Origin of the sequence: Micromonospora sp. C41 (genome assembly GCF_018070485.1) — a bacterium.
Taxonomy (GTDB): domain Bacteria; phylum Actinomycetota; class Actinomycetes; order Mycobacteriales; family Micromonosporaceae; genus Micromonospora; species Micromonospora chalcea.
Map to the genome: position 1 here is coordinate 1 of NZ_JAGPXP010000019.1, position 54,516 is coordinate 54,516.

Below are 54,516 nucleotides of genomic sequence, written 5' to 3' on the forward strand. Positions count from 1 at the left end.
CCGCCGTTGGTGACCGTGACGGTGTACGTCAGCGGTGCGCCCGGCACGTACGGGTTCGGGCTCGCCGTCTTCGTCACGGCCAGGTCGACGGTGGGGATGACCTGGAGCGTGGCGGAGCCGGGCGGGTTGATCCCGAGGATCGTCGGGAAGTTGCTCTCACAGCCGGGGATCGGCGTGCCGTCCGGCCCGGCGCATCCGGTGTTCGTGTACGAGCCGACCACGTCCGCGGTCACCTCGACGGAGACGGTGCAGGACGGGACGCCCAGGCCGATGTCGCCGTCGAAGACCACGGAGGTCGCGCCGGCTGCCGCGGTCACCGTGGCGTCCGAGCAGGTGGTGTTGTTCACCCCGGTCGCGGTCACGCCTGCGGGAAGCTCGTCGGTGAAGCTCATCCCGTTCTTGGCCTGCAGGTCGTCGGTGTTGGTGACGGTGAACGTCAGGGTGGACGTCTGCCCCTGCCCGATGGTGGCCGGGCTGAACGCCTTGTCCAGTTGCGGGGTCACGTCGACGATCTGGGGGAGGTCGAACGCCACGTCGTTGCCGACGCCCGTGGCGGTGGCGTTGTAGAGGCGCAGGCCCAGCGTCGGGGTGTCGTCGACCGGGAGTTGGATCGCCGTGGACTGGAGCTTCGCGATGTAGGTGCCGTTGATCACCACCGCGCTGGGGTCCGTGCAGGGGTTGAGACCCTCGGCGAGGACCGTCGGCACCTCGTTGAGCATCAGCTCGAACCGCTCGCTGGCCCGCGCCGCACCCGGGACCTGGCAGTTCGTCTCCGCGAAGATCGCCGAGACGGCGTAGAAGTGGCCGCCGACCGCCGGGATGGTGTTGCTGTCGGTGTCGAACTGGTAGCCGGCGGCCTGCACTCCGCCGATCCCGTTGGAGAACTCGGTGAGGGCCTGGTTCGTCGTCGCCTCCTCGTCACTCTGGCCCTGGAAGACCCCCATGTCGTGGACCATCTGGCCGATCGTGGTCCAGGCGCGGCTGCGGGCGCACTGGTCGTTGTCGGTCACGGGCGGGTCGCCGCCGTTGGGCGGGAGCGGTGACGTCTGCCGCATGATCCAGCCGTTGCAGGCTCCGGCGCCGGGGCTCCACGCCGGGTCCGCCGTGTACGTCTCGCTGTCCGCGCCGCTGCCTCCCGGCCCCGGCACGTACACCGAACCGGGTGATCCGGTGTAGGAGCCGATGCGGATCGGCGCGTCGGCCGCGCTCTCGTTGGAGAAGTCCTCGGTGAAGATGGGAGTGCCGGGTTGGGGCACTCCTGGCTGGCCGGGGACGGTGGCCGAGGCGGGCGGGGGCGAGACCACCACCGCGAACATCGACGACGACGCCAGCACGGCGAGCACCGCCAGCGCCGACGCAGGTCGCCGCCATCCCTTGTGAACCATCTTCCTCTTCCCCCGTTGTGGCTGGTCGGAGCCGGAAGGCCTCGACGCTCACAGCGGTAAAGGTGCCAGGTCATTGCCCCTTAAGTCCGTCTTTTCATGATTCCTGCGTCCGGTCACGGCGGCCGGCCGGCTGGGTACGGGTACTCAGCGCAGTACCGTCCCGTCGCTCATGTGCGGGCGCGGCGGCGTCGACAGGATCCTTGTCATGGCCGAGACGCTGCACCGACACGCCGCCTTGCGTACCGTCGACACGCCGCTGCCCGCCGAGGCCGCGCTGGCCCCCGCCGGCCGCGCGGTCGCCGCGCTGGCCCGGCTCATCGCCCACCACCCCGCCGGCTGGAGGTGGCTGGCCCGGCGCCACCACCCGGTCCTCGACCGGCTCGCCGCCGCGAACGCGCGGTCCACCTGCGTCCGCGCCGCCCGGCGGGTGCCCGCGTACCAGGCGTTCCTGCGGGCCCGCCCGGGCGGGCTGCGCCGCCGGCTGCGGGACTTCCCGGAGACCGACAAACGTGGGTACGTCATGGCGTACGACGCCTCGGCCCGGTGCCGGGACGGGCGGATGCCGGAGCGGGGCGTGGTGGTCGACGAGTCGGCCGGCTCGTCCGGGCGGCCGTTCAACTGGCCGCGCGGCGAGCGGGAGCTGCGGGCGGTGCACCGCGACATCGCCGGGTACACCGGGCTGGCGTTCCCGATGCGTCGACCGTTCGTCATCAACGCGTACTCGATGGGCGCCTGGGCGACCGGCACCACGACCGGCGCGGCGATGGCCCGGATCGCGACGGTGAAGAACACCGGCCCCGACCTGGGGAAGATCGTCGACACGCTGCGCGAGTTCGGCCCCGGCCACGACTACCTGGTGACCGCGTACCCGCCGTTCCTCAAGCACCTGCGGGACCGGCTCGACGCCGAGGACTTTCCGTGGTCGCGGTACCGGATCTTCGCCAGTTGCGGCGGCGAGGGGATGACCGAGGCGTTGCGCGACTACCTGGAGCAGCGGTTCGTGCGGGTGCGGTCGGCGTACGGGGCGTCGGACCTGACCATCGGCATCGGCGCGGAGACCCGGTTCACGGTCTGGTTGCGGCGGCGGCTGCGCACCGACGCGGGACTGCGCGCGGAACTGCTGGGCCGCGGCGAGCAGCGGCTGCCGATGGTGTTCCAGTACAACCCGTTCGCCACCTACCTGGAGACCAACGAGCGGCGGGAACTGCTCTGCACTGTCACCGGCCCGCACGTGCTCCAGCCCCGGCTGCGCTACAACGTCGGCGACGAGGCGCTGCTGGTGCCGTACCGGCGGATCGTCGAACTGGCCAACGCCGACCCGGTGCGTCGCGCCGAGTTCCGTACCGCGGTGGCCGAGGAGCGGATGACGCTGCCGTTGCTGCTGTTGTTCGGCCGCAGCGACTCCACCGTGTCCTACCTGGGCGCGAACCTCTACCCGCAGGACGTCGAGTACGGCCTCTACACCGGCAACCCGTACGCCGCCGAGATCAACAGGTTCTGTCTCACGCTGCACGAGGACGCGGCGCTGGAGACCCGGCCGGTGATCCACGTGGAGCTGCGCCGCCCGCTGGACGCCGCGGCCCGCGCGGCGCTCGCCGACGCCTGCCGCGACGGGGTACGCGCGCACCTGACCTCGGTGTCGCGGGACTTCGCGCAGTCCCTGGTGGAGGACCCGACCGCCGGTGACCTGCGGGTGGAACTGCACGAACCGGACTGCGGCCCGTTCGCCGCCATGCAGAAGATCAAGAACGTCTACCTGGTGAGGTGAGCGATGCGTACCCGTGACTTCTCCCGCGCCCCGGCCCAGGCCCGCGCCGGCGCCATGTTCATCGGCGGCACCCGGTACGCGAACCCGCTGGTGCTGCTGCGCCTGGCCCCCGACTGGATCCGGATGGTGCGCGACATGCGCCGGATGTCCGGCTACTGCTGGCACACCGTCTACTGGCAGTTCCCGCTGACGCTCGGCACCATCGCGTTCTTCACCGACCGCGACGCGCTGCTGCGCTTCGCCCGGACCCGGCACCACCGGAAGCTGATGATGTGGCTGACCGACGGCAACCGCAACGCCACGGCCGGGTTCATCCGCATCTACACCGCCTCCCCGGACGGCTACTCAAACGGCGCGTGGCGGGCCGAGGACGGCGCGATGGGCCACATCGAGCGGTTCACGCCGCTGGGCGCGGAGACGACCGGACCGGCGGTGCGCCGGTGACCGGCCACCGGTTCGAGCGCGTGACCGGCCGGCGCGGCCTGCGCGACTTCCTCGCGCTCACCGACCGGCTGTACGCGGACGAGTCCCGCTACGTGCCGACGCCCCGGCAGCAGATCCGCCGCTGGTGGCGCGACGGCGTGCCGATGTACGTGCTGCGCGACGCCTCCGGCGCGGTGGTCGGGCGGACCACGCTGCACACCGACGCCGACCTCGACGCCAAGCTCGGCCGCCGGTGCCAGTTGTTCGGGCTCACCGAGTTCACCCCGCACGCCGCCCGGCCGCTGTTCGACGCGATCGCCACGCACGCCACACCCGGCCGGGACCTGCTGTTCGGGCCGGTGGCGCTGCTGCCCAACCAGGCCGGCGGCGTGATCACCTCCGGGTACGCCGACCGGGGTTTCGTGGACAGCGCGTGGAACCCGCCGTACTACCCGGACGCCTACGAGGGGAACGGGTTCACCGGGCGGTTCGTCTCCGACACCTGGATCTGCCCGGTGCCGTCGCCGTCCGGGCCGCCGCCCGCGCTGGGCATCCAGCCCGACGGCTCCCGGCTGGACCTGCACCACGGGGACACCCGGCGCCTCGACGAACAGCTCGACCTGCTGCGCGGGATGCTCAACGACTCCTTCGCCCAGCTCGGCTACTACACACCGATCTCGGCGGCGCAGCTGCGGCGGCAGACCGACGGGCTGGCGTACCTGCTGGATGACTCGCTGCTGCTCTACCTGACCCGCGACGGGCAGCCGGTGGCGTTCGTGCTCTGCGTGCCCGACATCAGCGACTTCCTGGTAGCGATGCGCGGCGACCTGAACCCGGTCAACCAGCTGCGGCTGCTGGCCACCCGCCGCCGGTACCGGCGGGAGGCGGTGCTGATCGTCAAGGGTGTGGTGCCGCGGTTCCAGGGGCGCGGCTACCAGCGGCTGCTGTCGGAGCATCTGCACCGCAACCTGCACGTCGGCGGATACACGGCGCTGCGCAGCACGTACGTCGGGCGGGACAACCCGGCGTCGGCCGCCCAGTACCGGCGCCTCGGCGGACGCCCGCTGCACGGCTACACGTTCTACGCCAGGGAGCGGTGAGCATGGACCTCGCCGCGTTCCGCGCGCTGGAGCCGCTGTGCTGGCGGGCGCCGAGCGCGCACAACACCCAGCCGTGGCGGCTGCGCTACGAGCGCTGGGCGATCACCGTCGGCTGGGACCCGGCCGACACGCTGCCCGCCGGCGACCCGACCGGGCGGGACCTGCGGCTGTCGCTCGGCGCGTTCGTGGAGACCTGCCTGATCGTCGCCGCCGACGCGGGGCTGCGGCTGGACTGGGCCGCCGACCACGACGAGTCGGACCGGCGGGTGGGGCGGCTGCGTCCGGCCCGGCAGCCGTACCGGACGCCGTTTCGCGCCGCCGACGTGTGGGACCGGCGTACCCACCGGGGCCGGTTCACCGGCGGCCCGGACGCCGACGTGGTCGCGGCCGTGGACGCGGTCGCCCGCCGGGCCGGTGGCGCGGCCCGCGTGGTGCCGGCGGCCGGGCGGCTGCGCGCGCTGCTGCGCACGGCCGACCGGCACGTGTACGCCGACCCGTCGGTGGTCGCCGAGCTGCGCCGCTGGCTGCGCCTGGACCGGGCGTGCCCGCGCTACCGGAGCGACGGGCTCAGTGACAGCTGCCTCGGGCTGGGCCGGGCGGCGGCCACCGGACTGCGGGCGGCGCTCGCGGCGTACCCGGCGTTGCGCCCGCTGGGGCTCCCCCGGCTGCTCGCCGCCGCGGGCGGTGATCCACTGGCGCAGGGCGGCGGGGTGCTGGCGCTGATCGCGCCGCCCGGTCTGGACGCGGCCGGGCAGGTCGAGTTCGGACGCGTGCTGATGCGGATGTGGCTGACGCTGCACACGGCCGGGCTGGCCGCGCACCCGCTCAGTCAGCTCGTCGACGTCGCCGCCACCCGTGGCGCGCTCGGCACGCTGCTGGACGTGGCGCCGGAGCGGATCGTGCACGTGGCCCGGGTGGGCCGGCCGGCCGCGCCCGCGCCCCGCTCGGCCCGGCGAGTGCGCCACGGATCGCGTCTGTTAGCGGTAACACCCCTTGACGCGATGTCACTTCATCCATGAGAGTCCATGTTGGCCGACGTGTCGACCGGTCGGGAGCCCTGGGCGCGGAGTGGCAGGAACGCGGCGTCCGGGTGTGCGAGGCGCAATCTGTTAGCGATAACAGAGCAGCCGCGCACCCGGACCCGCCTCTGATCCGCGCGGTTGGGAGAAAAGCATGTCTGAAGTGACACGACGCAACGTCATCAAGGCCGCAGCGGCCGGCACCGGCGCCGCGCTGGTGCCGGCCGCCTGGAGCGCCGCCGCCCGCGCCGGCTCGGCGGCGCCGGCGCAGGTGCTCGCCGCGAACGACCTGGCGCTCTGGTACGACGAACCGGCCGGCACCGACTGGCTGCGCGCCCTGCCGATCGGCAACGGGCGGCTCGGCGCGATGGTGTTCGGCAACGTGGACACCGAACGGCTCCAGCTCAACGAGGACACCGTCTGGGCCGGCGGCCCGTACGACTCGGCGAACACCCGGGGCGCGGCCAACCTGGCCGAGATCCGGCGTCGCGTCTTCGCCGACCAGTGGACCTCGGCCCAGGATTTGATCAACCAGACCATGATGGGCAGCCCCGGCGGTCAGCTCGCCTACCAGACCGTCGGCGACCTGCGGCTCTCCTTCGGGTCGGCGAGCGGGGCGACGCAGTACAACCGGACGCTGGACCTCACCACCGCCACCGTCACCACCACGTACGTGCTGAACGGTGTCCGGTACCAGCGGGAGGTCTTCGCCAGCGCGCCCGACCAGGTGATAGTGCTCCGGCTGACCGCCGACCGGGCGAACGCGATCACGTTCTCCGCCGCGTTCGACAGCCCGCAGCGGACCACCGTGTCCAGCCCGGACGGCGCGACAGTCGCGCTCGACGGCATCTCCGGCTCGATGGAGGGGGTCAACGGCTCGGTGCGGTTCCTCGCGCTGGCCAACGCCGCCGTCACCGGCGGCACGGTGAGCAGCTCCGGCGGCACGCTGCGGGTGTCCGGCGCGACCAGCGTGACGGTCCTGATCTCGATCGGCACCAGCTACGTCAACTACCGCACCGTCAACGGCGACTACCAGGGCATCGCCCGCAACCGGCTGAACGCCGCCAAGAGCGTCGACGTCGACCAGCTCCGCACCCGCCACCGCGCCGACTACCAGGCGCTGTTCGACCGGGTCACGATCGACCTGGGCCGCACCGCCGCCGCCGACCAGCCCACCGACGTACGGATCGCGCAGCACGCGAGCACGAACGACCCGCAGTTCGCCGCGCTGCTGTTCCAGTTCGGGCGGTACCTGCTGATCTCCTCGTCGCGGCCGGGCACCCAGCCGGCGAACCTGCAGGGCATCTGGAACGACTCTCTCACGCCGTCCTGGGACTCGAAGTACACGGTCAACGCCAACCTGCCGATGAACTACTGGCCGGCCGACATCACGAACCTGTCCGAGTGCTTCCTGCCGGTCTTCGACATGGTCAAGGACCTCACCGTCACCGGCGCGCGGGTCGCCCAGGCACAGTACGGCGCCGGTGGCTGGGTCACCCACCACAACACCGACGCCTGGCGGGGCGCGTCGGTGGTGGACGGCGCGTTCTGGGGCATGTGGCAGACCGGCGGGGCCTGGCTGAGCACGCTCATCTGGGACCACTACCTGTTCACCGGCGACCTCGGCTTCCTCCAGGCCAACTACCCGGCGCTCAAGGGCGCCGCCCAGTTCTTCCTCGACACCCTGGTCGCCCATCCGACGCTCGGCTACCTGGTGACGAACCCGTCGAACTCGCCGGAGCTGGCGCACCACGCCAACGCCAGCGTCTGCGCCGGACCCACGATGGACAACCAGATCCTGCGCGACCTGTTCGACGCCGCGGCCCGGGCGAGCGAGGTGCTCGGCGTCGACACCACGTTCCGGTCCCAGGTGCGTACGGCCAAGGACCGGCTGCCACCGAGCCGCGTCGGTTCGCGGGGCAACGTGCAGGAGTGGCTCGCCGACTGGGTCGAGACCGAGCGCACCCACCGGCACGTCTCCCACCTGTACGGGCTGCATCCCGGCAACCAGATCACCAGGCGGGGCACCCCGGCGCTGTACGAGGCCGCCCGCAAGACGCTGGAGCTGCGCGGCGACGACGGGACCGGCTGGTCCCTCGCCTGGAAGATCAATTTCTGGGCCCGGCTGGAGGACGGCGCCCGCGCCCACAAGCTCCTGCGCGACCTGGTCCGCACCGACCGGCTCGCGCCGAACATGTTCGACCTGCACCCGCCGTTCCAGATCGACGGCAACTTCGGCGCCACCTCCGGCATCGCCGAGATGCTGCTGCACAGCCACACCGGGGAGCTGCACCTGCTGCCCGCGCTCCCCAGCGCCTGGCCCGCCGGGCAGGTCGCGGGGCTGCGCGGCCGGGGTGGCTACACGGTGGCGCTGACCTGGAGCAACAGCCAGGCCGACGAGATCAGCGTCCGCGCCGACCGCGACGGTACGCTGCGACTGCGGTCCCGGCTGTTCACCGGCAGCTTCACCCTCACCGACGTCACCGACGGCAGCACACCGGCCACCACCCGGCCGGAGTCCGACGTCGTCGCGCTCACCGTCCGCGCCGGCCACACGTACCGGGCGGCCCGGCCCGGCGTGACACCCTCGCCGACGGCGACGCCGACGTCCACGCCGTCACCGACCCCGACCCCGACTCCGACCACCAGCTCGCCGGCGCCGTCCGGCGCGCGTGCCACGTACGCGATCACCGGCTCCTGGTCGGGCGGCTTCCAGGCCGAGGTCACGGTGACCGCCGGCGCCACCGCGATCCGCGGCTGGACGGTGTCCTGGACGTTCCCGAACGGTCAGGTGATCAACCAGATCTGGAGTGGCGCGCACACCCAGAGCGGCGCGAACGTGACGGTGCGCAACGTCGACTACAACGGCTCGGTGCCGGCCGGCGGCTCCACCACGTTCGGCTTCATCGGCACGGCCGGCGGCACCAACAACCCGCCGACGAACCTCACCTGCACGACCACCTGACCGCTGACGCGCCCCGCCGCGGCAACCCGGCCGGGGCGGGGCGTGCCGACGGTCAGGCCAGCAGCGTCTCGCGCAGCCGCGCGCCCAGGTTGAACTCGCCGACCACCCGGGGACCGGCCGGGTCGTACACGGCGATGCGGTGGTTGCGGCGCATCATCTCCCGCACCGCCGGCGGCAGCCGGGGCGGGTCGTCCATCGTCGCGAGCACCCGCGCGCCGGTGCCCATCAGCCGCTCCACCAGCGACGCGCTGTCGGTGTCCACACGCACCCGGCCGAACTCCCAGCCGGCCGTGGTCAGGTCGAGAACCTCGAACAGGCGCGTCACGAACGGCTGCGGATCGGTCACCTTGTCCAGCCGGTCGGCCCGCCCGCCGACCGCCGCCACGGCGCCGGCCACCTGCGCGTACGGGTGCAGCCCGCTGGGCAGCGCGCCGAGCGGCCAGCGCAGCGCGGGCCCGGCCTCCTTCCACAGGGGCCGGTAGTTGCGGCGGTGCACCAGCAGCCGCCGGCCGGTACGCCGGAACACCTCGTGCGCCTGGCCCAGCAGGTCGGCGTGCGCCTGGTCGGCGGCCTCGCAGACGATCCCGGCGGCCACCACGAGACCGTCGTCATCGGACAGCAGCCGGGTGATCGCGTCGGCCTGCTCCGGGAACCGGAGGCGGGCGTGCGCCCCGTAGGACTGCCGCACGTCCCGCAGCAGCTCCTGCTGACGTGTCGGGTCCAGTTCGACCCGTCCGCCACCGAGCAACCGCTGGAGCCAACCCATCGCGCCTCGCTTCCGTCGCCGTCTGCGGACCGGGCAATGCTAGTTCGTCGGCCGATGCTCGTATGGTGACGGGGTGACCGATCGATCCCTGACCCTGATGGCGGTGCACGCGCACCCCGACGACGAGGCGACGAGCACCGGCGGCATCCTGGCGCGCTACGCGGCCGAGGGCGTGACCACTGTGCTCGTTACCTGCACCGACGGGGGGTGCGGCGACGGCCCCGGCGGAACCAAGCCGGGCGACCCCGGGCACGACCCGAAGGCCGTGGTCGAGATGCGCCGCGCCGAGCTGGCCGCGAGCTGCGAGGCGCTCAAGGTGACCCACCTGGAGACGCTCGACTACGGCGACTCCGGGATGATGGGCTGGGCCACGAACGACGCGCCCGGCGCGTTCTGGAACACGCCGGTGGCCGAGGCGGCCGGCCGGCTGGCCGAGCTGATCCGGCGCTACCGTCCCGACGTCGTCGTCACCTACGACGAGAACGGCTTCTACGGCCACCCGGACCACATCCAGGCCCACCGCATCACCATGGCCGCCGTCGAGCAGACCGGCATCCCGGCCAAGGTCTACTGGACCACCGTGCCGCGCAGCGCGTTCCAGCAGTTCGGCACCGTCATGCGCGAGATCGGGGTGGAGTTCCCCGAGCCGGAGGCGACCGACGAGACGCCGGCGCTGGGCCTGCCGGACGACGAGATCACCACCTGGGTCGACACCAGCGGCTACGGCGGGCAGAAGTTCGCGTCGCTCGCCGCGCACGCCAGCCAGGCGGAGAACATCTTCTTCCTGCGCCTCGGGCAGGAGCGGTTCACCGAGCTGATGGGCATGGAGACGTTCGTGCGGGTGCGGGACACCACCGGCGCGCCGACGCCGGAGGACGACCTGTTCGCCGGGCTGCGCTGACCGGTCGCCGGTCCGGTCCGGGGAGGTCATCGACTCACGTCGAGACGGTCTGCGCGGCCAGGTGCGCGAGCACGACACGGACGTCACCGCCGGTGTCGGCCATGACCTGACGTTGCCGGGTGGCGCCGGTGCCCTCGCGGCGCACCCGGTCGATCTCGCGCCGGACCAGGTCCAGATCGCCGTGGCGGGTCAGCGCGGGCGTGACGATGCCGAGCATGTCGTCGACGAGGTCCCAGGCGGGCCGGGGCCGCCCGGTGCGCAGGTCGACCAGGTCACCGTCCACGCCGTCGTGCGCGGCCCGCCAGTGCGCGGCGGCGACGAGGCAGTCGCGGATGCGCTGGGCCGGCACACCGTCGCGGATGTCGTCGATCGCGGTGGCGACCAGCGCCCGGACCAGCCCGGCGATCAGGACGGTGTCGTCGACCGTGGGGCAGACGTCGCCGACGCGGATCTCCACTGTGGGGTACGACGCGGACGGGCGGGCGTACCAGTAGACCATCGCGGCGTCGAGCATGATGCCGGCGGTGATCAGGTCCCGGACCGTGGCGTCGTAGTCGGCGGCCGAGTGGAAGTGCGGCGTCGGCCCGATGCTCGGCCACCGTTCCAACTGCATCGAGCGCCAGCTGGCGTGCCCGGTGTCCCGCCCGTCGTGCAGCGGCGAGTTGGTGGTGAGCGCCTGCACCACCGGCAGCCACGGGCGCAGGTGGTTGCACACCTGCACGGCCAGCTCCCGCTCGGGTACGCCGACGTGCACGTGGCAGCCGCAGACCGCGGGGTCGTGGGCCACCGGGCCGAACCGGCGGGACATGTCGTGGTAGCGCTGCTCGTCGGGCACCGTGCGGTGGGCCTCGCAGACCGGCGTGGCGCCGACGGCGACCAGTCGCGCCCCGGCCGCCTCGGCCGCGCGGGCGGCCGCCCGGCGTAGCGTGACCAGGTGCTCGCGGAGCTGACCGAGGTCGGGGCTGACCGGGGTCACCATCTCCACCATGCTGTGCCGGAACTCCTGCCGGCTCTGCTCGCGTGCGGTCCCGGAGAGCGCGTCGCGGACCCGGTCGGCGACCGGCATGCTCTCGCCGGTGACCGGGTCCAGCAGCAGGAACTCCTCTTCCACCCCGAGGGTCAGGACGGTGGGGATCTCTGGTGTCGGGGTGGTGGCGGTGGTGGTGGGCCGCGGCCTCACCGACGGCTCCACCGGCACGGAACGGTCGGCAGCTCGTCGTGAGGCGGGATCATGTCTCGACGGTACGAGGCCGGGGGCCGTCCCGAGGGTGTTTCCGCCGACCACCGCCCCCGCGGGTGGCGCGGGGGCGGTGGGGTCGCTCACCAGGACGTCGCTCAGCAGTCGTAGTACATGGCGAACTCGTGCGGGGTCGGACGCAGGCGTACCGGGTCGACCTCGTTGGCGTTCTTCCAGTCGACCCAGGTGGAGATCAGGTCGGCGGTGAAGACGTTGCCGTCGAGCAGGTAGTCGTGGTCGGTCTCCAGCGCCGCCAGCGCCTCGGGCAGCGATCCGGGCACCTGCTTGACGTCGCCCCACTCCTCCGGGGGCAGGTCGTACAGGTCCTTGTCGATCGGGGCGGGCGGCTCGATCTTGTTCTTGATGCCGTCCAAGCCGGCCATGAGCATGGCGGCGAACGCCAGGTACGGGTTGCTGGACGGGTCCGGCACGCGGAACTCGACGCGCTTGGCCTTCGGGTTGCTGCCGGTGACCGGGATGCGGGTGCAGGCGGAGCGGTTGCGCTGGGAGTAGACCAGGTTGACCGGCGCCTCGAAGCCGGGGACGAGACGGCGGTACGAGTTGATGGTCGGGTTGGTGAAGGCCAGCAGCGACGGGGCGTGGTGCAGCAGGCCGCCGATGTACCAGCGGGCGGTGTCGGACAGGCCGGCGTAGCCGGTCTCGTCGTAGAACAGCGGCTCGCCGCCGCGCCACAGGCTCTGGTGGGTGTGCATGCCGGAGCCGTTGTCACCGAACACCGGCTTGGGCATGAACGTCGCGGTCTTGCCGTGCGCCCACGCCTCGTTCTTGATCAGGTACTTGAAGAGCTGAAGGTCGTCGGCCGAGTGCAGCAGCGTCGAGAACCTGTAGTTGATCTCCGACTGCCCGCCGGTGCCCACCTCGTGGTGCGAACGCTCCACTGTGAAACCGGCGTCCACCATCCGGCGGACCATGCTGTCGCGCAGGTCGGCGTAGTGGTCCACCGGAGGCACCGGGAAGTAGCCGCCCTTGTACGCGGTCTTGTAGCCGCGGTTGCCGCCCTCCTCGATCCGCCCGGTGTTCCAGGCGCCCTCGATCGAGTCGATGTAGTAGAACGACTGGTGCGCCGAGGTCTCGTGGCGGATGGAGTCGAAGATGTAGAACTCCGCCTCCGCGCCGAAGTACGCGGTGTCGGCGATGCCGCTCGCCGCCAGATACGCCTCGGCCTTCTTCGCCACGTTGCGCGGATCCCGGGAGTACGCCTCCCTGGTGAACGGGTCGTGGACGAAGAAGTTCAACGCGACGGTCTTCTGCGCGCGGAACGGGTCCACGAACGCGGTCGCCACGTCCGGCAGCAGCAGCATGTCCGATTCGTGGATCGACTGGAAGCCGCGGATCGAGGAGCCGTCGAAGGCGAGGCCGTCGGTGAACACGCTGTCGTCGAACGACTCGACCGGCAGGTTGAAGTGCTGCATCACGCCGGGCAGGTCACAGAAACGTACGTCGACGAACTTCACGTCCTCGTCGGTGAGGTATCGCAGGAGTTCCTCGGAATTGGCGAACACACGTCCTCCTGGCAGGCGTCGTTGATCCTGGCCACGTCCCGTGGCCGGACCGCCCGGGGACATGGCCCGTACCGCCACCGTACGACGGCGCGCCGTGCCCGGCTCGCCAACCGCCCATCCGGGTTTCCTACGCCACAGGCCGGGTAGTCGCCGTACCCGGCGGACCGCCCGGGGGAGACGACGCGGCGGGAGGTTGGCATGGTGGGTGCTCCGCGACTGACCGGTGGGCGCTGAGATGTGCGGGATCAGCGGTGAGGCCAGGTTCGACGAAGTCACCCCCGACACCGACGCGGTGAACCGGATGACAGCGGCGATGCGCTCACGCGGCCCCGACGGTGAGGGCGCATGGGACGACGGCTGGATCGCGCTGGGGCACCGCCGGCTGACAGTCATCGACCTGTCCGAGGCCGGCGCGCAGCCGATGGTCCGCGACGACCTCGGCCTGGCGCTCGTGTTCAACGGCTGCGTCTACAACTACCCGCAGCTGCGCGACGAACTGCGCGCCGCCGGGCACACGTTCCACAGCACCAGCGACACCGAGGTGATCCTGGTGGCGTACGCGCAGTGGGGGGAGCGGTTCGTCGACCACCTGGTCGGCATGTTCGCCGTGGCGCTCGTGGACCGGCGTCGCCGCCGGCTCGTGCTGGCCCGCGACCGGCTCGGCATCAAACCGCTGTACCTCGCCGAGTCCCCGGGCCGGCTCCGGTTCGCCTCCACGCTGCCGGCGCTGCTGGCCGGAGGCGACGTCGACACCGGCATCGACCGGGTCGCGCTGCACCACTACCTGTCCTGGCACTCGATCGTGCCGGCCCCCCGCACGATCCTGCGCGGCATCCGCAAGCTGCCCCCGGCCACCGTCCGGGTGGTGGACGCCGACGGGCACAGCCGCGAGCGCGTCTACTGGCGGCCCGAGTACCGGCGCGACACGGCCCACGACGGCATGGACGCCGCCGACTGGCGGGCCGCCGTCGGGGACGCGCTGCGCACGGCCGTACGCCGCCGGCTGGTCGCCGACGTGCCGGTCGGGGTGCTGCTCTCCGGCGGCCTCGACTCCAGCATGATCGTCGCGCTGCTCGACGGCGCCGGTCAGCACCACCTCCAGACGTTCAGCATCGGGTTCGACAGCCGCGGCGACGAGGCCGGCGACGAGTTCCACTACTCCGACCTGGTCGCCCGCGCGTTCGGCACCGACCACCACCGCATCCAGCTCTCCGACGGCGATCTCGGCCCGGCCGTACGCGCCACCGTGGCGGCCATGACCGAACCGATGGGCAGCCACGACGTGGTGGCGTTCCACCTGCTCTCCGAGCAGGTCGCCCGGCACGTGAAGGTGGCGCAGTCGGGCCAGGGCGCCGACGAGGTGTTCGCCGGCTACGGCTACCACCACCGGCTCGCCGACGCGGCGCGGGAGAACGCCGCGGCCGAGTTCACCGCCGCGTTCTTCGACCGCGACCACGCCGAGCTGAACCGGGTGGTCGACCCCGCGTACACCTGTGAGCGCGACGCCAGCGGCGAGCTGGTCGCCGCGGACCTGGCCGCGCCCGGCGCGCAGACCGCCGTGGACGCGGTGCTGCGCCTGGACACGCACCTGATGCTGCCCGACGACCCGGTCAAACGGGTCGACAGCATGAGCATGGCCTGGGGACTGGAGGTGCGCACGCCCTTCCTCGACCAGGACCTGGTGGCGCTCGCCGCGGCCTGCCCGCCCGAGCACAAGCTGGCCCAGGGCGGCAAGGGCGTGCTCAAGGAGGTGGCCCGGGAAGTGCTGCCGGCCGAGGTCATCGACCGGCCCAAGGGCTACTTCCCGGTGCCGGCGCTGCGCAACGTCGACGGGCCCGTGCGAGAGTTGGTGGTCGAGGCGCTCAGCGCGCCCGAGGCACGCCGGCGCGGGTTGTTCCGCCGGGAGTACGTCGACGAGCTGCTGGCCGAGCCGGACCGGGCGCAGGCCGCCGCCGGCAGCAACAAGCTGTGGCAACTGGGCCTGCTGGAGTTGTGGCTGCAGTCGCACGGCGTGAGCTGAAGGGCCGCCCGGCCCGGGGCGGCGAGAGGAGCATGGTGAAGTTCGTCATCGAGAGCGAAGCCGACGGCACCGTGGGGTTCACCGTGGTCGGCGGCGACGGGCGGGTGCTCGCCACCGGGCAGCCCTGCCCGGACAAGGGTGCGGCGCTGGCCGCGGTGGGTGAGCTGATGCACGGGCTGGGTGAAGCCTGCATCGAGGACCGGACGGGGGCGACCGCCGGGCCGGTGGCCGGCACCCGGACCGAGATCGGCGACGACATGTCGGACATCGGCCGCTCCGGCATCCCGCCGGTCTGAGGCTGCTTCCGTGGCCGCCCTCCGCGGCGGCTGGAACCCGCCCGGTCGGCCGGGCGGGTTCGTGCGCTCACTGCTCGTCGTCGAGCACGTCCGTGTGGCCGTCGCGGGTGACGGTGGGCGGGAGGTGCTCGTCCGGCTGGGGCGCCTCGGCCAGCGTGTGGTGCGGGTCGCCGTCGGGCGAGAACAGCACCCGATCGGTCTTGCGGGTCTTCTCCTGCTCCTCCTCCGGCTCAGTCACCGCGTTCTCCCTCCGCTCACCGGCGCCCCGGGCAGGCCACCTCGCCCCACGCTATGCGCCGGACGGGCCCCGGGAGCGGGTTTCCGCCCGACGGCCGCCCTGCGGTCATAGGTCCGGCCGGTGGCGGTCCGAACCGTGCGGTCGACTGAGGCTCGCGCACGCCGTCGTGGCCGGCGTGCCGATGTCCGACGCCAACCCCTGATCGTCCCGCCGCGTCGGCCCTTGGTCGTCCCGCCGCGCTAGCCGTCGCCGTCACGGAGAGTAGCGCCGAAGCTGCGCCCGCATGGTTCACCTCGGGCCACTTTGCTCTGCAGTCATCGACGCGGCGGTGACTCACGGCTACCGCTGCGTATGAGGCTGCAGAGCAAAGTCGCCGAAGAGGCAACAGCCTCGCCGACGACTGGTCGAATATTTTTCCTGCTCAGGTGTGGTGCGCCCGGAAGGGTGGTGCATTCGCCGAGGAAACCGCCTCTCACTCACTGTGACGAGGTGCTGGATGGGGTCGAGGTGACGGAAAGTCACGCCCTCGGTCCGGGCGCGGGGCGCTGAAGGCGGTGAAGCGGCAGCCGGATAAGGGTCAGGCAGCCCGCCAGTCGCGCACCAGGGCGGCCACGGTGGCGTGCCGCGCGTCCGGGTCGGCGCGCGTGGCCCGGTCGACGACCGCGCGTTCCGCGGTGGTGCCGCGCCAGCCGGACGGGCCGTCGAGCAGGTGGTGCAGCGTACGGCCGAGCGCGTGCACGGTGGTGCGCTCGTCGATGGTCGCGCCCCGGGTCAGCTCCTCCGGCGACAGGTAGCGGCGGGACCCGGGCAGCCGGTCGGAGTCGAGCACGAACGCCCCCGGCCGGTACTCGTCCAGGTCGATCAGCCACATCCGGCGGGCGTCGAAATCGTAGAGGAAGCAGCCGTCGTAAAGGTCGACAGCCACGTACCCGGCCGCGCTCACCGCCACGTGCGCGTCGAGGATCGCGTCCAGCGCCGCGCGTACCTCGGCGAGCGGGAGCCGCTGGAAGCGGGCCAGCCCGGCCCGGTCGCTGCCGTGGACGGTGGCGTGGTTGAGCACGACGCCGTTGCGCCACGGGTACACGACGGTCGGGCCGTCGGCGCCGTCGCGTACCAGCTCGGGCCGCACGAGCGCGGGGTGCCGGACCGCGGCGTGCAGGCCCAGGGCGCGGGTCAGCGACTCACGCGCCGCAGGCGTCGCGGCCCGCTTGACGAACCAGCGCCGGCCCGCCGCCTCCACGCCGTAGGAGACGCACCCGGAGTCCTGGTCGCCGAAGACCACGAACGCGGCGGCCGGGTCCAGATCCCACACACGTCGAGGCTACGACGAAGCAGGACCGCGCCGGCCGCCGGAGTCAGTCCACCACCTCGATGACGTCGGCCGGCGCGCGGCGGGGCGCCGGCGGCAGCTCGGCCTCCGGGCCCCAGCCGACGCGCACGATCAGGTACGGGCTGCCGATGCCGGCGAGCAGGTCACGCATCATCCGGCGCGGCCAGGCCAGCTCGACGGCGTCGCTGAGCGGCGCGCTGGCCAGCCCTTCGGCGGTGGCGGCGAGCAGCAGCGCCGACAGCGCCTCGCCGCCGCGCAGCCAGGCGGCGGGCTCGTCGCCCTCGCCGAACAGGATCAGGTACGCCGCGCCGCGGTCGAAGTCCGTGCCCGCGCTGAGGCCGGCCGCCCCGCCGGGCGCGTAGTCGCGCAGCGGCACCCGCCGTGGGGAGGGCCGCACGGCGGTGGCTGCGGGCACTCCGTCGCCGCTGCCCGGCGGCCGGTTGGTCCACCGGTTCAGCTCCTCCCGGTACGCGGGGTCGGCCAGCTCCGCCTCGGCGGCGCGGCCGGTGGACACGGCGAGCATCGGCATCTGGTCCGGCCGGACCACGTGCAGGTGGGCGCCCTCGGCTTCGACGGCGTCCCCGAGCCGGGCCAGCACCGCCTCCGGCACCGGCCGGTCGCCGTACGTCCGCCGGTCGGTGCGACGGCGCGGGATCGCGTCGACGAGCCGGCCCGCCGGCACGTCCAGGTCGATCGGGCCGGTCGTGCGGATCCGGGCCAGCAACGACGGGTCGGACGGGTCGGGCAGCCGCTCGACCACCGCCGCCCAGCCGAACGCCGCCAGCGACACGCGCGCGTGGTGCAGGGCGGCGCCGCAGCTCAGCATCAGCAACCGGCCGTCCGGGTCGGTGTGCGTGAGCTGCCGATCCGGGTCGCCGCGCAGCTCCAGCGCGTCCGCGGTGATCCGCCAGCGCCAGGGCTGGGTGTTGAACACCGACGGGGCGTGCAGGGACTGCCGGGCGGCCGCCTCCAGCACCCGTACCCTCGGGTCCTGGCCGGTGCGGGTCGGTGTGCTGTTCATGGCGGCCCTCCTGGTTGCTCGTCCCCTTCCGAACCTGCCCGCCGCCGTCGCGGCCGGACAGGGCCGGAGGTCCCGGCCGCACCGGGCCGTGCGCCCCGGCGCGGCGTCAGGCGGCGTCCGGCTCCGGGGGTACGGCCAGCGCGATCGTGAGGTCGAGGACGGCGGCGGGGTCGAGCAGCCGGTCGCCGAACAGCTCACGGAGCTTGCCCATCCGGTAGCGGACGGTCTGCGGATGCACGAACAGGTCGGCGGCCACGTCGTCGCGGCGTCCCTGGTGCAGCAGCCACGACCGCAGCGTCTCGGCCAGCCGGTGCGCGGTGGCCGGGGGCAGCGCGGCCAGCGGCGCGAGGGCCTGCGCGCGCAGGTCGGCCAGGGCCTCCGGGTCCATGCTGAGCAGCAGCGTGGCCAGGTGACGCTCGGTGTCGACAGGCCCGGCGTCCGGCTCGCCGAGGCCGAGCGCGAGCGCCCGGGTGGCCCGCTGGTACGACGCGGCGACCCGGTGCCAGGGGCGGGCCGGGCCGAGCACCGCCCGGTGCCCGTGCAGCAGCCGGGTGAGCTGGCGGCGCCGGCCGCCGTGCATGTCCGGCACCAGCAGTACGGCCAGTTCCTCGACCGGGTTCATGCCGGGCAGGTCCTCGCCGCTCTCCAGCGTGTGCGGGCTGAGCAGCGCCAGCACGGCGCGCAGGTGCCGGCGGGGCAGCAGCACCACCGTCAGCGTCTGCGGCGGCGGCCAGTCGGCGCGCTCCGCGCTGCGCCGCAGCGACTCCTCCGGCTCACCGGCCAGCAACTGCTGGGTGAGCCGTTCCAGGCTGCGGCGGCGCATCCGGCCGGCGCTGGCCAGCTCGTCGGCGTGCCCGGCCACGCTCGCCGCGGACAGCTCGTCGATGTACGCGAACATCAACTCGGCGAACTCGGCCACCGTCTCGGCGGCGAGCCCGCTGCGCACCGTCGTGGTGGACACCTCACGCCAGGCCACCCGGGCGCCCACCCGGTACGCGGCCAGCAGCGCGTCCATGCTGCGCCCCGAGCGGGCCTCACCGCTGCCCAGCGCGTACGCGGCCTCCAGCGCCGGGGCCAGGGGAGTGCTCGGGTCGAACGCCTGGGTACCCTCGATGAGCTGGAGGAACGTGCCGAGCGCGATGCGTACCGCGTTTTCGATCTTCGCCCGCATGGCGCCGGTGAGTGCGCCGGAGTAGTCCGGCACCTCGGCGGTGATCGCGGAGACGGTCCGTTCGGCGACCATCGGCAGCCGGCCGCGCAGCGTCGCGGCCATGCCGGCCTCGAGGTTGAGGTGCGCGGCGCGCTGCCCAGTGCCGGCCTCCAACGTCATGTTGTTCCCTCCGAACAAAAACCCGCGACCTTTTCACCTTTGCTGGTCAAGATGTTATGCGATCGGGCGGTCACGCTGGTCATATGACCACAACTGCCTCCCGCCGCCCTCAGAAGGTCACCTTCCGGGACAGGCTGCTGCGGCTGGCCGGAACGGTCACCACGCCGGTGCTGCCCGACGACTACCTCGACCTGATCGCGCCGCTGCGCGCCGGCGCCCCGCTGCGCGGCCGGATCGTCGCCGTCCGCCCGGAGACCCGGGACGCGGCCACGCTGGTGATCCAGCCCGGCCGCGCCTGGCAGGGCCACCTGCCCGGGCAGTACATCCGTCTCGGCGTCGACGTCGACGGCGTGCGCCAGTGGCGCGCGTACTCGGTCACCTCCGCGCCGGACGCCCCGGACGGCCGGATCAGCGTCACCGTGAAGGCCATCCCCGACGGCAAGGTCAGCAACCACCTCGTCCGCCGGCTCCGGCCCGGCACGCTGATCCACCTCGACCAGGCCCAGGGCGACTTCGTGCTCCCGAGCGCGACGCCCGAGCGGGTCCTGTTCCTCACCGCCGGCAGCGGCATCACCCCGGTCATGGGGATGCTGCGCTCCGGACTGGCCGACCGGGCCGACGTGGTGCTCGTGCACTCCGCGCCCACCCGCGACGACGTCATCTTCGGTACGGAACTGCGCACGCTCGCCGACCGCGGCGCGCTGCGGCTGGTCGAGCGGCACACCGACACCGACGGCCTGCTCGACGTCGCCGAACTCGCCGCCCTGGTGCCCGACCACCTCGACCGCGAGGCGTGGGCCTGCGGCCCGATCGGCATGCTCGACGCGGTCGAGGGGTACTGGTCCTCGAACGGCCTCGTCGAACGGTTGCACACCGAGCGGTTCCGCCCGACGGTGATCACGCCGGGCGAGGGAGGCACGGTGACCTTCACCGGAGCAGGGGTGACAGTCGAGTCCGACGGCGCCACCACCCTGCTCGACGCGGGGGAGAACGCCGGAGTGCTGATGCCTTCCGGGTGCCGGATGGGCATCTGCTTCGGCTGCGTCGTACCACTGCGCCAGGGCGCCGTCCGTGACCTGCGCAACGGCGACGTCACGACTGCCGTACCGGGGGACGGCGTGCTCGTCCAGACGTGCGTGTCGGCCGCCGCCGGTACCTGCGACATCGATCTCTGACAGGAGCCACCCACGTGACCGTCATCCAGAAGAAGGCCGTCAACCCGATCGCCCACCTGAGCGCCGAGGACATCGAGATCATCGGCAAGGAGTTGGACGCGATCCGGGACCGGGTCCTCGCCGACCGGGGGGAGCGGGACGCCCGCTACATCCGCAAGGTGGTCAAGACCCAGCGGACACTGGAGATGAGCAGTCGCGCGGTGCTGTTGTTCTCGCTGTTCCCGCCGGCCTGGATCGTCGGCACGGCCGGCCTCACCGTCGCCAAGATCCTGGAGAACATGGAGATCGGGCACAACGTCCTGCACGGCCAGTGGGACTGGATGCGCGACCCGAAGATCCACTCCACCACCTGGGAGTGGGACCACGTCTCCCCGGCCGACCAGTGGAAGCAGTCGCACAACGAGCTGCACCACCGCTACACCAACGTCGTCGGCAAGGACAACGACCTCGGGTACGGCATCATGCGCGTCGACGAGGACCAGCCGTGGCACCCGATGCACCTCGGCCAGCCGCTGTGGAACCTGATCAACGCCATGTTCTTCGAGTACGGCATCGCCGCGTACGACATGGAACTCGGCGACCACCTCAAGCAGCGCAAGCTCAAGGACCCGAAGTTCCGCGCCAAGGCCCGGGCCGTCGGCCGCAAGATCCGCCGCCAGGTGCTCAAGGACTACGTGGTGCACCCGCTGCTGTCCGGCCCGTCTTTCCTGACCACGCTCGCCGCCACGTTCACCGCGAACCTGCTGCGCAACGTGTGGAGCCACTCGGTGATCATGTGCGGGCACTTCCCCAACGGCGTCGAGACGTTCGAGAAGACCTCCATCGAGGGCGAGACGCGCGGCGAATGGTACCTGCGGCAGATGCTCGGCTCGGCCAACATCAGCGGCAGCCGGCTGCTGCACATCATGACCGGCAACCTGTCGTACCAGATCGAGCACCACCTCTTCCCCGACCTGCCCAGCAACCGCTACCAGGAGATCGCGCCGCAGGTACGCGCGCTGTTCGACAGGTACGGCCTGCACTACACCACCGGCCCGCTGCCCAAGCAGGTCGCCTCCGCGTGGTGGAAGGTCATCCGCCTGTCGCTGCCCAACCGCAACGACAGCCGGCAGCCGGTCGCCCCGGCCCCGCTGGTCTCCTCCGGCACGGCCTGACCGGGGCCGTTCGGTGCACGGCCGGTGAACTTCCACCGGCCGGCACCTGACCAGCCGCTGCACAGTCGGCGTCTTCGCAGCTCAGAGCGGTCTTCGCGGCCGTCGTGACAGCCCCGCGTCCCCGTACACTCGCGCCCGTCCGGGCGTACGGGGGAAGGGGTGGAACGCCGATGGGGCGCGTGGTCATGCTCGTCGACAACGCGGTCGAGGGTGACTCGCGGGTACAGAAGACGGCCCGCTCGGCCGCCGACGCCGGCTGGGACGTCACGCTGATCGGCTGCGCCCACGTCGACGCCGAACGCCGCTGGCGGCTCGGCGACGCCGAGGTGCGCGTCCTGCCGCTCGCCGCCGTTGCCGCCTCGGGCCGTGACGCTGGTTCGCGCGACGGCTCCGGCCTGCGTGGGGTGTCCGGTCTGCGCAGCGTTTCCGGGCTGCGGGCTCGGCTGGTGGCCCGGGGCGGACTGCCGTTGCGCGCGGCGCGGCTGGCCCGCCGGCCCGTCGAGCACGCCGAGGTCCGTTTCTGGCGGGCCCGGCTGCGCGACGGGGCCTGGCGGCGGCTGGAGCCGGGCCTCTGGGACTACGAACGGGTCGCCGGACCGGTCGTCGACGACCTGCGCCCCGACCTGATCCACGCGCACGACTTCCGGATGCTCGGCGTGGCCGCCCGCGCCGTGGACCGCGCCCGCGCCGCCGGACGTGACGTCAAGCTGGTCTGGGACGCGCACGAGTGGCTGCCCGGGGCGCGGCCGCGTCGGGACAACGCCCGCTGGCTGCCCGCCCACCTCGGTTACGTCCGCGAGTACGTCGGTCACGCCGACGCGGTCGTCACCGTCTCCGACACGCTCGCCGACCTGCTGGTACGCGACCACGCCCTGCCCGAACGCCCGACCGTGATCCTCAACGCCCCGATCGCCGCCACCACGGAGACATCCGCTCCCGATCTGCGGAAGCGCTGCGGTCTGCCACCGGACACGCCGCTGCTGGTCTACAGCGGGGCGATGGCCGTGCAGCGCGGCGTGGACACGGTGGTCGAGGCGTTGCCGCTGCTGCCCGGCGTACACCTGGCGCTTGTCGTCGCCGACCCGGCTGCCGCCTACGTCCGCCAGGTCGTCGCCCGCGCGGACCGGCACGGGGTGGGGGACCGGGTGCACGTGCTGCCGTACGTGCCGCACCGCCAGCTCGTCGCGTTCCTCGCCACCGCCGACATCGGGCTGATCCCGCTGCACCACTGGCCCAACCACGAGATCGCGCTGATCACCAAGTTCTTCGAGTACGTGCACGCGCGGCTGCCGATCGTGGTCAGCGACGTCCGCACCATGGCCGAGACGGTCCGGGCCACCGGGCAGGGCGAGGTGTTCCGTGCCCGCGACGCCGCCGACCTGGCCCGCGCGGTGCGGGCGGTGCTCGCGGATCCGGCCCGTTACCGCGCCGCGTACGAGGGTGAGGACTCCCCGCTCCCGGGGTGGACGTGGGAGGCGCAGGCCGAACGCCTCGACGCCCTCTACCGCCGCCTGCTCACCCCCATCCGCTGACGCCCACCTCCCGCCACCCACCTCCCGCTTCCCGCCTCGCTCGGGTGGAACACCACGGGTGTCTCCGGCCCGTTTTGACACCCATGGCGTTCCACCCGCACCCCGGGGGCGGCATGGTCAACTCCAGCTCGGCGAAGTGGCGGCATCCGAGGGGCGCCGACCCCGCCATTTCGGGGGAGTGGTGTTGATCATGCGGGGGCGGGCGGGCGCGAGGGCGGGGATGCCCCGGAAAGGGGTGGGCGGGACAGGGGCGGCCGGGCTAGCGTCGAGGTATGCAGAGCAGGCGCAGTCTTACCGCCGCGGCCGCGCGAGCTTCCCGCTCGCCGGTTGCCGCCGCCTGACCTGCCCCACACCCACGCCGGCGACCGGAAACGGTCCGCCGGCGTCGTCGTGTCGACGCCAACGCGCGCGGCGGGCCGTCCGGTCACCCGTACCCGGAAGGCACCCGCCATGACGCCCGACGACATCACCAGGACGTTCCTCGACCACTACCACCGGCACGGCCATCAGGATGCGCCGGAGAGTTCACTCGTGCCGCCGCCCGGTGACCCGGTGCTGTTCACCACGTCCGGCATGCACCCGCTCACGCCGTACCTGCTGGGGCGCCCGCACCCGGGCGGACGGCGACTGGCGAACGTGCAGCGGTGCCTGCGCACCACGGACCTGGACGAGGTCGGCGACGACACCCACCTGACCGTGTTCCAGATGCTCGGCTCGTGGTCGCTCGGCGACTACGACATCACGACCAGCCTGCGGTGGGGCTTCGACCTGCTCACCGACGGGTTCGGCATCCCGGTGGAGAGGCTGCACGCCACGGTCTTCGGCGGCGGCAACGGCGAAGGGCCGGACCACACCGCGCGGGACACCTGGACCGGGCTCGGCGTGCCGGTGGAGGCGCTGGGCGAGGACAACTGGTGGTCCAACGGCCCGACCGGCCCCTGCGGACCGGACTCGGAGATCTTCGTGTGGACCGGCGACGGCCCGCCCACCGGCACACCGAGCACCGACGCGCGGTGGGTGGAGGTGTGGAACCACGTGCAGATGCGCTACCACAGGCACCCCGACGGGCGGCTCACGCCGCTGCCGCACTCCAGCATCGACACCGGCATGGGCCTGGAACGGCTGGAGATGGTGCTGCGCGGCGACCGGTCCGTGTTCACCGGCGACGGGCTGCGCCGGTGGGTGGACGCGGTAGGGGACCGGTGGGACCTGCGCGACGAGGACCTGCGCGTGGTCGCCGACCACCTGCGGTCCGCGGTGGTCGTGCTCGGTGACGGGGTACGCCCCGGCAACACCGGCCGCGGGTACGTGCTGCGGCGGCTGCTGCGCCGCGCGCTCACCGTGCTGTGGCGCGACGACCCGGCGCGCAGCCTCGACGGGCTGCCGCCCGAGCTGTACGCGGACACGCTGCGCCGCTTCCGTCAGCCGGTCGACGTCGGCTCGCTGCACGCGACGCTGGTGGACGAGGAGCGCCGCTTCCGCGGGCTGCTGCGACGCGGACGGCCGCTCGTGGACCGGGTACGGGAGCGCGGCCCGCTGACCGAGCGCGACTACCACTGGCTGCACGACACCCACGGGCTGCCCCGCGACCTGGTCGACGGCCTGCTCGCCGAGACGAGCTGAGCAGCGGCCGGGGGAGCGGGCCGGGCGGGCACCAGCCGGGGAGCAGCAGCCGGCTCAGCGGTGGCCGCCCGGCCGGGCCGGTGCCAGACTCGGAGGCGGACGCCACGCGAGGGAAGCGGACGCCGCCGTGAGGAGAGGGCAGCCGATGACCGAGGTACGGCCGGACGAGGAGACGGTGCCGCTGCTCGGCGCCGAGGTGCGCATCGCCGACGCGGCGGGGCTGCTCGCCGCCGCCGTCGACGGGCCGGTGGAGCTGATGGTCGACGGCGACTTCCCGGCCCCGGTGCGGGAGGCGCTCTGCACCGTGCGCGCCGACACCGCGGACGGGCAGCCGGCGCACCGCTTCGAGGCGTACCTGCGGGTGGAGAGCACCCCGGCGGGCCTGCTCGCCCTCGGTCTGGCCGGGCCGGTCGGCGTGCTGCTCGCCGAGCGGCTGGCCGCCCGCGGCGGCGACGGCCCGGCCGCCGCGGTGGGCCGGATGGCCGCGGAGGCCGGACGGCGGATCTGGCCGCGACCGGTCGCCACGCTCGCCGCGCCGCCCGGCGACGAGGCCGGCCGGGAGGTGCTGCGCGCGGCCCGGGAAGCCGGGCTGCGGCCCCGCGTCGACCAGGACAACGGCACGGTACGCATCCACGCCGACGTACCAAGCGCCGACGTGGGTCCGGCGCACCTGACGGCGATGCTCGGCCTGCTGCTCCAGGCCGTACGCGAGCTGTCTGGCGACAGCGACGAGCCGACCGTGCTGCGCGGACGGACGTACGTCGTGGGGCGGCGACCGGTGACGACGGCGGCCGGGCCGCGCAGCGCGACGGTGACCCTCGACCAGGTCGGCGGCCTGTCCGACGTGGTCGCGCAGTTCCGCGAGGTGGCGGTGTCGTTCCGGCACCCGGCGGCGATGGCCCGCTGGGGGGCGCGCCGGCCGCAGGGCATCCTGATGTACGGGCCGCCCGGCACCGGCAAGACCATGCTGGCCCGGGCCCTCGCGAACGAGATCGGCGCGGACTTCGTGGAGATCCGCACCCCGGAGATCTTGGACAAGTACCTCGGCGGCTCGGAACGCAACATCAAGCGCATCTTCCGGGAGGCGCGCCGCTACCGGCGGCCCACCGTGATGCTGTTCGACGAGTTCGACTCGATCATCAGCTACGCCGGGGCGGGCGGCGACGCGGCCAGCCAGGCCGTCAACGCGGTAGCGGGCATCTTCAAGCAGGAGATGAACACGCTGTTCGAGGAGAACCCCGACGTCATCGTGGTGGCGACCACCAACTTCCCGCACCGCGTCGACGCCTCGCTGATCCGCTCCGGCCGATTCGACCTGAAGATCGCCATTCCGGCGCCGGACGAGAACGGACGCGCGGAGATCCTCACCAAGATGGTCCGCGAGCTGATCGACCGGCACGAGCGGCCCGGCTTCACAATGTTCGCCGACGACCTCGACCCGGCCGCCCTCGCGGCCGACACGGCCGGGCTGACCGGCGCGGACCTTCGCGAGGCGCTGCGCCGGGTGCAACTCGCCAAGGCACTCCGGGAAGCGGCGGAGGGTGCGCCACCGGCTCCGATCAGTCAGGATGACCTGCGGGAGGCCGTCGCCGGGTTGCGCCGCGGCTGACCGGAAGGAGTCCACATTGTCCTCGTCCGATCTGCTGCTGTCCCGCCGTGACCTCACGTTCCTGCTGCACGACTGGCTGGACGTGACCCGGCTGACCGAGCGCCCCCGCTACGCCGAGCACACCCGCGAAACAGTCGACGCGGTGCTGGACCTCGCCGCCCAGGTGGCCGCCGAGCGCTTCGCCCCGCACAACCGGGCCGCCGACACCGGCGAGCCCACGTTCGACGGGCAGCGCGTACGGACCATCCCGCAGGTCAAGGCCGCGCTGGAGGCGTTCGCCGAGACCGGGCTGCTCGCCGCCACCATGGACGAGTCGGTCGGCGGCCTGCAGCTGCCGCACACGGTGGCCGCCGCCGCGTTCGCCTGGTTCCAGGCCGCCAACGTGGGCACGTCGGCGTACCCGATGCTCACCCTCGGCAACGCCAACCTGCTGCTCGCCCACGGCAGCGCCGAGCAGATCGACACCTGGGTACGCCCCATGGTCGAGGGCCGGTTCTTCGGCACCATGTGCCTGTCCGAGCCACAGGCCGGCAGCTCCCTGACCGACCTCACCACCCGGGCCGAGCCGCAGGACGACGGCACGTACCGGATCGTCGGCACCAAGATGTGGATCTCCGGTGGCGACCACGAGCTGGCCGAGAACATCGTCCACCTGGTGCTTGCCCGCATCCCCGGCGCGCCGGCCGGCGTGAAGGGCCTGTCGCTGTTCATCGTGCCGAAGGTGCTGCTCGACAACGACGGCAACCTCGGGCCGCGCAACGACGTGGTGCTGGTCGGGCTCAACCACAAGCTCGGCTACCGGGGCACCACGAACACGCTGCTGAACTTCGGCGAGGGCGTGCACCGGCCGTACGGGCGGGCCGGGGCGGTCGGCTACCTGGTCGGGCAGCCGCACCAAGGGCTCGCGGTCATGTTCCACATGATGAACGAGGCGCGCATCGGCATCGGGGCCGGCGCCACGGCGCTCGGCTACACCGCGTACTTGAAGTCCGTCGCGTACGCCCGGCAGCGCCCGCAGGGCCGCCCGGTCGCCGACAAGGACCCCACCACGCCGCAGGTGCCGATCGTGGCCCACCCCGACGTACGCCGGATGCTGCTGGCCCAGAAGAGCTACGTCGAGGGCGCGCTCGCGCTGGTGCTCTACTGCGGACGGCTGCTCGACGAGCAGAAGACCGCGCCCGCCGAGGCCGACCGCGAACGGGCGCAACTGCTGCTGGACCTGCTCACCCCGATCACCAAGAGCTGGCCGGCCCAGTGGTGCCTGGCCGCCAACGACCTGGCCATCCAGGTGCACGGCGGGTACGGCTACACCCGCGACTACGACGTCGAGCAGCACTGGCGCGACAACCGCCTCAACGCCATCCACGAGGGCACCCACGGCATCCAGGCCCTCGACCTGCTCGGCCGCAAGGTCACCATGCGCGACGGCGCCGCGCTGGAACTGCTGCTGGAGACGATCCGCGGCACCGTGACCCGGGCGTGGAAGGCCGAGGGGTTCGCCTCCGAGCTGGCCGGACAGCTCGCCGCCGCGGTGGACCGGATCGCCGTGGTGACGCGGCGGTTGTGGGCACCGGGCGATCCGGAGCTGGCGCTGGCGAACGCCTCGGTGTACCTGGAGGCGGTCGGGCACGTGGTGATCGCGTGGATGTGGCTGGAGCAGGTGCTCGCGGTGGAGGCGCTGGGGTCACCGGACGGGGCCGAGGGGGAGTTCCTGGCGGGGAAGAGGCAGGCGGCGCGGTACTTCTACAGATGGGAGCTGCCGAAGGTGGGGGCGCAGTTCGACCTGCTGGAGGGGTTGGACCGGACGACGCTGGACATGCGCGAGAGCTGGTTCTAGTTTAGGTTCGTTCCTCCCCGAGCGGTGGTGTATAGCTGCGGCTTGGGGAGCTGTTGCCCGGAACGACGGCGACCTTGCAGATGTTTAGCCCCTGCCTGCGGCACATCCTCTGTTGGGAGGCTTCGATGAGGTTGTCGAGAATTCATCTCCGCAACTTTAAGAGGTTCACCGATACAACGATATGTGATATTCCGGATACGGCACGCCTTATTGTTTTAGCTGGGCCAAATGGCTCCGGCAAGTCGTCGATATTCGACGGCCTTAAGACCTGGCACAGGGCGAATGGTGCTAGTTATATGAACTGGGATGAGTCGTATGGCTCTAAAGCGGGAGCACCTTCAATCTCTTGGACGGAGCACGTTCAAGTTGACTTTCACGAAGGCCTTCCGGACGGTCCGGAAGAGCGCAAACGTCTGGTGTATGTCCGAACCGCGTTCCGGAATGAAGCCGACTTCCAGGTGAACAGCTTCACCCGCATGGAATCGCCGTTGGAGTCTACCCGAGTTCAGCGGATGATCGACAATGACGCAGCGGTGTCAGAGAACTACCAGCGCCTAATTATGGCTACCATCGATGGGGTGTACGACCGCGCTCTACCGGATTCGATGACGAAAGGTGAGCTGAGGGACCGGGTAATTGGAAAAGTTCGGGTCGCTATGTCTAAGGTGTTCCCGGACCTCATGCTCACAGGCGTTGGCGGAGTGGGCGGGGCGCAGGCCGGAGTCGGAACCTTCTTCTTCTCAAAGGGGGTCTCGGATGGCTTTCTTTATAAAAACCTGTCGGCTGGTGAGAAGGCTGCTTTCGACCTCATCCTTGATATGGTTGTTAAGTCGGAAACGTTCGACAATACCGTCTGGTGCATCGACGAGCCGGAGACGCATCTCAATACGCGAATCCAGGCGACCCTCCTTGCCGCGATGGTCGAGCTCCTGCCGGAGAAGAGCCAACTTGTTATCGCAAGCCACAGTATCGGATTCATGCGTAAAGCGCGTGAACTGAGCCGGGCTGAACCTGGCAGCGTAGTTTTTATTGATCTGCAAGGGGTTGACTTCGACCAACCTGTTGTATTGATTCCTGTCGAGCCTACCCGCGACTTTTGGTCGAGAACCCTCGATGTCGCTTTAGGGGACCTCGCCTCACTGGTAGCACCTGAGCGCATTGTGCTTTGTGAAGGGCGGCCCTTGCGGAAGCAAAACGATCGAAAAGCGGAGTTCGATGCAAGCTGCTACAGGCGCATCTTCGCGCGGGAGTTTCCCGACACGGACTTCATTTCAGTCGGCAACAGTCATAGTGCAGGAAGTGACCATTTGGACGCGGGTCGAGCTATCCAGACGGTAGCGGCCGGCACCAAGATTACGAGAGTTATTGACAGGGACCTTCGTAGTGATCAAGAGGTGGAGGATCTTAGGACGGTCGGGGTTCGAGTCCTGTCCCGGCGTCATATTGAGTCGTTTCTGTTTGATGATGAGATCATTGCGCTTCTCTGTGAACGGGTAGGTTTGGCGGATAGGGTGTCAGATGCCTTGAGGATGAAGCAAGATGAGATCGCCGCCAGTGTTGCTCGTGGAAACGATCCAGACGATATCAAGTCAGCCGCAGGCGCTATATGCGTAGGTCTACGGCGGCTTCTCTCGCTGACTAGTGCCGGAAGCGACGTCACTGCTTTTGCTCGCGATACGCTCGCGCCCTTAATTGCGCCCGATACAGCAACCTATCTTCAGCTGAAGAGAGATATCTTCGGGGATCTCTAAGAGCGGGCTCGGCGATGTGACGGGCTGTCAGTGTCTCAGGTGTGATGGATGTGGTGTAGCAGCACCCGCACATCAGAACGAGGGCCGGTGAGGCACTCTCCCTTTTCGTGCGGATCATGTTATGAGCGCTGTGTGGAACGAGTGCTCGGCGATTGACTCGGCATACGCCTCACGCGGGAAAGCTGTCGCCCTGTACGAGCGGCGCGCCTGGATACCCAGGTGCGCCGCCGAGCTAGCGGTGTCGCCGACCGCTTCTGCCCCTTGTTAGTCGATGGGCAGACGGTAGACGAGGTCGTATCGGCCGCCGGGCAGCACGATGTCGGCCGTCTCCACCGGCGTGCCGCTCGCGGTGTAGGTCCGCTCGATGGTGTGCACGAACGTGCGGGCTGGCAGGTTGAGCGCCTCGACCTCCTCGGCAGTCGCTGATCGAAGGCTGACGCGCTCCACGACCTCGTCGACCCGCACGCCGATGGCGTCCATGCGTGCGACCACGCCCTTGATCTCTCCGTCCTCAGGCCATTCGATGGGAGTGCCCTCGGTGACGGCAAGCGGCTCGTACGACACGGAGAGCTGTATCGGCTCGCCGTCGGCGAGGAAGCGGTATGACGTCCGCATCACCGGTGCGCCCGGCTCGATGCCGAGCCGGGCGGCGATCCGCTCATCGGCCCGGTCAGGTCGGCTGTCATGCTCCCAGGTGCCCTGCTGTCCGGCGCCGGCTGCGTCGCGCGCGAACGGGGAAGTCGGGCCGTCGGCGGAGCGAACGTCGCGGCCCCGGGCTTGACGAACCAGCCGGGTGGTGTCTCGGACGTACACGCCGGATCCTGCGCGACCCTCCACAATGCCCTCGCCTTTCAGGACGGCGATGGCCCACTTGGCGACGGTCCGGCTCACGTCGTACTGGCGCATCAGGCCGGACTCGGACGGCAACTTCGCTCCAGCGGGGAGTTCTCCGGACAGGATCGCGGAACGTAGGTCGGCGGCGTTCGTCAGGTAGGCAGGTGTGTTCGGCATGTCAGCGGTACCTCCGGTCAGCCCGCCCAGTCGACCACAGACAACCTGGTGTGCCAAGTTCGCGCGCCTCCCTTGCCGACGACAAACCTAGTGCACTAGGTTCTGTGGCTGGCGACCCGTTACCGTTCGGCTCCGGTCAGCAACCACGCCTTGCGGTAACGGGGAGCCCCGATACGTCATTGGCAGGCTGACGATGGAGACGCGATGGCGGCGAGCATCACTGAACTGCTCAAACGGTTGCGGCGTCGGACGGAGTCGCGGGACCGGGGAGCCGGGCAGGCCATCCAGGAACGTGAGCAGGCGGAGGCGCAACGACGGCTGCTTGATCAGGCGGCTCGGTTGCGAGACGCGCACCGTCACGGCGAGCCGATCGCGAGCAACGGCCCGAAGGAGCCGGCATGACCGCCGAGGGTGAAGCGGCGGTCCTGGCGGTGCACGTACGGGGTCTGGACGGGATGTGCGTGGGTTGTCGGCTGTGGTGGGCGCGGCTGACTCCGTACCCCTGCTGGCAGGTCGCGTGGGCGACCAGCCGGCAGGCGCGCGCGAGCGTCGCCCGCTTCCTGGGGGTGCGCGGGTGAGCACCCACGGGCCGGTGCTGCCGGTCTGGACGTGCGGTGGGTGCGGTGCGCCGTGGCCGTGCGCGACGCGGCGGCGGGAGCTTCTTGCGGAGTACGAGGGCGCGCCGGTGTCGCTGGCGGTGTACCTGGGGGCGCAGCTCGTGCGGGCGACGGCGGATCTGAGCTGGGCGCCGGCGGGGACGTTGCACCGGCGGTTCCTGGGGTGGCTGCGGTGAGCGTGTTGCGGGCCGGCGACGAGAAGTTCCACTACAGCGACGGGTCGCACCGGTGGACGGCCCCGGATCCGGAGTACGACCAGGAGGTGTGGGAGGAGCAGGTGCGCCAGCACAAGCTGGGTCACCTGCGCAACGAGCGCCCGAGGGTACGCATCCGCCGGATCGGGTGACGGGTGCGAGACTGGGCCGGTGACTCACCCGCTCGCGCGCCGCGTCTACGACACCTGCCACCTCACCGGCCGGTTCCATCTCCGATCTGGGCAGGTCAGCGACGAGTACTTCGACAAGTACCTGTTCGAGGGGAAGCCGGAGCTGCTGCGCGAGGTCGCCGAGGCGATGGTGGCTCTGCTGCCGGAGTGCGACGTGTTGGCGGGGATGGAGATGGGCGGCATTCCGCTCGCCACGGTGATGTCACAGCTGACCGGGCTGCCCACGGTCTTCGTGCGTAAGCAGGCGAAGGAGTACGGGACCGCGAAACTGGCCGAGGGCGGTCGCGTGAGCGGTCTGCGGGTCGTGGTGGTCGAGGACGTCGTGACCACCGGAGGCGCGCTCCTGACCTCGTGCGGACAACTACGGTCCGTCGGTGCCCAGGTCGAGACGGTGGTCTGCGCCATCGACCGCGAGCAGGGTGGCCGGGAGAACCTGGCGGCCGAGGGGCTGCACCTCCGCGCCGCCCTCACCCGTCGTGATCTGGAGGCATCGCTGACGGCGTGAAGCTAGGGCTGCTCCGGGCCGCTGCTGGCGTTGTACGAGTTCTTGGCGGCGACCACTGCCGCCTGGATGTGCTCGGGGTCGACGCCGTGGACGTTGAGCGGCGGGTGCAGACGCCGGACGAGTTCGGCCTCGATGACCGTCGGCTCGGGGTCTTCCGCCCAGGTCAGGCGCAGGTGCGTGTGCATCCAGGCGGTCAGCCGGGTCTCGTCTGCGGGGACCAGGACGACGCGGTCGGTCCAGGTCGTGCGGTAGCCCTCGGAGACGAGAAGCCCGGCCAGCGTGCGGCGCAGCGTCGAGCTGCCCGACCGTCGTAGATGGTTGCGCAGGATCCGGCCCCGCAGGCTGGTGGCCCGGCCCAGATAGAGCATCCGCCATGACGGATCGGTGTCGTTCGGCGGTCCGGGGAGGTCGGGGAGGACCGAAGGAGCAGCCCACCAGGCGTAGACGCCGCCGCCACGGGCGAGCCGCTTGACGGCGACGTCGAGCGCGACCGGCGGGCCGGTCAGCAACCGCAGGGCCTCGTCGACCCGTTCTTCGTCGGTCGGGACGTCGGCGGGTCGCCGTTCGGGGAAGGTCACCGGGACCATCCTAGGCGCTCGACCGGTCGAGATCGGGTGGGGATGCGCTCCGCACCTGGACACCGGCAGGGTGATCAGCAGGCGACTTTCACGACCTGCTCAGCCGGCGGTGCCGAGGGACCGAGCGCCCGCCCGATCTGCGGCACAGGAGTGCGCTGCCGGCCTGTGCGTGCGAGCGCGACGGTGCGCTGCGTCACGCAGCCGATGCTAGGTTCGCCGGCATGACGGTGCAGATCACGGCCGGGGAGTTCCACGCGGCCGACGGTGTCGAGGACTGGCGCTGCCTCTACCACGTGGTCTCGGCGTACTTCCGCACCGGCTCGCTAACCAAGGGCATAGCGTTCGTCGATGAGATCGGCCGGCTTGCCGGTGGCGCGGAGCAGCAGTACGTCAACGTCGATCTGCGTCATGTCGGCGTCACGGTGTCCCTGTCGTCGCGCGACGTCGCGCTGGCCCGGCGGATCTCGGCTGCCGCCAGGGATCTGGACATCCCCGCCGACCCGACCGCCGTGCAGCTCGTCAACGTCACTCTCGACGCGCTGGTCGGCGCGGACGTGCTGCCGTTCTGGCGGGCGCTGCTGGGTTACCGCCAGATCGACGACGACTATCTGGCCGACCCGGCGCGTCGGGGTCCGGGTTTCGGGCTGCAGCCGATGGACGCCGGGCGCCCACAACGCAACCGCATGCACCTCGATGTCGCCGTCCCACATGATCAGGCCGAGGCCCGAATCGCCGCCGCGTTGGCTGCGGGTGGCCGGTTGGTCTCCGATGCGCACGCACCGAAGTGGTGGGTCTTGGCGGACATCGAGGGCAATGAAGCGTGCGTCGCCACCTGGGTCGGCCGATAGTGGTGGTCCTCTCGAAGGCTGAACCATCGGCCACACTGACGGCATGACGACGGTCGTGCCGATGAGCCCCGCCCATCCGGCGTTCGATCAGGTAGCTGCTCTGTTCGACGACTACCGGGTGCACTACGGCCAACCGTCGGCCCCGGAGACAACCCGCTCCTGGCTGCACGACCAGATCGCACAACACCGGATCTCCGCCGCTGCCGCCATCCGAGCTGATCACGTCCGCGGCTTCATCACGGTCACGGTCACGCCGGCATCGCTCAGGCTGGGCACCTCGTGGTCGATCCGCGACCTCTACGTGGCCCCGCACCATCGCCGTAGCGGCATCGCGAAGGCCCTGCTCCAGCACGTCATCCGCAACGCCCGTGCCGCCGGCGCGCATCGCGTGTCGCTCCAAACCGAGACCGACAACATCCCCGCCCTGGTGCTCTACACCGAGATCGGCTTCAAGCCCGTCACCGGCCTGGAACTACTCAACCTCACCTTCGACCCCACCCTCCAAGATCCGGGAGACAGGGCCTAGACGTCGCGCCGTGGCCTTGCGCGACGCGGCGGCGGGAGCTGCTTGCGGAGTACGAGGGGTGCGCCGGCCCTTTCCGCCTGGTAGAGGGTCGATGGTGCGTGGGACGCTCCCGTCATGCGTATCGCCGAGCACATTGCCGCGCTGGATGAGGAAGGCGCCCGACTGGCAGAGGCGGCGGACCTGGCGGGCCTGGACGAACCCGTGCCCACCTGCCCTGGATGGCAGGTCCGTGATCTGCTGCGCCATGTCAGCGGCGTCCATCGCTGGGCCACGGGCCACGTCATCACGGGGCGCCATCAGCCTTACTCCAGTCGCGAGGAGGCGGAGTTCTTCGCCGCAGTCGAGGACGACGAGCTGCTGGACTGGTTTCGGGAGGGCCACCGCGCACTCGTGGACACGCTGGCAGCGGCTGACGAGAGCGTTGAATGCTGGACGTTTCTGCCCGCGCCCTCGCCGTTGGCGTTCTGGGCACGTCGCCAGGCTCACGAAACCGCGGTACACCGTGCCGATGCCGAGTCGGCTGTCTCAACGGTTCCCTCCTGGGCCCCCTCCTTCGCCGCTGACGGCATCGACGAACTGCTCAATGGCTTCTTCGGGCGGCCCGGTGGGCTTCTGGTGGCCGATCCACCCGTCAGCATGGCTCTTGTGCCGACTGATATCGACGCGGGATGGACGCTCTCCATCGAGCCGGCCGGGCGCCGCCTGGTAGCCGGTGAGATGCCGGCCCAGTTGACCGTCGTGGGACCTGCGTCCGAGCTCTACCTCCTGCTGTGGAACCGGAGTGGGACCGAGCGCCTCGAACTACGCGGGGACGCGGCCGTCTTGGATCTCTGGCGGGCAAAGGCCACGATCACCTGGAAGTGACGCCGTCATCCCGGCGAGGTCAGCCCGGTGCCGCCCACCGTGGTCCCATCCGCTCGTCGACAGACCCGGACGGGTGAGACAGGCGGGGAAGCGGCAGGCGGCGCGGTACAGCCCCCCACATCACCGGCTCACGTCATTCCGCAGGCACGATACGGAGGTTCAGCAGCATGTCCTCGAAGGCCTCGGGTCCGAATCGTGCCGCCACGATGTGCACCGGTGAACACGCCATGTCCAGCGTCACGTCGCCCACGGGACGCCTCTCGACGCCGGTCACCACCAGAGTCGTCTCTCGCACTGTCACGTCCTCGATCGTGACGTCATAGCCGAGCACAGGACGGTCCCCGACCGAGAGAATGACGACCGTCTCCTTCGCGAGGTCTACCGGCGGCGGCGGTGGGACAGGCTGCCGTCCGGCATTGATCGATGCCCAGTGCTGCGCCCACGATCCCGATCGACGAATCAGGAACAGGCCGTAACCTCGTGAGGTGTCGGCCTTGGCCTGCCCGTGGTACAGCGTGCGAAAGGTCCCGGCACGTCCGGACGATCTGCTCACCCGCTGACCCTACTGGCGCTGACCCTCGAAACAGCTTCCGTCTACGTCCGGCGGCTCGGGCGCGAAAGTATTCGGACGGTTGGTGCGGCACGTCGGCGGCATGAGTACACCCTCGGTCTTGAGCCGGGCTCCCCGGCGTCAGGTAACTCTGTCGCCGTGTCGTGCCGGGCCTGGCGACAATGCTCACCGGACAGCGATACGACGAGGGTCGAAGCATGTTGCTGGAGTGGGTCGACGGTTGGGCGGACACGAATGGCCGGTGATGGTCAGCACCGTTCACCTCGGGCGCCATCGGTACCGGGTCATGCGGCCGGCACGACCGCCGGGGTTCGCCGGTCTGTACGAGGGCCCTCTTGGAGCCCAGTTCTGCCTCGACAAGGAAACAGCGACGCTGTTCGCTCTGGCGTGGGGACTGGCTGCCCGGTCGCCGCACACGATGGTCTATCTTCCCCTTCGTCGCGCGACACGTCCCCACCATCACAGTTGGGGGCGCCCGCTCGACCTGGTGTTGCTGCATCACCGCCTCGCGTTCCCGCCGTCGCGGTGGAAGCAGGTCCGTTCCCGGTTGGGGACCGGCCGGCCACACACCGTGGTGCTACCCGCTCAGGCGTGGCCGGCGCGGTTGACCGCCGATCACCGGCGAGTCCGGTATCGAGAGTTCCGCGATCATCTGCGGTGGGACATCGCCGCCGACACGTTGGTGCTCACCGGCAGCCGTGAAGCGTTCGAGTTGGAAGCCGACCAGGTCCGCGCCTTGGCCGAGGAGTGCCCCGCCCATCGCGCTCGCATGCCAGGCACGCCGGTGATGCCGGGGGTCCGGCAGTGGCCGGCCACGGCACGCAACTCGCGGCAGATCCGTATGGCGGCCCGCTTGGCAGCCCGGGGAAGGGGGCTCGTGCTGGGAACGCCAATGCATGTGCCGGTGGATCTACTCCTACAGGTACCGCTGCTACGCACCGTCTGACGTCTTTACGAGCGCTGTGTCGGCTCGGCGTGGTGATCGAGCTGCCGTGAGTACTCCGGGACGATGGTGTTCGTACCGAACGACGGACGTGTGCCGGACATGCTCACCGAGCAGCCAGCATCCGTGCGTGAGCGGCTGTTTCGAAGCGAGCTGAAGGTCGTCCAGGGCATCGCGGATGCCATCGACCTGTCCGAAGTGATCAGGCCGCCTTCCGGGTCGAACGGGTCGGATCTCTTGACTCTCGACCCGGTCGAGGGCCGACCCTTCCCGAGTGACGTATGAGGAGCACGACAAACGAGAGGTCCCGCTCGCGATCGACCTGGAGATGCTGCGGCCGGTGCTGCGCGCCGGCTGGGGAGCGGACACCTGCGACCCGCACGACCTGGAGGATTGGCACGCCGGCAACCCAGCCCGTGGGCAGTGCGGGGTGACCGCGCTGATCATTCAGGACCTGCTCGGCGGAGAGCTGATCCTCGGCGAGGTCCACGCCGGAGACACCAAGGTCGGCCACCACTACTGGAACCGGCTGGCCGACGGCCGCGAGGTGGACCTGACAGCCGACCAGTTCCAGCCGTCGGAAGTCGTTGTCGGCGGTCAGGTTCAGCAACGCCCGCCGGGCCCACCCGTCCGGTGCCGCCGGCAGTACGAGATCCTGCGGGACCGCGTCCTCGTCGCCCTCTACGGTGCCGCACCCCGTTTGCTCGTTCCGGACGGGATGCGAGGCTGACCGCGTGGCTTACCGAACGCCCGCCCTCCGGTGACGCCCGCATGAGCCTGGTGTCGGCGTTCGTACCGATCTGGATTCTCACCGCTGTCGGTTACGCGTCCTGTCGCTGGGGCCTGCTGGGCGAGGCAGCGGCGTCGGTGCTCGGCCGGTTCGTGTTCCAGCTCGCGATGCCGGCCGCCCTGTTCCTGGCCCTGGCCCGGATGCCGCTGTCCGGGTTCGCGGGCCGCTCGTTGCTCGCCTTCGGGGTGAGCACCGTCGCCGTGGTCGGGTTCGGTTGGGGCGGTGCGAGCCGGCTGTTCGGTCGCGAGCCCGGCGAACGGCCGATCTGGGGCATGGCCGCCGGGTACGTGAACTCGGCGAACCTCGGCATCCCGATCGCGACGCAGGTTCTCGGCGACGTGTCGTTCCTGGCGGTGGTGGTGCTGCTGCAGGTGCTGGTGGTGGCACCCGTGATCGTGGTCGTGCTGGACCGGCGCAGCGACCCGGCCGGGCGGGTCCGGGTGCGCCGGGTCGCCTCGCTGCCCGTACGCAATCCGGTGATCCTGGCGTCGCTGCTCGGTGTCGCGTGCTCCGCTGCCGGTGTGCGTCTGCCGGCGGCGGCCGCCGCGTCGCTGACGCTGCTTGCGGGCGCCGCGGCGCCCGCCGCCCTGGTCGCGCTCGGCGCGTCGCTGCACCCCGCGGCACCGTCGCGGGCGGAACCGACCGGGCCCGGAGAGCTGGCCGCGATCAGCGCGCTGAAGCTGGTCGCACAACCTGTCATCGCGTACGCGGCCGGCCTGGCCCTGCACCTGTCCGCGCCGCAGTTGCTCGCCGTGGTGGTGTGCGCGGGCCTGCCGACGGCGCAGAACACGTTCATCTTCGCCCAGGAGTACGGCGTCGGCGAGGCGGTCGCCAACCGGGCGGTGGTGGTGACGACGACGCTGTCGCTGGCCACGCTGGCTGCGGCGGCGGCGCTGCTCGGGTAGCTACCGCTCGGCGGGGAACCGCCTCCACTGCCCCTCGGAGACGACCTCGACCGTGCCGTCGACCACTGTGATCGCCGTCTGGTCGTCGATCGCGTACGCCGGACCGGCGACCTCGGCCGCCCACTTCTCGGCGTTCGCCATGGTGTTGTCCGGTTCGAGGCCCAGGTGCGGGAAGATCGAGAAGTCGACGAGCCCCAGCGTGCGGTCGTCAGGCGCGGACTGCCACTCGACGAAGTCCGTCCCGACACGCGGGGTCAGCACCATGCTCCCCGCGCTCAACCCCACCCAGACGGTGTCAGGCAGCGACGGCAGCAGGCCCGCCAGCCCGGACTGCCGCATCCAGTGGCACAGGTACGTCGCGTCACCGCCGTGCACCAGTATGACGTCCGCCTCGCGGACCCAGGGAACCCACCGCTCCTGGCCGATGCTCGGTAGCGCGGTCAGCTCCAGGACGCCCAGCGACTTCCAACCGAGGCCGGTCATCGGCAGCGGCGTCTGACCGGTGATGAAACGCCAGGCCGAGGCCGGCCCGCCCATCGGGTAGGCGGCCGTGGGGATGCAGAGCGCGTTGGACTCGGCGACCGGCTTGCCCAGCAGGCCGACCAGCGCATCGTGAATGCTCGGGTTCTGAACGCCCGCGGATGTGAGAAGAAGCTTCACGCCTACCTCCGGTGGCAGCGGTTGGGTGCACGGGAGTACAGACCGGGCACCGTATCGAAACTCATCGCCGCACGTCGCGTCACTCGCGGATCTCCATCGCCGCGACCAGGCCGTCGTCGAGGCGGTAGACGTGCGTGACGGTGTGGTCGGCGAGCTTCGTTCCGGCTTTGTCGTGCACCACCTGATGAACGGTGACGGCGATCCGGCCGTCCGGCTCCGTGCGGAACGCCGTCGGTGTGACGACGGGTTCGAGCTGGTCCCACTGCCGCCGCCAGTAGGCACTTACCTGGTCCCGGCCGCTGAGGACGCCTCCCTCCCAGCCGTTGGGCCACGAGACGTCCGGCGTCATGGCGGCCAGCAGCGTGGGGATGTCACGCCTGTTGAAGGCCGCGTAGAGGTTCGTGAGCAGGGCCTGGGAGGTAGGGCGTCTCGGCGAATCCACGGAGCCAGCATGGCCGGTGGGTGAGACCTCGCGCAGACGTCTTAGCGGTCAGCAGAACGCGAGCAGACCCGGACGGTAGGGACGCAGCCCCACGGCGCGCCACGACCGTCCCGTTGTGATCTCCGCCCACCTGCCGGCGCGTGCCCACATCTGCTCCTCGAAGGCGCTGCGGCCGGCCGTCTCGCGCCATGGGCTCACCGTCTGGGGCGGATGCGTCGTACCTCGACGTAGCGGCGGATCTTCTCCGCGGTCCCGCAGTCGTCCATGCTGCACCAACGACGGCTGCGGTTCTTGCTCTCGTCGATGAACAGGAAGCGGCAGCCCGCGCATCGCTTGATCCGATCGAGCGCACCCGTGGTGAGAAGCTGGACCGCAGCATGGACCACCGGCCGTAAGGGCCGGGCAAGCGTGTGGTCGTCCCGCCAGGACCATGCGAATGTCTTCCCGCGCATGAGCTGTGCGTGGGCGAGCGCGTCGGCTTCGTCGTCGCGCAGCCGGGTCAGCGCCGCTGCGCCCGGGTCCTCGCCGGCGGCCAGTGGCCGGAACACCTCGTCCAGGTAGTCACGGGTGCGAAGTGCCTGCGCGAAGACGGTGTGGGCGCTGTCCGGACTGCCGCGGGACAGCCGGCGCAACGCCGCCGCCTGCGTTTCGGTGAGGGTGCCCGCGTACACGCTCCAGGCGATCAGCTCGGCGTAGCCGGTGAGCACGTCGTCGTCCGGAGGCCCGACGGGTGGGCCGGCGCGGGTGTTGAGGAAGTCCAGCGCGAGGTCGCCGCCGACCAGGCGCATCCGCGTAACCCTTGCTGTTTCCATCAAAACCGACTTTACCAGTTGCCCCGTGACGAGGAGCCTTCCTAGAGTGTTTCCGTCATAGCCGGTTTAGGGGGTAACAATGGGCCAGGCGCACGCACACCGGCGGGCAGTGGGCGCGCTGATCGGCCTCGCCGGCGGAACGTTCCTCTACACCGCAGCCGAGGCGCTGCCGATCGGGCTGCTGTTGCCGATGGCCGTGGACCTGGCCGTTCCGCCGTCCCAAGTGGGCATGCTCGTCACCGTGTACGGCGCGGTGGTGATGGTCGCCTCGGTCCCGTTGACGGCGCTGGTGCGCAGAGTTCCTCGCCGACGGCTGCTGTCGGCGCTCCTGGCCGGCTTCGTCGTCAGCAACGCGATCACGGTGTTCGCGAGTACGTTCACCATGCTGATGGCAGCCAGGATCGCCACCGCGGCCACTCATGCGTTGTTCTGGGCGGTCGTTGTGCCGACCGCGGCTGAGCTGTTCCGGCCCGGACTGCACGGACGGGTGGTCGCGATCGTGTTCGCCGGCGGCAACGTCGCCCTCGTCCTGGCCGTGCCCGCGGGCACCTGGCTGGGTGAACGTGCCGGCTGGCGGGCATCGTTCCTGGCGGTGGCCGGGCTCGGTGTGCTCGTCTTCGCCGTGGTGGCCTGGTTGCTGCCGTCGACGGGGCCGGCACAGGGACACGCCGGCCGGGGCAGAACCCCCGACTCCCGCCGGTTCTGGCTCCTGGTCGTCGTGGCCGTCCTGTCGACCGCCGGCGCCATCGCCGGCTACACCTACATCGCCCTGTTCGTCACCGAGGTCACCGGATTGCCCGCCGCGTCGATCGCGACCATCCTGCTGGCGCGCGGCGTCGCCAGCGTCCTCGGCATCCTCGCCGCCGGACCGATGGTCGACCGCAGCCCGTGGTCCGCCCTGGTCGCGACGGTTGCACTGCAGTGTGTGGCGCTGCTCGGCCTGTACGCGTTCGGCCACCACCCGGCGGTTGCCGTCGTCCTGATCGCACTCGCCGGCCTGGGGTTCGCCGCGTTCACCGCGGCGCTCGGCGGCCTCGTCCTTCAGGTGGCGCCCGGCCGCTCCGATCTCGCCGCTGCGACGCTGTCCGCCGCCGTCAACGTCGGCATCACCGGCGGCGCCTTTCTCGGGGCCCTCGTACTGGAAAGCCACGGTGCCGCCGGCACGATGTTGGTCGGCGCCCTGCTCAGCGCTGTCGCCCTCGCACTCGCCCTCGGCGAACGACTCATCCCGCCGCCGCACAGCAAGGGCGGCGCGGCCGTTCGTGAGTCGATCCCGGCGGGGCGTCGGCGGTGACGGCGGGGCGTCCGCGATGCTGTGGACGTGGAGTACGTGTCCAGACTGCCGGGGCCGCCGCTGGACGGGCTGATCGACGACCTCTACTACCTGGCGGGCACGCCCCCGTACCCCCGGCTGACGCTGCCGCCGATGCCGGCGGCGCTGCTCATCGTCAACCTCGGCGCGCCGTTCCGCGTCCGCGGTGGCACCGACATCGAGACCACCGAGTACGCCGACGGCTGCGTGATCACCACGCCCACCCGCGCGTTCGAGTTCGGTTACCCGCGCCCGACCCGGTCCGTCGGCGTACACGTCAAGCCGTGGGGCCTGGCGCCGTTCCTGCCGATGCCGGCGGCCGAGCTGTGCGACCGGCCCGTGACGCTGGAGCAGGTCTGGGGCCGGCCCGCCGTCGCCGAGCTGCGCGACCGGCTGGCCACGGCCGACGGGCCGCACGAGATGCTGACGCTGCTCGAGGAGGAGCTGAGGCGACGGCTGTCCGATACCACCGGCCTGGGGCTGGTCCGGCACACGAGCGGCGTCATCGCGGCGACCAGCGGCGCGGTGCCGATCGGCAACCTGAGGACGGCGGCCGGTGTCAGCAGCACCCATCTGACGCAGCGGTTCAAGGAAATCGTCGGCGTCACACCGAAGCGGCTGGCCCGCACCTACCGCTTCGCCGCCGCCGTGTTCGCGATCGACCCCGCCCGGCCGGTCGACTGGGGCGAGCTGGCAAGCGACGCGGGCTACTTCGACCAGGCCCACTTCGGCCACGAGTTCCGGGCGTTCACCGGCCTCACACCCACCCGGTACGTCGAGGTCCGGCGGCGGTTCCTGCGCGAACACCCCGGCCACGTGATCGACGGCTGGTCGCTGCCGGCCGATTGATTTCCTACAAGAACGGCGGCCCGCGGCCCGCTAACTTGGGGGCCACCCAAGGAAGAGGAGAAGTCGGCGTGGGCACTGTGGTCCTGTACAGCTCGGTGTCGGTGGACGGCTTCGTCGCGGACGACAACGACCAGCCCGGGCCGCTGTTCGACTGGTTGACCAGCGGGGACGTCCCGCTGGACGACAGCGGCGCGTTGCGGGTGTCGCAGACGTCCCACGACTACGTCCGGCCGTACTGGGATCAGATCGGGGTGACTGTCGTCGGGCGGCACGTGTTCGACCTGACCGACGGCTGGGACGGGACGCCGCCGAGCGGCATCGACCACGTGGTCGTCGTGACGCACCGGCCGCCGCCCGAGGGTTGGAACCCCGGCGCGCCGTTCCACTTCGTCGACGGCGTCGAGGCGGCAGTGGCCAAGGCGCAGGAACTTGCGGGGGACCGCATCGTCGAGGTCGCCGCCGGTGACGTCGGCGGCCAGGCGCTCGCCGCGGGCCTGGTCGACGAGGTACGCATGGACGTCGTACCCGTCGTGTTCGGGTCCGGCAAGCGCTTCTTCGGGTCGGTCGACGCGCAGCACCTGCTGGAGGATCCGGACGTCGTGCTCCCGGGCGAGCGGGTGCTTCACCTGCGGTACCGGGTGCGCCGCTGACCGAGCGCGAACGCGGCGTCCGATCCCCGCCGGACAGACGGCCCGACGTCGACCAGGCTTCCTCCCGTGAACAACGCACTCGACGGCAAGGTAGCTCTCGTCACCGGTGGTGGCCGTGGCATCGGCGCGGCGGTGGACCGGGCGGCCGGGGAACTGGGCCGGTTGGACATCCTGGTCAACAACGCGGGCGCGTTCCTGCTCGGGCAACTGGAGCAGCTGAGTCTCGACGAGTTCGAGCAGACAGTCGCGGTGAACGTCCGGGCACCGTTCGTCGCCTCGCAGGCCGCGGTGCGCCACATGTCGGCGGGCGGGCGGATCGTCAACATCGGCAGCAACACGGCCGAGCGGGCGGTCTTCCCGGGCTTCTCGCTCTACGCGATGAGCAAGACCGCCCTGATCGGTCTGACCAAGGCGCTCGGGCGCGAACTCGGCGGTCGAGCGATCACCGTGAACCTGGTGAACCCCGGCGCCACGGACACCGAGCTGAACCCGGCCGACGGCCCGAACGCGGACACGATCAACGGGTTCACCGCCCTCGGCCACTACGCGCAGCCGGCCGACGTGGCCGCCGCGGTGGCGTTCCTCGCCGGCCCGGACGGGCGTTACGTCACCGGCGCGACTGTGAACGTCGACGGCGGATTCACCATCTGACCATCGGGAACGGCCAGGGTGATGACCGGAAGGACGGCTGCGGCGGGGGAGAGTTCTCCCTTTTCCGCTGGCGCGCGCCGGGCAGCGCGGGTACACCTGGGCGGTGATCCTCATCCAGCGGGTCCGCGTCCGGTGGACCGCCGACGCTCGCGGCGCGCCCGCGGCGAACGCCCGCCGTGGACTGGTCCGGGCGATGCCGCTGCCCCGGGCACTGCCGGAGGGCGAGGTGGTCGTCCACGACGTGCTAGCCGACCGGGCAGCCGGCTACGAACACCGGGACGGGGTACGCGCCGGAGACGTCGCGCTGGCCCGCGAGGCCGGGCTCTGGCTCGGGCGTGGCCAGGCGTGCATCGTCGTGGACCGGCTGCCGGGGTCGGCGGCGTTTCCGCGCCCGTCGGCGTCGGCACGGCTGTTCACGCTCGCCCCCGGGCAGGTCGGCCGCTACCGGGCCAACTTCCGGTTCACCGGCTGCGGGTGCGATCCGAGCTGGTACTACGAGGAGTGGCTGGTGCACGTCGGACACGGTGCGGTGGCATCCTTCGGCGCGCCGGACCGCGACGTCGACCACCGCGTGCACCTGTACGGGTAGGCGTCAGCTGTCGAACCAGACGACGAGTCGTACGTTGCCCTCGCCGTGCCGTTCGGCCAGCTCGCGCATGCCTTCCAGCACCGCGCGCAGCGCCGGGTCACGCTGCAGCGCATCGCTGTTGGACAGGCGCTCCACCCGCCACATCACGTTTCCCGAGCGCCATTCGGTGCCCTCCGGGTAAGTGCTGCCCCGGTGATCCGCGTGCTCGCCGGCTACCTCGCGCCAGGCTCGCCCGTGCCGGGTGGCCTTGCTCCGGTAGCGCGGTCCCTCAGCGGTCAGGTCGTACACGTGGATCCGGTCGTCGACCCGAGGGGATCGCGCGTTCCAGTCGATGCGTGCCACCTCCGCCCACGACACCCACGTGGGGTCGTGATGGCGGTCGGTGAGGTGGCGAGCGCGCAGGTTCGCGCTGACGTCGTCCGGCAGGCCACGGCCGGGCGCGACCGGCTCGAACCCGGCGTAGTTGCGCACACCGAACAGCAGGCCGAAGGCCTCGTAGTTGGTGGGGATCTCCCGCAGGCTGATGTCGGTCAGCTCCCACGGCGAACCCGGGCCGTGCGGCCGGATCTCCACCCCACCCCAGATGGCGGTACTCACGTTGCTCCACCCCCGCAGCCGAGACGGTCTGATGTCCGCCACGACCATCGCACCCGGCGGCAAGGCGCCGCGGTCCGGACCCGCCCGCCGAGGGGCGGCGCGCTGGCTAGGCTGTGCCGGTGTGGAAGGCGGGGTCCCGGGGTGACCGTCATGGTTGACGCGGACGACGTGCGTCGGGTGGCGTTGTCGCTGCCCGACGTGGTCGAGATCGACAGTGACGGCTTCGACTTCCGTGTCGCCGGCAAGGGGTTCGTCTGGTCCTATCCCGAACGTACGCCCGGGAAGCCGCGGCGCATCCGCACCGACATCGCCGTGCTGTACGTGGGCGACGAGGCGGAGAAACAGGCCCTGCTCCTCGGTGAGCCCGACCTCTTCTTCACCACCCCCGCGTACGACGGGTTGCCCCTGGTCATGCTGCGGCTGGCGCGCGTCGGCGTCGAGCGTCTGACGGAACTCGTCACCGACGCGTGGCGGATGCGTGCCCCCGGCTCGCTCACCGGTGAACCCGGCGCGTGACCCCGCACGCTATCCGTCGAGGATCTGCTCCCGGAGGATGTCCGCGTGCCCGCAGTGCTGGGCGAGCTCGCGCAGGACGTGGAGATACACCCACCGCAGCGGAAGCGGGCCCCGTCGGTGCCCGGTGAGAATGTCATCCAGACCTCGCGTGGAGGTCGCCCGGCGTGACGCGTCCCGGGCGTCGCGGTAGGCCTGCCGGACCCCGGCGATCGTGTCGCCGTCGTCGAGGAGGAACGAGTCCTCCGACCGCTCCGGGATGCCGATCTCGGCGCGAGACCGGCCCGTGACGGCTTCGTCGAACCAGACCTTCTCGACGAAGGTGGCGTGCTTCACCAGACCCAGCAGCGTGGTGCGGGAGGCCACCAACGATCGGCGCGCCTGTTCCTCGGTCAGTCCGTCCAGGCAGCGGTCGAGCGCGTCGCGGTGTTCGTCGAGAAACGCCTCGAACTGGGCCTGGATCGGCTGCGCGACGACTTCGGCGGAGAAGGTGGGCGGGAAGGACGGCATGGACGCAGCATTCCAGATCGGCGGCCGGATGAGCGCGGGGTGTATCAGGCGGGTCGCTGACGAACCGCGACGATCTCGGCGTGGTGAGCGACCGCCCAGTCGGCCAGCGCGGAAAGCGGCTCCAGAAGGCTGACACCGAGTGGCGTCAGCCGGTACTCGACGCCCGGCGGCACCGTCGGAAACACCTCACGCTCGACCAGGCCGTCGCTTTCCAGCGCACGCAGTGTCCGGCTGAGCATGCGCGGGCTGATGCCCTCCACGGCGCGGTGCAACTCGTTGAACCGGTGCGGATGCCGGCCGAGCAGGGTGATCAGCAACAGCGTCCACTTGTCGCTCACCCGCCGCAGCAGGTCGGTGACCGGACAGCGGTCGTACTCGCCGGCCGGAACCGGCACCGGCAGCCGATGATCGAGCAGCGAGGCACTCACATCGGTGTCACCTGTGGACATGAAAGTGCCTTCTTTCGCCTCCGCCGGCCTGCTGCCCAGGATGGGGCAGGTCGATGAGCACACGATAAGGGGGCGACGTGGGCGTCGTGGTGGTCAGTGGCGGCACGAACGGAATGGGGCGTGCGTTCGCCCTGGGGCGGGCCGAACATGGCGACCGCGTCCTGGTGCTCGGCCGCAACCGTGCACGTGGCGAGGCGATGGCCGGCGGCCTGATCGCCTTCCTTCCCGTCGATCTGTCCAGCACGGCCGAGACGCGGCAGGTCATCGAGCACATCCTCGGCGAGCACCAGGTCGTGGACGCGTTGACGCTGTTCGCCAATGCGGTGACGCCGCGTCGCATCGAGACGGTGGAGGGACTGGAGCGTACGTTCGCGCTCTACTACGTCAGCCGCTACCTGCTCAGTTTCGGTCTGCGTCCGGCCCTGGACCGGGCGACCCGGCCGGTGATCGTGAACGTCGCCGGTGTCGGGGTCACGAGAGGCGAGGTGCGCTGGGCCGATCCCCAGATGAGGGAGGGCTACTCGGCCGTCGCCGCCCAGTTGCAGGCCGGGCGGGCCAACGACCTGCTCGGCGTGGGCTTCGCCCAGCGGTCCGGTAGCCGCGCCCGATACGTGCTCTACCATCCCGGGTTCACCAGGAGCGGTGACCGTAGCGCGCTCCCGCTCGTGGTACGGGGGCTGCTCGCGGTGGCGGCGGCGGTCGCCGCCCGGTCCGTCGCGGACGCGGTGGCGCCGATTCACCGGTTCCTGGACGCGCAGCCGACCGCGCCGGTGACCGCCGTCGACCGGGGGAAGCAACTTCCGCCCGGTTTCCCGACCCTCGACCCTCATGACGCCGAGCGGTTGATGGACCTCACGGAGAGGCTGCTGCGGTGAGGCGCCGCGCCGACGCTACGGCCGGAAGTAGTCGGACATCATGCTGCTGACCCACTCCGGCTGCCGGACGTTCGTGGGGACGAACTCCACCAGCACCGGCTTCAGGTCGATGACCGGCGTGCCGGACACCGCGTCGAGGCCCACCACCGTCAGTTCCCGGCCGTGGACCGACTCGATGCGGCAGCACGTCACGCCGATCCGGTTCGGCCGACGGGGACCACGGCCGGCGAACACGCCCATCGGCGGCAGGTCGGCCCGGCCCCGGTAGGGACGGGGCTCGCGGTGGTCGCCGCCGTCCGGGAACCGGTCGAAGACGAACACGACCTCCACGTGCGAGAACTCCTCCAGGCCCTGCAGGCACGCCTCGCCGAAACGTTCGTCGACGACGATCGTGCTGCGGACGGCGCCCCAGTTGTCGCTGTCCTGGATGTCCGTCCGGTCGTTGCGGACCGTGCCGATGGGGGTGATCTCGAAGCTGGGCATGCCCGGAGAGTAGTTCCGCGTGGCTCGTCACGGGGGCCCACGAGCCGGGCCACCGGCGCTAGGCTCATGATCATGGACGTTCTCCGATACGCGGCGTTCACCGCCGATCCCGCCGGCGGCAACCCGGCCGGTGTCGTGCTCGACGCCACCGGGGCGGGCGACGCGGAGATGCAGCGGGTGGCGGCGCAGGTCGGCTACTCCGAGACGGCCTTCCTCGTGCCCGGCGAGGGCGGACGGTTCACGGTGCGCTACTTCAGCCCGAAGGCGGAGGTGCCGTTCTGCGGCCACGCGACCATCGCGTCCGCGGTCGCGTACGCGCAGCGGCACGGCCCCGGCGCGCTGCACCTGGACACCCGCGCCGGACTGGTCGAGGTCGCCACGAGCGCGCAGGCCGACGGCACCACCACCGCCACGCTCACCAGCGTCGCGCCGCGCACCGTACCCCTTGCCGCGGGCGACCTCGCGGCGCTGCTCGCCGCGTTGCGCTGGTCGCCGGACGATCTCGACGCGATGCTGCCGCCGCGTGTCGCGTACGCCGGGGCCTGGCATCCGATCGTGGCCGCCGCGACCCGGCGGCGCCTGGCGGACCTGGACTACGACATGGCGGCGCTGAGCGCGCTGATGGCCGAGCGGGACTGGACGACGATCGACCTGGTGCATCGCGAGTCCCCGCTGGTGTTCCACGCGCGCAATCCGTTCCCGCCCGGCGGCGTGGTCGAGGACGCGGCGACCGGCGCGGCGGCCGCCGCGTGCGGCGGTTACCTGCGCGAGATGGGCCTGGTGCGGCCGCCCGCCACAGTCACCGTGCGGCAGGGCGAGGACATGGGCCGCCCGAGCCTGCTCACCGTCGGCATCCCCGCCGATCCCGGCGCCGGGATCGCGGTGACCGGCACCGCCGTGCCCATTCCACCCGCTGAGGCGGCCCGGTGAGGCCGGACCACTACGACGGCTTCGCCGAGCGGTACGCCGCGGAGAACGAGTCCAGCCTGTTCAACGCCTACTACGAGCGGCCCGCGATGCTGGAACTCGCCGGGGACGTGCGGGGCCGGCGGATCCTCGACGCGGGCTGTGGCACCGCCCCGCTGTCCGAGGCGCTCGCCGCGCGCGGGGCCGTCGTGACCGGCTTCGACGGCAGCCCGGCGATGGTGGAGCTGGCCCGCGAGCGGCTCGGCGGGGACGCGACGCTGCTGGTGGCCGACCTGGGCGCGCCGCTGCCGCTCGCCGACGGCGCGTTCGACGACGTGATCGTGTCGCTGGTGCTGCACTACTTGGAGGACTGGACCGCGCCGTTGGCCGAGCTGCGCCGTGTGCTGCGTCCCGGCGGCCGGCTCCTGGTGTCGGTGAACCATCCGATCGGGTACGAGGTGGCGTTCCCGGACGCCGACTACTTCGCCGTCGCGAGCTGGTCAGAGGAGTACGACTTCGACGGGCAGCGCGCCACGCTCACCTACTGGCACCGGCCGCTGCACGCGATGACGGCGGCGTTCACCGACGCGGGTTTCCGGCTCTCGGTGATCAGCGAACCGCCGTTCTCGCCCGACACGCCGCGCGAGCTGCTGCCCCCGGAACTCGACGGCCGTACGGCCTTCCTCTGCTTCATCTTCTTCGTTCTCGAAGCGCACTGAATCCGAGCGGCGCATAACGTCGAGCGGCGTATAACGTCGGATCCGGGTCGGCTCGTTCGTAGGACGGGTGAGAGGCGGCCGGACCGGCCGCCCGGACAAGGGAGTCATGGCATGCCGCGGTACCTGATCTCGTTCAACGACGGCGCGATGGACCACATCCCCGCGGAGGAGATCCCCCAGGTGGGCAAGGACGCGCACGCGGTCATCCAGGAGGCCGTGAACGCTGGCGTGTTCGTGTACGGCACCGGGCTCGAACGCCAGCAGGCCAGCATCGTGGACACGGACGGGGTGGTCACCGACGGGCCGTTCCCGGAGACCAAGGAGGTCATCGGCGGGTTTGTGGTCCTCGACGTGGCCTCACGCGACGAGGCGCTGAAGTGGGCCGCCAAGATCGCCGTCTCGTGCCGCTGCGCCCAGGAGGTCCGGGAGGTCATGCCCGACCCTGAGACGGAGGCGATGCTCCGCGCGGCGGGCCGCTGACCGGTCCGATGTCGACGCGACGACGGTGGGCGGGGCACCCGGACGGAGGCCACGCCTACCATGATCGCTAGCCTCGTGCGGTGAAACGTGAACTCGCCGCGCTCTCCCTGCTGTTCGTCGTCTCCGCGTGTGCGCCCTCGGAACCCACGCCGTCGACGTCCGCCACCCCGTCGTCGTCCGCGTCGGCCTCGGCCGCTCCTCAGGCCGGCTCGACCGCGCCCGCGGACAAGGTCGCGGCCGGTGCGTGCAACATGGTGGCCCGGGTGGTCGAGCAGCAGGACGTCCGCTTCACCTCGAACTCGCCGATCGCCATGCGTGCCCGCAAGGCGGCCGACCCGGGCGTCCGGGACGCCGGCGAACGGCTGGCGGTGGCGGCGAAGGAATCCGGGGACATGTTCGTCCGCAACGACCCGAACGAGGACACCGGCCCGGTCGACGCCCGTATGGCCGAGGCGCAGCGCGGGCTCCTGTCCGCGTGCACGGCGCTGTTCGGGCCGCAGCCGTGGCCGTTCGCCCCGTCGCCGACACCGACCACCTGAGCCGCGGCGCTGATGCCGGCTCGTGCCGGGCCGGCGGCCCCGGCGATGGCGAGTGTGTGCTGATATTCGCGCCAGTGGGCCAGCTTGCCGTCCCGGGTCCGCAACACCCCGATGAACGGCGCGGACGCGGTCACCCCGGTCACCGTGTGTGTGCCGACGAGTTCGTACTCGACCACGATCACCTCGGGATCGGCGGTCTCGTGTACGACCACGCCGCGGCACTCGTCGAACCGCACCGGGAACGACGCCCGGCCCGCTCGCGTGTACTCGAGAACGGGTTGCTTCCCCTCGGTGCGGGTCGGGTGGCCGGGCGCGGCGAAGGGCGTCTCGATCACCACGTCGTCGGCCAGCGAATCCGCCTCGAAGGTGGGCAGGTTCGCCAGCCACCTGGCGCGCATGCTCTCGAAGATCTGCTGTGGTGTCACGTCGGCTCCGCGATAATGAGTCATGACTCGACTTGTGGCTCCGAGAATAATGAGTGGAGACTCACTTTGGTAGAGGGTCCGCCCCTGCGCGCCGACGCGCAACGCAACCGGGTACGCATCCTGGACGCCGCCGAGGCGGTCTTCGCCGAGTTCGGCGCCCGGGCCTCCACCGAGGAGGTGGCCCGCCGGGCCGGCGTCGCCATCGGCACGGTCTTCCGTCATTTCCCCACCAAGGAGGACCTGCTCGCCGCGCTCATGAAGCGACTGCTCGCGCAGCTCGCCGAGGAGGCGGGACGACACGACCTCTTCGGGTTCTTCAGACACACGGTGGCACAGGCCGCCGCGAAGAAGACGGCAGTCGAACTGCTCGCCGGATCCGGGGTGGACATCCGGCTTCCGGAAGCGGTAGGTCACCTGGAGGAGGCGGTGGGCAGGCTGCTGGAACAGGCCCGGGCCGACGGAACCGTCGCCGACTCGGTGCGGCTCCCCGAGGTGATGGCGCTGCTCACCGGCATGTGCCAGGGCGCGCTGCACGGCGGATGGGACGAGCACCTGCAAGCCCGGACGCTGGCGGTCGTCTTCGCCGGCTTCGAGCGCGGCTGACGGTCCGGCGCGGATCACGCCGCGATAAACCGGTTGGCCCGCCCGGCGAGCGCTGTTACCTTGCCGGTGGCCGTGCCGGAGAACGAGGGAGGTGGTACCCGTGACCGCAGTATCGACATGGGTGCTCCCCTCGGGGGTCACGGCCGGGCGATAGGTCGTCCGGGAGCGCCGTCGCACTCCCGAAAGGCACGACCATGCGCTTCACCTCCGAACAGCGCCTCGCCGACGGCGTCCGCGAACGCGAGTTCACCCTCGGCGAGATCCCGGGCATCCTGTGGACGCCCGCCTCCACGTCGGCGCCGGCCCCGCTGATCCTGCTCGGCCACCCCGGCGGACTGCGCCGGATGTATCCCCGCCTGGCGGCCCGGGCGCAGGGCTGCGTCGAACAGGGCTTCGCCGCCGCCACCATCGAACTGCCCGGCGGTGGCGACCGGCCCGCGTCCGCCGCCGCCGAGCAGGCCCGCGCCGACCTGCGCCGGGCACTGGCAGCCGGCGAGCGGGTCGCCGACGAGGTGGTCGACCGGCTCGTCCTGCCGCTGGTGGAGGAGGCGGTCCCGGAGTGCCGGGCCGCGCTGGACGCGCTCCTCGCGCTGCCCGAGGTCGGCGGCCCGGTCGGGTACGCCGGCGGGGTGATCTCGATCGGCGTACGGCTGGCGGTGGTCGAACCGCGCATCGTGGCCGCGCTCCTGTTCGCCGGAAGCTTCGTGCCGCGCGCCATCATCGAGGAGGCCCGGCGGGTCACCATTCCGCTGCACGTCCTGTTGCAGTGGGACGACGAGGGCAACGACCGGCGGATGGCGCTGGACCTGTTCGACGCCTTCGGCTCGTCGGAGAAGACGCTGCACGCCAACATGGGCGGGCACACCGGCGTGCCGTGGTTCGAGGGGGACGCCGCGAACCGGTTCTTCGCCCGGCACCTGAAGGCGGGCCAACCGGCGGCGGTCTCGGCGGATCCGGGGGAGGGGACGCCGTCCGGCCAATAGGGTGATCGCATGGCGCCCGTGACCGGACTGGACCACGTCGTCATCGCCGTGTCCGACTGGCGGGCCGCCACCGACTTCTATCGCGACGTCGTCGGCGCCGAGGTGATCGGCGTCGGCGGCGACCGCGTCGCCTTCCGGATCGGCCCCCACCGGTTGAGCGTGCACGGGCCGGGTCTCGACCTCGGCGGCAACGTGGCCCGGATTCCCGTCCGTCCGGGCAACAGCGACATCTGTTTCGTCTGGGCCGGGCCGATCGAGGAGGCGGTGGCGCACCTGCGGCGGCACGACGTCGAGGTGGAGACGGGACCGGTCCGGCGGGTCGGCGCCGGTGGCACCGGGACCAGCGTCTACTTCCGCGACCCGGACGGAAGCCTGCTGGAGTTCATCTCCTACCAGGAGAGGCCGTGACCGGTCAGAGCGGTGACACCACCAGCTCGACGTGCCGGGCCTCCGTCGCGTCGTCCACGGCGAACTGCAGCAGCCAGCGGCCCGGCGCCAACTCGATCTCGTCGTTGTCGTCGGCGTCGCCGACGTAGAGCCGCCCGGACGGGACGTCCAGTGTCACCTCGTGCGGGTGCCCCGTGACGCGCTGCGACGTCACCCGGATGTCGAGGGTGACATCTGCCTCTCCCTCGTCCGCCACGGCGGCGGAGGCGACCACGACCGCGACGTGGTGCGTCGTGGCGAACACCGGCGCGTCCCCGGCGTGGAAGTCGATGTCGAAGTCGGTCTCGCAGAGGGCGTCGCTGAGGTAGACGGCACCCCAGTGGTAGGGGCGGACCCGGCGTACGCGTCGGTCGTCGGTCACGCGGGCCCGCCGACCGGCGGCGCCCAGGTGGGGCGCGGGATCAGACAGAACGGGTGACCGGCCGGGTCGGCGTACACGTGGTCGCCCGGCAGCCGCCGCGCGCCCAGCGCGAGCACCGCCGTACCCACCGCCTCCTGGTCGTCGACCATCACGTCGAGGTGCATCTGCTGCGGCACCGCCGGATCCGGCCACGTCGGCGCAACCAGGTCGGCGACGCGCTGGAACGCCAGCCCGGACACCGCCGTACCGGCCGACACCACGGCGAAGTCGTCGTCCGCGTACGTGATCGGGTCGCCGAGGACCGCGCTCCAGAAGCGTGCCTCGGTCATCGGATCCGGGCAGTCGACGATCAGGTGGTGGAGTCTGCCGAGCGGCATCGCGATCGCCTTGTCAGCTCAGCCGCAGGTCGTGCTCGGCGAGGGCGGCCTCGATGACGCCCAGCGCCTTCGGTCCCATGCCGTGCAGGCGGGCCAGCTCCGCGCGCGGCACCCCGGCGAGCCGGCGCAGCGTGGTGTAGCCGACCGCGGTCAGCGCCCGCGTGGCCGGCGCGCTGATCTTCGGCAGGCGGTCCAGGGACGACGTCATCGCCCGATGCTAGACCGCCACGGTGCGGCTCGCCTGCCCGTCCTTCGGCCCGTCAGGGACGGAGTGGGGGAAAGACCCGAGGGGCATATCGGGGCGTTTCCGTATGGGACTCGGGTGGGACGCCGCTGAAGAATCGACGGGCATCCAAGACACCGGGAGGTGCCGTGTTCCGACGTACCGTGGCCGTCGCTCTGGCCGCGCTCACCGTCCTGGCGGGACTGCCCGGCGCGGCGCGCGCCGGGCTTCCGCCGCAGCGGCTCGTGTGGAGCGAGTGCGCCGACGACCTGCCGGACGTCCCGCCGGATGAACGCGTGCGGTGCGCCCGGCTGCGGGTGCCGGTGGACTGGGCCCGGCCGTACGGTCCGACGGTCGACCTCGCCGTGGCACGCCGGTCCGCGCGCCTGCCGGAGCAGCGGGTGGGCACGCTGGTGTTCGGGCCGGGAGGCCCCGGCGACTCGGGAGTGGAACGGATCCGCAAGGGCGACCGGTTCAGCGACGAGTTGCTGGACCGGTTCGACCTGGTCAGTTTC

Annotated in this window: 63 protein-coding genes and 1 pseudogene (1 of these 64 only partly in view); 41 read left to right on the plus strand and 23 right to left on the minus strand. The window is 71.4% G+C overall.

What is annotated here, in order from left to right; genetic code table 11:
• A pseudogene (locus KBX43_RS20230) lies at positions 1–1,385 on the minus strand (hypothetical protein); the annotation flags it as partial.
• Positions 1,386–1,590: 205 nt separating this feature from the next.
• Here KBX43_RS20230 and KBX43_RS20235 point away from each other — a divergent pair.
• The 5 genes from KBX43_RS20235 to KBX43_RS20255 all read left to right on the plus strand — a co-directional run bounded on the left by KBX43_RS20235 (position 1,591) and on the right by KBX43_RS20255 (position 8,660).
• The gene (locus tag KBX43_RS20235) at positions 1,591–3,153 is read left to right on the plus strand and encodes a phenylacetate--CoA ligase family protein (protein WP_210886561.1); all 1,563 of its coding nucleotides are present in this window, start codon (positions 1,591–1,593) and stop codon (positions 3,151–3,153) included.
• 3 nt (positions 3,154–3,156) lie between these two features.
• Positions 3,157–3,597, plus strand: a complete 441-nt coding sequence (locus tag KBX43_RS20240; protein WP_187693058.1) for a DUF4188 domain-containing protein — start codon at positions 3,157–3,159, stop codon at positions 3,595–3,597.
• Entirely contained in the window at positions 3,594–4,676 is a 1,083-nt protein-coding gene (locus tag KBX43_RS20245) for a hypothetical protein (RefSeq protein ID WP_210886563.1), read from the plus strand. The genes KBX43_RS20240 and KBX43_RS20245 overlap by 4 nt, the downstream gene beginning before the upstream one ends.
• Before the next feature lie 2 nt (positions 4,677–4,678).
• Entirely contained in the window at positions 4,679–5,695 is a 1,017-nt protein-coding gene (locus KBX43_RS20250; protein ID WP_166456595.1) for a nitroreductase, read from the plus strand.
• A gap of 154 nt (positions 5,696–5,849) precedes the next feature.
• Entirely contained in the window at positions 5,850–8,660 is a 2,811-nt protein-coding gene (locus KBX43_RS20255; protein WP_210886566.1) for a glycoside hydrolase N-terminal domain-containing protein, read from the plus strand.
• 52 nt (positions 8,661–8,712) lie between these two features.
• Here KBX43_RS20255 and KBX43_RS20260 read toward each other — a convergent pair whose 3' ends face one another.
• A complete protein-coding gene (locus KBX43_RS20260) occupies positions 8,713–9,426 on the minus strand; it encodes a hypothetical protein (protein ID WP_043324727.1) in 714 nt (237 codons plus the stop codon).
• Between the two features lie 73 nt (positions 9,427–9,499).
• On the opposite strand from KBX43_RS20260, the gene KBX43_RS20265 reads away from it, so the two are divergent.
• Positions 9,500–10,327 (plus strand): PIG-L family deacetylase, encoded by an 828-nt coding sequence (locus KBX43_RS20265; protein WP_210886568.1) that lies wholly within the window; start codon positions 9,500–9,502, stop codon positions 10,325–10,327.
• A gap of 34 nt (positions 10,328–10,361) precedes the next feature.
• On the opposite strand, the gene KBX43_RS20270 is transcribed toward KBX43_RS20265, so the two are convergent.
• Together KBX43_RS20270 and glnA are read right to left on the minus strand one after the other, a co-directional pair.
• Positions 10,362–11,507, minus strand: coding sequence for a glutamate--cysteine ligase (locus tag KBX43_RS20270; protein WP_210886569.1), 1,146 nt, complete (start codon positions 11,505–11,507; stop codon positions 10,362–10,364).
• A 155-nt stretch (positions 11,508–11,662) separates the two neighbouring features.
• Entirely contained in the window at positions 11,663–13,087 is a 1,425-nt protein-coding gene (glnA, locus tag KBX43_RS20275) for a type I glutamate--ammonia ligase (protein WP_069090145.1), read from the minus strand.
• Positions 13,088–13,322: 235 nt separating this feature from the next.
• Here glnA and KBX43_RS20280 point away from each other — a divergent pair, with 235 nt between their 5' ends.
• Complete coding sequence (locus KBX43_RS20280) at positions 13,323–15,107, plus strand: N-acetylglutaminylglutamine amidotransferase (RefSeq protein ID WP_210886727.1); 1,785 nt, start codon at positions 13,323–13,325, stop codon at positions 15,105–15,107.
• A gap of 32 nt (positions 15,108–15,139) precedes the next feature.
• Entirely contained in the window at positions 15,140–15,403 is a 264-nt protein-coding gene (locus KBX43_RS20285; protein ID WP_222948895.1) for a hypothetical protein, read from the plus strand.
• 67 nt (positions 15,404–15,470) lie between these two features.
• On the opposite strand, the gene KBX43_RS20290 is transcribed toward KBX43_RS20285, so the two are convergent.
• The 4 genes from KBX43_RS20290 to KBX43_RS20305 form a co-directional block, all read right to left on the minus strand.
• Positions 15,471–15,641, minus strand: coding sequence for a hypothetical protein (locus KBX43_RS20290; protein WP_013285860.1), 171 nt, complete (start codon positions 15,639–15,641; stop codon positions 15,471–15,473).
• Between the two features lie 577 nt (positions 15,642–16,218).
• On the minus strand, positions 16,219–16,953 hold the full coding sequence (locus KBX43_RS20295; protein ID WP_166456501.1) for a serine/threonine protein kinase: 735 nt from the start codon (positions 16,951–16,953) through the stop codon (positions 16,219–16,221).
• 43 nt (positions 16,954–16,996) lie between these two features.
• Positions 16,997–17,992, minus strand: coding sequence for a nitroreductase (locus KBX43_RS20300; RefSeq protein ID WP_210886571.1), 996 nt, complete (start codon positions 17,990–17,992; stop codon positions 16,997–16,999).
• A gap of 106 nt (positions 17,993–18,098) precedes the next feature.
• Complete coding sequence (locus tag KBX43_RS20305) at positions 18,099–19,322, minus strand: CdaR family transcriptional regulator (RefSeq protein WP_166456499.1); 1,224 nt, start codon at positions 19,320–19,322, stop codon at positions 18,099–18,101.
• 83 nt (positions 19,323–19,405) lie between these two features.
• Between KBX43_RS20305 and KBX43_RS20310 the strand changes: the two genes are divergently transcribed.
• The 7 genes from KBX43_RS20310 (at position 19,406) to KBX43_RS20340 (ending at position 30,003) form a co-directional block, all read left to right on the plus strand.
• The gene (locus KBX43_RS20310; RefSeq protein WP_210886573.1) at positions 19,406–20,497 is read left to right on the plus strand and encodes a ferredoxin reductase; all 1,092 of its coding nucleotides are present in this window, start codon (positions 19,406–19,408) and stop codon (positions 20,495–20,497) included.
• A gap of 14 nt (positions 20,498–20,511) precedes the next feature.
• On the plus strand, positions 20,512–21,651 hold the full coding sequence (locus KBX43_RS20315; RefSeq protein ID WP_043324718.1) for an acyl-CoA desaturase: 1,140 nt from the start codon (positions 20,512–20,514) through the stop codon (positions 21,649–21,651).
• A gap of 185 nt (positions 21,652–21,836) precedes the next feature.
• Complete coding sequence (locus KBX43_RS20320; protein ID WP_210886730.1) at positions 21,837–23,183, plus strand: glycosyltransferase family 4 protein; 1,347 nt, start codon at positions 21,837–21,839, stop codon at positions 23,181–23,183.
• 450 nt (positions 23,184–23,633) lie between these two features.
• Positions 23,634–24,806, plus strand: coding sequence for an alanine--tRNA ligase-related protein (locus KBX43_RS20325; RefSeq protein WP_210886575.1), 1,173 nt, complete (start codon positions 23,634–23,636; stop codon positions 24,804–24,806).
• 145 nt (positions 24,807–24,951) lie between these two features.
• Complete coding sequence (locus tag KBX43_RS20330; protein WP_210886577.1) at positions 24,952–26,415, plus strand: 26S protease regulatory subunit; 1,464 nt, start codon at positions 24,952–24,954, stop codon at positions 26,413–26,415.
• A 16-nt stretch (positions 26,416–26,431) separates the two neighbouring features.
• Positions 26,432–28,252: an acyl-CoA dehydrogenase gene (locus tag KBX43_RS20335; RefSeq protein WP_210886579.1), complete on the plus strand. Its 1,821-nt coding sequence runs from the start codon at positions 26,432–26,434 to the stop codon at positions 28,250–28,252.
• A 125-nt stretch (positions 28,253–28,377) separates the two neighbouring features.
• Entirely contained in the window at positions 28,378–30,003 is a 1,626-nt protein-coding gene (locus tag KBX43_RS20340) for an AAA family ATPase (protein ID WP_210886581.1), read from the plus strand.
• Positions 30,004–30,267: 264 nt separating this feature from the next.
• Here the strand turns inward: KBX43_RS20340 and KBX43_RS20345 are convergent, their stop codons facing one another.
• Entirely contained in the window at positions 30,268–31,014 is a 747-nt protein-coding gene (locus KBX43_RS20345; RefSeq protein WP_210886583.1) for a GntR family transcriptional regulator, read from the minus strand.
• Positions 31,015–31,218: 204 nt separating this feature from the next.
• Between KBX43_RS20345 and KBX43_RS20350 the strand changes: the two genes are divergently transcribed.
• Genes KBX43_RS20350 through pyrE form a run of 5 tightly spaced genes read left to right on the plus strand, consistent with a single transcriptional unit; the run spans position 31,219 to position 32,521 of the window.
• Positions 31,219–31,416: a hypothetical protein gene (locus tag KBX43_RS20350; protein ID WP_210886585.1), complete on the plus strand. Its 198-nt coding sequence runs from the start codon at positions 31,219–31,221 to the stop codon at positions 31,414–31,416.
• Positions 31,413–31,592: a hypothetical protein gene (locus tag KBX43_RS20355; RefSeq protein ID WP_210886588.1), complete on the plus strand. Its 180-nt coding sequence runs from the start codon at positions 31,413–31,415 to the stop codon at positions 31,590–31,592. The genes KBX43_RS20350 and KBX43_RS20355 overlap by 4 nt, the downstream gene beginning before the upstream one ends.
• Positions 31,589–31,807, plus strand: a complete 219-nt coding sequence (locus KBX43_RS20360; protein WP_013477111.1) for a hypothetical protein — start codon at positions 31,589–31,591, stop codon at positions 31,805–31,807. The genes KBX43_RS20355 and KBX43_RS20360 overlap by 4 nt, the downstream gene beginning before the upstream one ends.
• Entirely contained in the window at positions 31,804–31,977 is a 174-nt protein-coding gene (locus tag KBX43_RS20365; RefSeq protein ID WP_166456489.1) for a hypothetical protein, read from the plus strand. The genes KBX43_RS20360 and KBX43_RS20365 overlap by 4 nt, the downstream gene beginning before the upstream one ends.
• Positions 31,978–31,996: 19 nt before the next feature.
• On the plus strand, positions 31,997–32,521 hold the full coding sequence (pyrE, locus tag KBX43_RS20370; RefSeq protein ID WP_104114181.1) for an orotate phosphoribosyltransferase: 525 nt from the start codon (positions 31,997–31,999) through the stop codon (positions 32,519–32,521).
• Between the two features lie 2 nt (positions 32,522–32,523).
• On the opposite strand, the gene KBX43_RS20375 is transcribed toward pyrE, so the two are convergent.
• Both KBX43_RS20375 and KBX43_RS31940 read right to left on the minus strand, forming a co-directional pair.
• Positions 32,524–33,108, minus strand: a complete 585-nt coding sequence (locus tag KBX43_RS20375; RefSeq protein ID WP_210886592.1) for a GIY-YIG nuclease family protein — start codon at positions 33,106–33,108, stop codon at positions 32,524–32,526.
• A 65-nt stretch (positions 33,109–33,173) separates the two neighbouring features.
• The gene (locus tag KBX43_RS31940) at positions 33,174–33,296 is read right to left on the minus strand and encodes a hypothetical protein (RefSeq protein ID WP_275937803.1); all 123 of its coding nucleotides are present in this window, start codon (positions 33,294–33,296) and stop codon (positions 33,174–33,176) included.
• 24 nt (positions 33,297–33,320) lie between these two features.
• On the opposite strand from KBX43_RS31940, the gene KBX43_RS20380 reads away from it, so the two are divergent.
• From KBX43_RS20380 to KBX43_RS20390, 3 genes are all read left to right on the plus strand, one after another.
• Positions 33,321–33,947 carry a VOC family protein gene (locus KBX43_RS20380; protein ID WP_104114183.1) on the plus strand — a complete coding sequence of 209 codons (627 nt, stop codon included), beginning with the start codon at positions 33,321–33,323 and terminating at the stop codon, positions 33,945–33,947.
• Positions 33,948–33,990: 43 nt separating this feature from the next.
• Positions 33,991–34,473, plus strand: coding sequence for an N-acetyltransferase (locus KBX43_RS20385; protein ID WP_210886595.1), 483 nt, complete (start codon positions 33,991–33,993; stop codon positions 34,471–34,473).
• Between the two features lie 114 nt (positions 34,474–34,587).
• A complete protein-coding gene (locus tag KBX43_RS20390) occupies positions 34,588–35,337 on the plus strand; it encodes a maleylpyruvate isomerase family mycothiol-dependent enzyme (RefSeq protein ID WP_210886599.1) in 750 nt (249 codons plus the stop codon).
• A 133-nt stretch (positions 35,338–35,470) separates the two neighbouring features.
• On the opposite strand, the gene KBX43_RS20395 is transcribed toward KBX43_RS20390, so the two are convergent.
• Entirely contained in the window at positions 35,471–35,890 is a 420-nt protein-coding gene (locus KBX43_RS20395) for a hypothetical protein (protein ID WP_146074850.1), read from the minus strand.
• Positions 35,891–36,149: 259 nt separating this feature from the next.
• Between KBX43_RS20395 and KBX43_RS20400 the strand changes: the two genes are divergently transcribed.
• From KBX43_RS20400 to KBX43_RS20415, 4 genes are all read left to right on the plus strand, one after another.
• Complete coding sequence (locus KBX43_RS20400) at positions 36,150–36,854, plus strand: hypothetical protein (protein ID WP_210886602.1); 705 nt, start codon at positions 36,150–36,152, stop codon at positions 36,852–36,854.
• Between the two features lie 63 nt (positions 36,855–36,917).
• Positions 36,918–37,136, plus strand: a complete 219-nt coding sequence (locus tag KBX43_RS20405; RefSeq protein ID WP_157538997.1) for a hypothetical protein — start codon at positions 36,918–36,920, stop codon at positions 37,134–37,136.
• Positions 37,126–37,581: a hypothetical protein gene (locus KBX43_RS20410; protein WP_307851558.1), complete on the plus strand. Its 456-nt coding sequence runs from the start codon at positions 37,126–37,128 to the stop codon at positions 37,579–37,581. Before KBX43_RS20405 ends, KBX43_RS20410 begins: the two co-directional genes overlap by 11 nt.
• Positions 37,582–37,622: 41 nt before the next feature.
• Entirely contained in the window at positions 37,623–38,546 is a 924-nt protein-coding gene (locus KBX43_RS20415; RefSeq protein ID WP_210886605.1) for an AEC family transporter, read from the plus strand.
• Here KBX43_RS20415 and KBX43_RS20420 read toward each other — a convergent pair whose 3' ends face one another.
• From KBX43_RS20420 to KBX43_RS20430, 3 genes are all read right to left on the minus strand, one after another.
• Entirely contained in the window at positions 38,547–39,206 is a 660-nt protein-coding gene (locus KBX43_RS20420; RefSeq protein WP_209961557.1) for a Type 1 glutamine amidotransferase-like domain-containing protein, read from the minus strand.
• A 79-nt stretch (positions 39,207–39,285) separates the two neighbouring features.
• Positions 39,286–39,648 (minus strand): nuclear transport factor 2 family protein, encoded by a 363-nt coding sequence (locus tag KBX43_RS20425; RefSeq protein WP_210886608.1) that lies wholly within the window; start codon positions 39,646–39,648, stop codon positions 39,286–39,288.
• A 194-nt stretch (positions 39,649–39,842) separates the two neighbouring features.
• Positions 39,843–40,436 carry an ABATE domain-containing protein gene (locus KBX43_RS20430; protein WP_158560000.1) on the minus strand — a complete coding sequence of 198 codons (594 nt, stop codon included), beginning with the start codon at positions 40,434–40,436 and terminating at the stop codon, positions 39,843–39,845.
• Positions 40,437–40,569: 133 nt separating this feature from the next.
• On the opposite strand from KBX43_RS20430, the gene KBX43_RS20435 reads away from it, so the two are divergent.
• The 5 genes from KBX43_RS20435 (at position 40,570) to KBX43_RS20455 (ending at position 44,511) form a co-directional block, all read left to right on the plus strand.
• Positions 40,570–41,754: an MFS transporter gene (locus KBX43_RS20435; protein WP_210886611.1), complete on the plus strand. Its 1,185-nt coding sequence runs from the start codon at positions 40,570–40,572 to the stop codon at positions 41,752–41,754.
• A 36-nt stretch (positions 41,755–41,790) separates the two neighbouring features.
• The gene (locus KBX43_RS20440; RefSeq protein ID WP_307851559.1) at positions 41,791–42,621 is read left to right on the plus strand and encodes a helix-turn-helix domain-containing protein; all 831 of its coding nucleotides are present in this window, start codon (positions 41,791–41,793) and stop codon (positions 42,619–42,621) included.
• Positions 42,622–42,689: 68 nt separating this feature from the next.
• On the plus strand, positions 42,690–43,271 hold the full coding sequence (locus KBX43_RS20445) for a dihydrofolate reductase family protein (protein WP_210886614.1): 582 nt from the start codon (positions 42,690–42,692) through the stop codon (positions 43,269–43,271).
• 66 nt (positions 43,272–43,337) lie between these two features.
• A complete protein-coding gene (locus KBX43_RS20450) occupies positions 43,338–43,922 on the plus strand; it encodes an SDR family NAD(P)-dependent oxidoreductase (RefSeq protein ID WP_069090169.1) in 585 nt (194 codons plus the stop codon).
• Between the two features lie 103 nt (positions 43,923–44,025).
• Entirely contained in the window at positions 44,026–44,511 is a 486-nt protein-coding gene (locus tag KBX43_RS20455) for a hypothetical protein (protein WP_307851560.1), read from the plus strand.
• 3 nt (positions 44,512–44,514) lie between these two features.
• Here the strand turns inward: KBX43_RS20455 and KBX43_RS20460 are convergent, their stop codons facing one another.
• Positions 44,515–45,108, minus strand: coding sequence for a hypothetical protein (locus tag KBX43_RS20460; RefSeq protein WP_210886617.1), 594 nt, complete (start codon positions 45,106–45,108; stop codon positions 44,515–44,517).
• A gap of 150 nt (positions 45,109–45,258) precedes the next feature.
• Here KBX43_RS20460 and KBX43_RS20465 point away from each other — a divergent pair, with 150 nt between their 5' ends.
• Positions 45,259–45,624: an MmcQ/YjbR family DNA-binding protein gene (locus tag KBX43_RS20465; protein ID WP_176722920.1), complete on the plus strand. Its 366-nt coding sequence runs from the start codon at positions 45,259–45,261 to the stop codon at positions 45,622–45,624.
• Positions 45,625–45,633: 9 nt separating this feature from the next.
• Here the strand turns inward: KBX43_RS20465 and KBX43_RS20470 are convergent, their stop codons facing one another.
• Positions 45,634–46,131, minus strand: coding sequence for a DinB family protein (locus KBX43_RS20470; RefSeq protein ID WP_069090170.1), 498 nt, complete (start codon positions 46,129–46,131; stop codon positions 45,634–45,636).
• 44 nt (positions 46,132–46,175) lie between these two features.
• Positions 46,176–46,580, minus strand: coding sequence for a helix-turn-helix domain-containing protein (locus KBX43_RS20475; protein WP_064446223.1), 405 nt, complete (start codon positions 46,578–46,580; stop codon positions 46,176–46,178).
• 77 nt (positions 46,581–46,657) lie between these two features.
• Here KBX43_RS20475 and KBX43_RS20480 point away from each other — a divergent pair, with 77 nt between their 5' ends.
• Positions 46,658–47,455: an SDR family NAD(P)-dependent oxidoreductase gene (locus tag KBX43_RS20480; protein ID WP_233607803.1), complete on the plus strand. Its 798-nt coding sequence runs from the start codon at positions 46,658–46,660 to the stop codon at positions 47,453–47,455.
• A 15-nt stretch (positions 47,456–47,470) separates the two neighbouring features.
• Here KBX43_RS20480 and KBX43_RS20485 read toward each other — a convergent pair whose 3' ends face one another.
• Positions 47,471–47,938 carry an SAM-dependent methyltransferase gene (locus tag KBX43_RS20485; protein WP_210886620.1) on the minus strand — a complete coding sequence of 156 codons (468 nt, stop codon included), beginning with the start codon at positions 47,936–47,938 and terminating at the stop codon, positions 47,471–47,473.
• 72 nt (positions 47,939–48,010) lie between these two features.
• Between KBX43_RS20485 and KBX43_RS20490 the strand changes: the two genes are divergently transcribed.
• The 3 genes from KBX43_RS20490 to KBX43_RS20500 all read left to right on the plus strand — a co-directional run bounded on the left by KBX43_RS20490 (position 48,011) and on the right by KBX43_RS20500 (position 50,043).
• Positions 48,011–48,868 carry a PhzF family phenazine biosynthesis protein gene (locus KBX43_RS20490; protein ID WP_210886623.1) on the plus strand — a complete coding sequence of 286 codons (858 nt, stop codon included), beginning with the start codon at positions 48,011–48,013 and terminating at the stop codon, positions 48,866–48,868.
• Positions 48,865–49,563, plus strand: a complete 699-nt coding sequence (locus KBX43_RS20495; protein ID WP_043324689.1) for a class I SAM-dependent methyltransferase — start codon at positions 48,865–48,867, stop codon at positions 49,561–49,563. Before KBX43_RS20490 ends, KBX43_RS20495 begins: the two co-directional genes overlap by 4 nt.
• Positions 49,564–49,674: 111 nt before the next feature.
• Entirely contained in the window at positions 49,675–50,043 is a 369-nt protein-coding gene (locus KBX43_RS20500) for a YciI family protein (RefSeq protein ID WP_043324687.1), read from the plus strand.
• Between the two features lie 199 nt (positions 50,044–50,242).
• On the opposite strand, the gene KBX43_RS20505 is transcribed toward KBX43_RS20500, so the two are convergent.
• The gene (locus tag KBX43_RS20505) at positions 50,243–51,007 is read right to left on the minus strand and encodes a nuclear transport factor 2 family protein (RefSeq protein WP_210886626.1); all 765 of its coding nucleotides are present in this window, start codon (positions 51,005–51,007) and stop codon (positions 50,243–50,245) included.
• A 66-nt stretch (positions 51,008–51,073) separates the two neighbouring features.
• Between KBX43_RS20505 and KBX43_RS20510 the strand changes: the two genes are divergently transcribed.
• The 3 genes from KBX43_RS20510 (at position 51,074) to KBX43_RS20520 (ending at position 53,001) form a co-directional block, all read left to right on the plus strand.
• Positions 51,074–51,610, plus strand: coding sequence for a TetR/AcrR family transcriptional regulator (locus KBX43_RS20510; protein WP_064446220.1), 537 nt, complete (start codon positions 51,074–51,076; stop codon positions 51,608–51,610).
• A gap of 194 nt (positions 51,611–51,804) precedes the next feature.
• On the plus strand, positions 51,805–52,593 hold the full coding sequence (locus tag KBX43_RS20515; protein WP_210886629.1) for an alpha/beta hydrolase: 789 nt from the start codon (positions 51,805–51,807) through the stop codon (positions 52,591–52,593).
• A gap of 9 nt (positions 52,594–52,602) precedes the next feature.
• Positions 52,603–53,001, plus strand: coding sequence for a VOC family protein (locus KBX43_RS20520; protein WP_210886632.1), 399 nt, complete (start codon positions 52,603–52,605; stop codon positions 52,999–53,001).
• Between the two features lie 4 nt (positions 53,002–53,005).
• Here the strand turns inward: KBX43_RS20520 and KBX43_RS20525 are convergent, their stop codons facing one another.
• The 3 genes from KBX43_RS20525 to KBX43_RS20535 are packed head-to-tail and all read right to left on the minus strand — an operon-like array spanning position 53,006 to position 53,986.
• Positions 53,006–53,401: a hypothetical protein gene (locus KBX43_RS20525; RefSeq protein WP_104114202.1), complete on the minus strand. Its 396-nt coding sequence runs from the start codon at positions 53,399–53,401 to the stop codon at positions 53,006–53,008.
• Positions 53,398–53,778: a VOC family protein gene (locus KBX43_RS20530; protein WP_210886635.1), complete on the minus strand. Its 381-nt coding sequence runs from the start codon at positions 53,776–53,778 to the stop codon at positions 53,398–53,400. Before KBX43_RS20530 ends, KBX43_RS20525 begins: the two co-directional genes overlap by 4 nt.
• Before the next feature lie 13 nt (positions 53,779–53,791).
• On the minus strand, positions 53,792–53,986 hold the full coding sequence (locus KBX43_RS20535; protein WP_210886638.1) for a DNA-binding protein: 195 nt from the start codon (positions 53,984–53,986) through the stop codon (positions 53,792–53,794).
• Between the two features lie 164 nt (positions 53,987–54,150).
• Here KBX43_RS20535 and KBX43_RS20540 point away from each other — a divergent pair, with 164 nt between their 5' ends.
• Positions 54,151–54,516: the beginning of an alpha/beta hydrolase gene (locus KBX43_RS20540; protein WP_210886640.1), read on the plus strand. It continues 1,041 nt past the right edge of the window; only the first 366 of its 1,407 coding nucleotides appear in the window; its start codon is at positions 54,151–54,153; the stop codon falls past the right edge of the window.

Bases quoted from the DNA above. Each gene is read 5' to 3' on its own strand.
- KBX43_RS20415 (WP_210886605.1), top strand. From the start codon at position 37,623: ATGAGCCTGGTGTCGGCGTTCGTACCGATCTGGATTCTCACCGCTGTC.
- KBX43_RS20285 (WP_222948895.1), top strand. From the start codon at position 15,140: ATGGTGAAGTTCGTCATCGAGAGCGAAGCCGACGGCACCGTGGGGTTC.
- KBX43_RS20515 (WP_210886629.1), top strand. From the start codon at position 51,805: ATGCGCTTCACCTCCGAACAGCGCCTCGCCGACGGCGTCCGCGAACGC.
- KBX43_RS20325 (WP_210886575.1), top strand. From the start codon at position 23,634: ATGACGCCCGACGACATCACCAGGACGTTCCTCGACCACTACCACCGG.
- KBX43_RS20310 (WP_210886573.1), top strand. From the start codon at position 19,406: ATGACCACAACTGCCTCCCGCCGCCCTCAGAAGGTCACCTTCCGGGAC.
- KBX43_RS20520 (WP_210886632.1), top strand. From the start codon at position 52,603: ATGGCGCCCGTGACCGGACTGGACCACGTCGTCATCGCCGTGTCCGAC.
- KBX43_RS20390 (WP_210886599.1), top strand. From the start codon at position 34,588: ATGCGTATCGCCGAGCACATTGCCGCGCTGGATGAGGAAGGCGCCCGA.
- KBX43_RS20235 (WP_210886561.1), top strand. From the start codon at position 1,591: ATGGCCGAGACGCTGCACCGACACGCCGCCTTGCGTACCGTCGACACG.
- KBX43_RS20500 (WP_043324687.1), top strand. From the start codon at position 49,675: ATGCCGCGGTACCTGATCTCGTTCAACGACGGCGCGATGGACCACATC.
- KBX43_RS20530 (WP_210886635.1), bottom strand. From the start codon at position 53,778: ATGCCGCTCGGCAGACTCCACCACCTGATCGTCGACTGCCCGGATCCG.
- KBX43_RS20465 (WP_176722920.1), top strand. From the start codon at position 45,259: ATGGTTGACGCGGACGACGTGCGTCGGGTGGCGTTGTCGCTGCCCGAC.
- KBX43_RS20355 (WP_210886588.1), top strand. From the start codon at position 31,413: ATGACCGCCGAGGGTGAAGCGGCGGTCCTGGCGGTGCACGTACGGGGT.
- KBX43_RS20240 (WP_187693058.1), top strand. From the start codon at position 3,157: ATGCGTACCCGTGACTTCTCCCGCGCCCCGGCCCAGGCCCGCGCCGGC.
- KBX43_RS20405 (WP_157538997.1), top strand. From the start codon at position 36,918: ATGGTGTTCGTACCGAACGACGGACGTGTGCCGGACATGCTCACCGAG.
- KBX43_RS20300 (WP_210886571.1), bottom strand. From the start codon at position 17,992: ATGAACAGCACACCGACCCGCACCGGCCAGGACCCGAGGGTACGGGTG.
- KBX43_RS20345 (WP_210886583.1), bottom strand. From the start codon at position 31,014: ATGCCGAACACACCTGCCTACCTGACGAACGCCGCCGACCTACGTTCC.
- KBX43_RS20280 (WP_210886727.1), top strand. From the start codon at position 13,323: ATGTGCGGGATCAGCGGTGAGGCCAGGTTCGACGAAGTCACCCCCGAC.
- KBX43_RS20260 (WP_043324727.1), bottom strand. From the start codon at position 9,426: ATGGGTTGGCTCCAGCGGTTGCTCGGTGGCGGACGGGTCGAACTGGAC.
- KBX43_RS20430 (WP_158560000.1), bottom strand. From the start codon at position 40,436: ATGCGCCTGGTCGGCGGCGACCTCGCGCTGGACTTCCTCAACACCCGC.
- KBX43_RS20330 (WP_210886577.1), top strand. From the start codon at position 24,952: ATGACCGAGGTACGGCCGGACGAGGAGACGGTGCCGCTGCTCGGCGCC.
- KBX43_RS20255 (WP_210886566.1), top strand. From the start codon at position 5,850: ATGTCTGAAGTGACACGACGCAACGTCATCAAGGCCGCAGCGGCCGGC.
- KBX43_RS20470 (WP_069090170.1), bottom strand. From the start codon at position 46,131: ATGCCGTCCTTCCCGCCCACCTTCTCCGCCGAAGTCGTCGCGCAGCCG.
- KBX43_RS20385 (WP_210886595.1), top strand. From the start codon at position 33,991: ATGACGACGGTCGTGCCGATGAGCCCCGCCCATCCGGCGTTCGATCAG.
- KBX43_RS20305 (WP_166456499.1), bottom strand. From the start codon at position 19,322: ATGACGTTGGAGGCCGGCACTGGGCAGCGCGCCGCGCACCTCAACCTC.
- KBX43_RS20350 (WP_210886585.1), top strand. From the start codon at position 31,219: ATGGCGGCGAGCATCACTGAACTGCTCAAACGGTTGCGGCGTCGGACG.
- KBX43_RS20320 (WP_210886730.1), top strand. From the start codon at position 21,837: ATGCTCGTCGACAACGCGGTCGAGGGTGACTCGCGGGTACAGAAGACG.
- KBX43_RS20490 (WP_210886623.1), top strand. From the start codon at position 48,011: ATGGACGTTCTCCGATACGCGGCGTTCACCGCCGATCCCGCCGGCGGC.
- KBX43_RS20535 (WP_210886638.1), bottom strand. From the start codon at position 53,986: ATGACGTCGTCCCTGGACCGCCTGCCGAAGATCAGCGCGCCGGCCACG.
- KBX43_RS20485 (WP_210886620.1), bottom strand. From the start codon at position 47,938: ATGCCCAGCTTCGAGATCACCCCCATCGGCACGGTCCGCAACGACCGG.
- KBX43_RS20375 (WP_210886592.1), bottom strand. From the start codon at position 33,108: ATGGTCCCGGTGACCTTCCCCGAACGGCGACCCGCCGACGTCCCGACC.
- KBX43_RS20340 (WP_210886581.1), top strand. From the start codon at position 28,378: ATGAGGTTGTCGAGAATTCATCTCCGCAACTTTAAGAGGTTCACCGAT.
- KBX43_RS20380 (WP_104114183.1), top strand. From the start codon at position 33,321: ATGACGGTGCAGATCACGGCCGGGGAGTTCCACGCGGCCGACGGTGTC.
- KBX43_RS20250 (WP_166456595.1), top strand. From the start codon at position 4,679: ATGGACCTCGCCGCGTTCCGCGCGCTGGAGCCGCTGTGCTGGCGGGCG.
- KBX43_RS20475 (WP_064446223.1), bottom strand. From the start codon at position 46,580: ATGTCCACAGGTGACACCGATGTGAGTGCCTCGCTGCTCGATCATCGG.